This window comes from Mumia xiangluensis, from assembly GCF_010994095.1.
GTDB classification, from domain to species: Bacteria; Actinomycetota; Actinomycetes; order Propionibacteriales; family Nocardioidaceae; genus Mumia; species Mumia xiangluensis.
Genome location: NZ_WJYO01000008.1, coordinates 1 through 57,671 on the forward strand (window position 1 = coordinate 1; position 57,671 = coordinate 57,671).

The 57,671-nt window shown below is 70.7% G+C and carries 49 protein-coding genes (1 of these 49 running past the window's edge); 35 read left to right on the forward strand and 14 right to left on the reverse strand.

The features are described 5' to 3' along the window. The 3 genes from GH747_RS21605 to GH747_RS21615 all read left to right on the forward strand — a co-directional run. A partial coding sequence (locus tag GH747_RS21605) for an SH3 domain-containing protein (protein WP_163695897.1) occupies positions 1–269 on the forward strand: 269 nt, incomplete at its 5' end. A 10-nt stretch (positions 270–279) separates the two neighbouring features. Further along, positions 280–1,908, forward strand: coding sequence for a phosphoglucomutase (alpha-D-glucose-1,6-bisphosphate-dependent) (gene pgm / locus GH747_RS21610; protein WP_149767210.1), 1,629 nt, complete (start codon positions 280–282; stop codon positions 1,906–1,908). Between the two features lie 55 nt (positions 1,909–1,963). After that, a complete protein-coding gene (locus GH747_RS21615) occupies positions 1,964–3,250 on the forward strand; it encodes a C40 family peptidase (protein WP_149767208.1) in 1,287 nt (428 codons plus the stop codon). A gap of 40 nt (positions 3,251–3,290) precedes the next feature. On the opposite strand, the gene GH747_RS21620 is transcribed toward GH747_RS21615, so the two are convergent. Then, positions 3,291–4,178 (reverse strand): isocitrate lyase/PEP mutase family protein, encoded by an 888-nt coding sequence (locus GH747_RS21620; RefSeq protein ID WP_149767206.1) that lies wholly within the window; start codon positions 4,176–4,178, stop codon positions 3,291–3,293. 148 nt (positions 4,179–4,326) lie between these two features. Then, positions 4,327–4,821, reverse strand: coding sequence for an inorganic diphosphatase (locus GH747_RS21625; RefSeq protein ID WP_149768609.1), 495 nt, complete (start codon positions 4,819–4,821; stop codon positions 4,327–4,329). A 173-nt stretch (positions 4,822–4,994) separates the two neighbouring features. On the opposite strand from GH747_RS21625, the gene GH747_RS21630 reads away from it, so the two are divergent. Together GH747_RS21630 and dacB are read left to right on the forward strand one after the other, a co-directional pair. Next, on the forward strand, positions 4,995–6,659 hold the full coding sequence (locus GH747_RS21630) for a bifunctional metallophosphatase/5'-nucleotidase (RefSeq protein ID WP_149767204.1): 1,665 nt from the start codon (positions 4,995–4,997) through the stop codon (positions 6,657–6,659). A 10-nt stretch (positions 6,660–6,669) separates the two neighbouring features. Next, positions 6,670–8,145: a D-alanyl-D-alanine carboxypeptidase/D-alanyl-D-alanine endopeptidase gene (gene dacB / locus GH747_RS21635; RefSeq protein WP_149767203.1), complete on the forward strand. Its 1,476-nt coding sequence runs from the start codon at positions 6,670–6,672 to the stop codon at positions 8,143–8,145. A gap of 13 nt (positions 8,146–8,158) precedes the next feature. On the opposite strand, the gene GH747_RS21640 is transcribed toward dacB, so the two are convergent. Next, positions 8,159–9,772 (reverse strand): SLC13 family permease, encoded by a 1,614-nt coding sequence (locus GH747_RS21640; protein WP_149767201.1) that lies wholly within the window; start codon positions 9,770–9,772, stop codon positions 8,159–8,161. Positions 9,773–9,888: 116 nt separating this feature from the next. On the opposite strand from GH747_RS21640, the gene GH747_RS21645 reads away from it, so the two are divergent. The 11 genes from GH747_RS21645 to GH747_RS21695 all read left to right on the forward strand — a co-directional run bounded on the left by GH747_RS21645 (position 9,889) and on the right by GH747_RS21695 (position 18,820). Continuing rightward, positions 9,889–10,971, forward strand: coding sequence for a zinc-dependent metalloprotease (locus tag GH747_RS21645; RefSeq protein WP_228552714.1), 1,083 nt, complete (start codon positions 9,889–9,891; stop codon positions 10,969–10,971). Positions 10,972–10,980: 9 nt separating this feature from the next. After that, on the forward strand, positions 10,981–11,988 hold the full coding sequence (gene tilS / locus GH747_RS21650; RefSeq protein ID WP_149767199.1) for a tRNA lysidine(34) synthetase TilS: 1,008 nt from the start codon (positions 10,981–10,983) through the stop codon (positions 11,986–11,988). Between the two features lie 23 nt (positions 11,989–12,011). Next, the gene (gene hpt, locus GH747_RS21655) at positions 12,012–12,569 is read left to right on the forward strand and encodes a hypoxanthine phosphoribosyltransferase (protein ID WP_149767198.1); all 558 of its coding nucleotides are present in this window, start codon (positions 12,012–12,014) and stop codon (positions 12,567–12,569) included. Between the two features lie 197 nt (positions 12,570–12,766). Continuing rightward, on the forward strand, positions 12,767–14,806 hold the full coding sequence (gene ftsH / locus GH747_RS21660) for an ATP-dependent zinc metalloprotease FtsH (protein WP_149767196.1): 2,040 nt from the start codon (positions 12,767–12,769) through the stop codon (positions 14,804–14,806). 1 nt (position 14,807) lies between these two features. Continuing rightward, entirely contained in the window at positions 14,808–15,407 is a 600-nt protein-coding gene (gene folE, locus GH747_RS21665; RefSeq protein ID WP_194842870.1) for a GTP cyclohydrolase I FolE, read from the forward strand. Beyond that, positions 15,407–16,261, forward strand: coding sequence for a dihydropteroate synthase (folP, locus tag GH747_RS21670; protein WP_149767194.1), 855 nt, complete (start codon positions 15,407–15,409; stop codon positions 16,259–16,261). The genes folE and folP overlap by 1 nt, the downstream gene beginning before the upstream one ends. Beyond that, positions 16,254–16,658 carry a nuclear transport factor 2 family protein gene (locus GH747_RS21675; RefSeq protein WP_228552713.1) on the forward strand — a complete coding sequence of 135 codons (405 nt, stop codon included), beginning with the start codon at positions 16,254–16,256 and terminating at the stop codon, positions 16,656–16,658. The genes folP and GH747_RS21675 overlap by 8 nt, the downstream gene beginning before the upstream one ends. Next, positions 16,655–17,032, forward strand: a complete 378-nt coding sequence (folB, locus tag GH747_RS21680; protein WP_228552712.1) for a dihydroneopterin aldolase — start codon at positions 16,655–16,657, stop codon at positions 17,030–17,032. Before GH747_RS21675 ends, folB begins: the two co-directional genes overlap by 4 nt. Further along, positions 17,029–17,592, forward strand: coding sequence for a 2-amino-4-hydroxy-6-hydroxymethyldihydropteridine diphosphokinase (gene folK, locus GH747_RS21685; RefSeq protein WP_149767190.1), 564 nt, complete (start codon positions 17,029–17,031; stop codon positions 17,590–17,592). Before folB ends, folK begins: the two co-directional genes overlap by 4 nt. A 5-nt stretch (positions 17,593–17,597) precedes the next feature. After that, on the forward strand, positions 17,598–18,080 hold the full coding sequence (locus tag GH747_RS21690) for a DUF3180 domain-containing protein (protein WP_149767188.1): 483 nt from the start codon (positions 17,598–17,600) through the stop codon (positions 18,078–18,080). Positions 18,081–18,145: 65 nt separating this feature from the next. Further along, on the forward strand, positions 18,146–18,820 hold the full coding sequence (locus GH747_RS21695; protein ID WP_149771752.1) for a hypothetical protein: 675 nt from the start codon (positions 18,146–18,148) through the stop codon (positions 18,818–18,820). A 5-nt stretch (positions 18,821–18,825) separates the two neighbouring features. On the opposite strand, the gene GH747_RS21700 is transcribed toward GH747_RS21695, so the two are convergent. Beyond that, a complete protein-coding gene (locus GH747_RS21700) occupies positions 18,826–19,959 on the reverse strand; it encodes a betaine/proline/choline family ABC transporter ATP-binding protein (protein ID WP_377036113.1) in 1,134 nt (377 codons plus the stop codon). Between the two features lie 3 nt (positions 19,960–19,962). On the opposite strand from GH747_RS21700, the gene GH747_RS21705 reads away from it, so the two are divergent. Genes GH747_RS21705 through GH747_RS21715 form a run of 3 tightly spaced genes read left to right on the forward strand, consistent with a single transcriptional unit; the run spans position 19,963 to position 22,422 of the window. Next, positions 19,963–20,682, forward strand: coding sequence for an ABC transporter permease (locus GH747_RS21705; protein ID WP_228552711.1), 720 nt, complete (start codon positions 19,963–19,965; stop codon positions 20,680–20,682). Next, complete coding sequence (locus GH747_RS21710) at positions 20,679–21,443, forward strand: ABC transporter permease (protein WP_149767184.1); 765 nt, start codon at positions 20,679–20,681, stop codon at positions 21,441–21,443. The genes GH747_RS21705 and GH747_RS21710 overlap by 4 nt, the downstream gene beginning before the upstream one ends. Positions 21,444–21,456: 13 nt before the next feature. Next, the gene (locus tag GH747_RS21715) at positions 21,457–22,422 is read left to right on the forward strand and encodes an ABC transporter substrate-binding protein (RefSeq protein WP_163695219.1); all 966 of its coding nucleotides are present in this window, start codon (positions 21,457–21,459) and stop codon (positions 22,420–22,422) included. A gap of 9 nt (positions 22,423–22,431) precedes the next feature. Here the strand turns inward: GH747_RS21715 and GH747_RS21720 are convergent, their stop codons facing one another. Both GH747_RS21720 and GH747_RS21725 read right to left on the reverse strand, forming a co-directional pair. After that, on the reverse strand, positions 22,432–23,229 hold the full coding sequence (locus GH747_RS21720; RefSeq protein ID WP_149767180.1) for a metallophosphoesterase: 798 nt from the start codon (positions 23,227–23,229) through the stop codon (positions 22,432–22,434). Positions 23,230–23,470: 241 nt separating this feature from the next. Further along, positions 23,471–24,682, reverse strand: a complete 1,212-nt coding sequence (locus GH747_RS21725) for an NADH-quinone oxidoreductase subunit D (RefSeq protein WP_149767178.1) — start codon at positions 24,680–24,682, stop codon at positions 23,471–23,473. A gap of 115 nt (positions 24,683–24,797) precedes the next feature. Between GH747_RS21725 and GH747_RS21730 the strand changes: the two genes are divergently transcribed. Continuing rightward, on the forward strand, positions 24,798–26,309 hold the full coding sequence (locus GH747_RS21730) for an Ig-like domain repeat protein (RefSeq protein ID WP_163695217.1): 1,512 nt from the start codon (positions 24,798–24,800) through the stop codon (positions 26,307–26,309). Positions 26,310–26,417: 108 nt separating this feature from the next. Here GH747_RS21730 and GH747_RS21735 read toward each other — a convergent pair whose 3' ends face one another. Further along, positions 26,418–27,797 (reverse strand): M14 family zinc carboxypeptidase, encoded by a 1,380-nt coding sequence (locus GH747_RS21735; protein WP_163695215.1) that lies wholly within the window; start codon positions 27,795–27,797, stop codon positions 26,418–26,420. A 249-nt stretch (positions 27,798–28,046) separates the two neighbouring features. Here GH747_RS21735 and GH747_RS21740 point away from each other — a divergent pair, with 249 nt between their 5' ends. Next, positions 28,047–29,681, forward strand: coding sequence for a long-chain fatty acid--CoA ligase (locus GH747_RS21740; protein ID WP_149767172.1), 1,635 nt, complete (start codon positions 28,047–28,049; stop codon positions 29,679–29,681). A gap of 12 nt (positions 29,682–29,693) precedes the next feature. Then, complete coding sequence (locus GH747_RS21745; protein ID WP_149767170.1) at positions 29,694–30,548, forward strand: class I SAM-dependent methyltransferase; 855 nt, start codon at positions 29,694–29,696, stop codon at positions 30,546–30,548. Here the strand turns inward: GH747_RS21745 and GH747_RS21750 are convergent. Next, entirely contained in the window at positions 30,532–31,449 is a 918-nt protein-coding gene (locus GH747_RS21750; RefSeq protein ID WP_149767168.1) for an SAM-dependent methyltransferase, read from the reverse strand. The genes GH747_RS21745 and GH747_RS21750 overlap by 17 nt on opposite strands. A 51-nt stretch (positions 31,450–31,500) precedes the next feature. Between GH747_RS21750 and GH747_RS21755 the strand changes: the two genes are divergently transcribed. Further along, the gene (locus GH747_RS21755) at positions 31,501–32,349 is read left to right on the forward strand and encodes a TylF/MycF family methyltransferase (RefSeq protein ID WP_228552793.1); all 849 of its coding nucleotides are present in this window, start codon (positions 31,501–31,503) and stop codon (positions 32,347–32,349) included. 33 nt (positions 32,350–32,382) lie between these two features. Here GH747_RS21755 and GH747_RS21760 read toward each other — a convergent pair whose 3' ends face one another. After that, the gene (locus GH747_RS21760; RefSeq protein ID WP_149767164.1) at positions 32,383–34,170 is read right to left on the reverse strand and encodes a glycosyltransferase; all 1,788 of its coding nucleotides are present in this window, start codon (positions 34,168–34,170) and stop codon (positions 32,383–32,385) included. 81 nt (positions 34,171–34,251) lie between these two features. Here GH747_RS21760 and GH747_RS21765 point away from each other — a divergent pair, with 81 nt between their 5' ends. Beyond that, positions 34,252–36,519 carry a hypothetical protein gene (locus GH747_RS21765; protein ID WP_149767162.1) on the forward strand — a complete coding sequence of 756 codons (2,268 nt, stop codon included), beginning with the start codon at positions 34,252–34,254 and terminating at the stop codon, positions 36,517–36,519. Here the strand turns inward: GH747_RS21765 and GH747_RS21770 are convergent. The 3 genes from GH747_RS21770 to GH747_RS22125 are packed head-to-tail and all read right to left on the reverse strand — an operon-like array spanning position 36,507 to position 40,684. Continuing rightward, on the reverse strand, positions 36,507–37,886 hold the full coding sequence (locus GH747_RS21770) for a sugar nucleotide-binding protein (RefSeq protein ID WP_149767160.1): 1,380 nt from the start codon (positions 37,884–37,886) through the stop codon (positions 36,507–36,509). The genes GH747_RS21765 and GH747_RS21770 overlap by 13 nt on opposite strands. After that, the gene (gene rfbB, locus GH747_RS21775) at positions 37,883–38,881 is read right to left on the reverse strand and encodes a dTDP-glucose 4,6-dehydratase (protein ID WP_149767158.1); all 999 of its coding nucleotides are present in this window, start codon (positions 38,879–38,881) and stop codon (positions 37,883–37,885) included. Before rfbB ends, GH747_RS21770 begins: the two co-directional genes overlap by 4 nt. A 36-nt stretch (positions 38,882–38,917) precedes the next feature. Continuing rightward, a complete protein-coding gene (locus tag GH747_RS22125) occupies positions 38,918–40,684 on the reverse strand; it encodes a glycosyltransferase family 61 protein (RefSeq protein WP_205602706.1) in 1,767 nt (588 codons plus the stop codon). Positions 40,685–40,753: 69 nt separating this feature from the next. On the opposite strand from GH747_RS22125, the gene rfbA reads away from it, so the two are divergent. The 5 genes from rfbA (at position 40,754) to GH747_RS21805 (ending at position 48,267) form a co-directional block, all read left to right on the forward strand. After that, positions 40,754–41,632: a glucose-1-phosphate thymidylyltransferase RfbA gene (gene rfbA / locus GH747_RS21785; RefSeq protein ID WP_149767156.1), complete on the forward strand. Its 879-nt coding sequence runs from the start codon at positions 40,754–40,756 to the stop codon at positions 41,630–41,632. 44 nt (positions 41,633–41,676) lie between these two features. After that, positions 41,677–43,977, forward strand: a complete 2,301-nt coding sequence (locus tag GH747_RS21790) for a CDP-glycerol glycerophosphotransferase family protein (protein WP_149767155.1) — start codon at positions 41,677–41,679, stop codon at positions 43,975–43,977. A gap of 61 nt (positions 43,978–44,038) precedes the next feature. Next, positions 44,039–46,177: an acyltransferase family protein gene (locus tag GH747_RS21795; RefSeq protein WP_149767153.1), complete on the forward strand. Its 2,139-nt coding sequence runs from the start codon at positions 44,039–44,041 to the stop codon at positions 46,175–46,177. A 27-nt stretch (positions 46,178–46,204) separates the two neighbouring features. Then, a complete protein-coding gene (locus tag GH747_RS21800; protein WP_149767151.1) occupies positions 46,205–47,152 on the forward strand; it encodes a hypothetical protein in 948 nt (315 codons plus the stop codon). A 176-nt stretch (positions 47,153–47,328) separates the two neighbouring features. Further along, positions 47,329–48,267, forward strand: coding sequence for a class I SAM-dependent methyltransferase (locus GH747_RS21805; protein ID WP_163695211.1), 939 nt, complete (start codon positions 47,329–47,331; stop codon positions 48,265–48,267). Between the two features lie 619 nt (positions 48,268–48,886). Here GH747_RS21805 and GH747_RS21810 read toward each other — a convergent pair. Both GH747_RS21810 and GH747_RS21815 read right to left on the reverse strand, forming a co-directional pair. Further along, positions 48,887–51,970, reverse strand: a complete 3,084-nt coding sequence (locus GH747_RS21810) for a bifunctional glycosyltransferase/CDP-glycerol:glycerophosphate glycerophosphotransferase (protein ID WP_149767148.1) — start codon at positions 51,968–51,970, stop codon at positions 48,887–48,889. A 92-nt stretch (positions 51,971–52,062) separates the two neighbouring features. Next, positions 52,063–53,163, reverse strand: coding sequence for a mannose-1-phosphate guanylyltransferase (locus GH747_RS21815; protein WP_149767146.1), 1,101 nt, complete (start codon positions 53,161–53,163; stop codon positions 52,063–52,065). A 131-nt stretch (positions 53,164–53,294) separates the two neighbouring features. Here GH747_RS21815 and GH747_RS21820 point away from each other — a divergent pair, with 131 nt between their 5' ends. From GH747_RS21820 to lysS, 6 genes are all read left to right on the forward strand, one after another. Then, positions 53,295–54,332, forward strand: coding sequence for a DUF6270 domain-containing protein (locus GH747_RS21820; RefSeq protein ID WP_149767144.1), 1,038 nt, complete (start codon positions 53,295–53,297; stop codon positions 54,330–54,332). A 116-nt stretch (positions 54,333–54,448) separates the two neighbouring features. After that, on the forward strand, positions 54,449–55,372 hold the full coding sequence (locus GH747_RS21825) for a Rossmann-like and DUF2520 domain-containing protein (RefSeq protein WP_149767142.1): 924 nt from the start codon (positions 54,449–54,451) through the stop codon (positions 55,370–55,372). After that, the gene (panC, locus tag GH747_RS21830; RefSeq protein ID WP_149767141.1) at positions 55,369–56,238 is read left to right on the forward strand and encodes a pantoate--beta-alanine ligase; all 870 of its coding nucleotides are present in this window, start codon (positions 55,369–55,371) and stop codon (positions 56,236–56,238) included. The genes GH747_RS21825 and panC overlap by 4 nt, the downstream gene beginning before the upstream one ends. Continuing rightward, on the forward strand, positions 56,238–56,663 hold the full coding sequence (gene panD, locus GH747_RS21835; RefSeq protein WP_149767139.1) for an aspartate 1-decarboxylase: 426 nt from the start codon (positions 56,238–56,240) through the stop codon (positions 56,661–56,663). The genes panC and panD overlap by 1 nt, the downstream gene beginning before the upstream one ends. Positions 56,664–56,688: 25 nt before the next feature. Then, entirely contained in the window at positions 56,689–57,459 is a 771-nt protein-coding gene (locus GH747_RS21840) for a type III pantothenate kinase (protein WP_149767137.1), read from the forward strand. Between the two features lie 31 nt (positions 57,460–57,490). Then, positions 57,491–57,671, forward strand: the 5' end (the start) of a protein-coding gene (gene lysS / locus GH747_RS21845; RefSeq protein ID WP_149767135.1) for a lysine--tRNA ligase. The gene runs 1,325 nt beyond the window's last position; 181 of the gene's 1,506 nt are visible here — the first part of the coding sequence; its start codon is at positions 57,491–57,493; its stop codon lies beyond the right edge, outside the window.

Consider the following 57,671-nt stretch of genomic DNA (forward strand, 5'->3'; position numbering starts at 1 on the left):
TGCGTGGTCGCGAGCTGTCGACCGCGGTGCTGGTCGACTATGCGCGCCCGAGGAGCCCGAACGTCGTCCTCCTCACCGCGACCGTGGGAGGCGCGGCGTACCAGTGGGAGGCTCGCGTGGCATCGGACCTGCCGCCGCGGATCGGCGACACCCTGCACCTCGCCGGCCACCCGCGCACCGGCGGCTGGATCGTCGCGTGGAACGACGACACGCGCCTCGTACCGGTCGGGCGCGTGCAGGCAACGGACGCCGAGGTCGTACACCCCTAGGCTGGGGCGCATGGTGGATCCACGCGCCGGTACGCCGGCCCAGCCGCAGGACCTCGTCGACCTGGACGCCCTCGCCGCCGCCTACTACGACCGCACTCCCGACCCTGACGACCCGGCGCAGCAGGTGGCGTTCGGCACCAGCGGGCACCGCGGCTCGAGCCTGGACGGCGCGTTCAACGAGGCGCACATCCTGGCGACCACGCAGGCGATCGTCGAGTACCGCACCCAGGCAGGCATCGACGGGCCGATCCTCATGGGCCGCGACACCCATGCGCTCTCGCTCCCCGCGTGGCACTCCGCGCTCGAGGTGCTGATCGGCAACGACGTCGTCACGCTGGTCGACGCCGAGGACGGGTTCACGCCGACACCGGCGGTCTCGCACGCGATCCTGCGGCTCAACGGCCTCGGTGCGCACGGGCAGGTCGACGGCATCGTCGTGACGCCCTCGCACAACCCTCCCCGCGACGGCGGTTTCAAGTACAACCCGCCTCACGGCGGACCGGCCGGGTCCGACATCACCGGCTGGATCCAGGACCGCGCGAACGCGCTGCTGCGCGACGGGCTGCGCGGCGTGAAGCGGGCGACGACGGACGAGACCCGCGACCGGGTCCAGAGCTACGACTTCCTCACGCACTACGTCAACGACCTCGGGTCGATCCTCGACCTGGAGGCGATCGCCGGCGCCGGCATCCGCATCGGCGCGGACCCGCTCGGCGGCGCCTCGGTCGCGTACTGGGGCCGGATCGGCGAGGAGTACGGCCTCGAGCTGACCGTCGTCAACACGACCGTCGACCCGCAGTGGGGCTTCATGACGCTCGACCACGACGGCAAGATCCGCATGGACTGCTCCTCGCCGTACGCGATGGCGTCGCTGGTCGCGCAGCGTGAGCGCTTCGACGTGGCGACCGGCAACGACGCCGACGCCGACCGGCACGGGATCGTCACCCCGGACGCCGGCCTGATGAACCCGAACCACTTCCTCGCGGTCGCCATCGGCTACCTGGCCGAGCATCGCTCCTGGGATGCCGCCGCCGGGGTCGGCAAGACCGTGGTGTCGTCGAGCATGATCGACCGCGTCGTGGCGGACGCGGGACGCGCGCTGTACGAGGTGCCGGTGGGATTCAAGTGGTTCGTCGACCCGTTGCTCTCCGGGTCGGCGGTCTTCGGCGGCGAGGAGAGTGCCGGTGCGTCGTTCCTCCGCAAGGACGGCACGGTGTGGACGACCGACAAGGACGGTCTCGTGCTCGCGCTGCTCGCGGCGGAGATCGCGGCCGTGACGGGCCGGAGCGCGAGCCAGCACTACGCCGGGCTGACCGCGCGTCACGGTGATCCCGCCTACGCACGCGTCGACTCCCCAGCCACCCGGGAGGAGAAGAAGCGTCTCGGTGCGCTCGCGCCCACGGCGATCAAGGCGACCGAGCTGGCGGGCGACCCGATCACCCGCGTCCTCTCGCACGCGCCGGGCAATGACGCCGCGATCGGTGGGATCAAGGTCGAGACGGAGAATGCGTGGTTCGCTGCTCGACCGTCAGGGACAGAAGACGTCTATAAGATATACGCTGAGTCCTTCAAGGGACCGGACCATCTGGCCGAGGTCCAATCTGCAGCACGGGCTGTGGTGACCGAGGCGCTGACGTAGAGTCAAAATCGCCAGGCGCACCTCCTGCCTGGCGCGATGAGCGAGGGGGCACGACGTGAGGCTCGGGCGGCACGGTGAGGCAGGTGCTCTGCGGCGCGCCCTCGTGCCCCTGCTCGCTGCGGGCACGCTGACGTTCACCGGCGTCGGCGCCGCCTACGCCGACCCCGCACCGACGGACGACATCCCGAGCGCCGAGGACGTCGCACAGGCTCAGACGAACGCCGCGGCGAAGGCCGACGACGTCGTCTCCATCCGTGCCCGCATCACGGCCGCCACCGCGCGCGTCGACACCCTCGCCGCACAGGCTGCCGCGGCGTCGGAGAAGTACAACGGCGCCGAGTACGCGCTCGCGCAGGCCGAGAAGGCCGTCGCCGCAGCCAAGGCCGACGCCGAGGGCGCGGCCACCGCCGCCGAGGCCGAGCGCCGCCTGGTCGAGCGGCTGACGCTCGGCGGGGTCGCAGTCCGTGACCCCTACCACCGCCTCCGCAGCTTCTTCTACGAGGACGGCCCGACCTCGATCCTCAACGACATCGCCGCGTACGACGCGGTCGGCGACGCCAGCCGGGCCGCGCTCGCGCGCTACGAGTCCAAGCGGGCCGTCGCTGCGTCCCTCCAGCGCGCCGCCGAGGTGGCCGTCGCGAAGCAGGAGAAGGCGACAGCGTCGGCGAAGGCCGCGAAGCAGGAGGCGGAGACGGCGGTCGCCGCTGCCGCTGCTGCACGCGCCTCCCTCCAGCGCGACCGCGACCAGCTCATCCGCGAGCTGGCCCACGCCGAGGGCATCTCGGTCACGATCGCTCGTAAGCGGCAGCGGGCCCTCGAGAAGCTGGCGCAGGCAGCCCAGGAGTCGGCGAACCGGCCGCCCGAGGACCTGTCCCAGATCGCGCCCACGCCCACGCCCGCCCCGTCCCCGGCACCCGGTCCGGCACCCGCGCCGTCGCCGTCGCCGACGCCGGTCGACCCCAACCCGCCGAAGCGTGTGAAGGGTGTCGAGGCAGCGATCCGGTTCGCGATGGAGCAGGTCGGCGAGCCGTACGTGTGGGCGGGCGCCGGCCCGGACGTGTGGGACTGCTCCGGGCTCACGATGCGCGCGTGGGGAGCCGCCGGCAAGGCGCTGCCGCACTTCAGCGGCGCCCAGTACGCGTCGTCGGTGCCGATCTCGCTTGCCGACGCGAAGCGCGGCGACCTGCTGTTCTGGAGCCGCGGTGGTCCGAGCTCGATCTACCACGTCGCGCTCTACCTCGGCGACGGCTGGATGATCGAGGCGCCGCGACCCGGCAAGAACGTCCAGGTCGTGTCGGTCTACGCGTCGACCACACCCGACCTCGCCGCACGCATCCGCTGAGGCCCTCGGCTCCGACGGCACCGATCCTCGAGAGGGCGGGTCACCCGCCCTGCGCCGGGCCCTCTCCGAAGAGGGCGTTGAGGTCGTCGTGCGAGAGCTGGGCGTCGGCGTACGAGAAGGTGCCGAGATCGTGCAGCTCGGTGGCCGCGCGGCGGAGCTGGGCGTACACCGTGCGGGCGATGCTGCCGCCGACGGTGACCCGGCGAACTCCCAGAGCTGCCAGGTCGGCAAGCGACAGCGCCCCGCCGGTCAGTCCCATGACGACGTTGAGCGGGCCGTCGAGCTCGGCCACCAGCGTCGTGATCGTCGCCTCGTCGGCGGCGCCCGGGACGAACGCGCAGTCGGCGCCGGCCGCCAGGTAGGCGTTGGCACGGTCGATCGCCTCGGCGATCGACCCGCCCGTGATCAGGGCGTCGGTCCGTCCGACGAGGACGAACGGCTCGCCCGACGCATCGACCGCCGCTCGCGCCGCTCGGATCCGGTCGACCGACAGCTCCCGGGCGTACAGGGGAGCGTCGCGCCTGCCGGTGAAGTCCTCGATGTTGCCACCGGCGGCGCCGGCGGCCAGTGCGAGGCCGACGGTCTCGGCCACGACCTCCGGCGCCGCGCCGTAGCCGTCCTCGAGATCGGCACTGACTGGCACGTCCACCGCCTGGGCGATCTCCTGCGTGCGGGCGAGCAGCCGGGTGCGATCGAGCCGACCGCCGTCCGGGTGCTCCGTGTGGAAGCCGTGGTCGGGACGACCGTAGGAGAAGGCGATGCCGGCGCTGGTGGTGGCGATCGCCGGGAACCCGGCCGACTCCAGCATCCGGGCGCTCCCGGCGTCCCAGGCGTTGGGCAGGAGGAAGCAGCCCTGCTGGTGGAGGGTCGCGAAGCGGCGAGCTCGCTCCCTGCGATCCGCGTCGCGGCCTGCGTCCGGTGAGTCCATGCGTGCCTCCAGCGTCGACCTCCCTGCGGCGGACCTGGGCTCGTCGCAGCACGCACGAGTGTGCCACCTCGCGCAGACAGTCCGCGTACGACGAAGGCCGCCGACCCCGGTGGGGATCGGCGGCCTTCGGCTCAGTCGGTGGGCGCGCTCAGTGCTGCTCGCCCAGGTCGATGTGGCGCTTGAACGACGCCTCGACCTCGTCCTCGGCCTCGCGGCGGCCGACCCACTCGGCGCCCTCGACGGACTTGCCGGGCTCGAGGTCCTTGTAGACCTCGAAGAAGTGCTGGATCTCGAGGCGGTCGAACTCAGGCACGTGGCGGATGTCCTGCAGGTGCTCCTGGCGCGGGTCGTCGACCGGGACGCACAGAACCTTGTCGTCGCCGCCGGCCTCGTCGGTCATGCGGAACATGCCGATGGCGCGGCAGCGGATCAGGCAGCCCGGGAACGTCGGCTCGGAGAGCAGGACCAGCGCATCGAGCGGGTCGCCGTCCTGGCCGAGGGTGTCCTCGATGAAGCCGTAGTCGGCCGGGTACTGGGTGGAGGTGAACAGGGTGCGGTCCAGACGGATCCGGCCGGTCTTGTGATCGACCTCGTACTTGTTGCGTACGCCCTTGGGGATCTCGACCGTGACGTCGAATTCCAGCACTGTTCCTCCATTGGTTTCGTGCGTATGTTCGTTGCGGCCAATCGTCTCGATGCTGCATCGTCCGGGTCGGTCCGACCCGACGCGCGAGACCTGTCTAGTCTCCCCTATGTGGACCATGCGACAGGACACGGGGGGACTGGCTGTGACGTAGGTAACAGCCTACCCCTGCCATGACTGCGCGCCTCACGATCCTCGCGACGACCGACCTCCACGGGCAGGTCCGCGACTTCGACTACGGCACCGACTCTCCGTACGAGGACGCGTACGGCAACCGGATCGGGTTGGCCCGGGTCGCGTCGGTCGTGCGGCAGGTCCGGGCCTCAGCGCCGTACGCGCTCCTCGTCGACGCTGGCGACGTGCTCGAGGGGAGCGCGCTCGCGCACCACTTCTCGCGCCGGCTGAGCGAGCCGACCCCGCCGCTGCACCCGATGGCGGCGGCGATGAACCACCTCGGCTACGACGCCGTGACGCTGGGCAACCACGAGCTCGACTACGGGGTACGCGCGCTGGCGGCGTTCCGCGACCAGCTGGACGCACCCCTGCTCGGAGGCAACGTCCGTGACGCGGTGACGGGGGAGCCGGCGTTCGCGGGCTCGGTGGTCCGCGACGTCCCGGTCGCCGAGGGGGTGTCCGTGCGGGTCGGGATCGTCGGTCTCACCACTCCGAGCGTGACCGCCTGGAACCGTGACGTGGCCGCCGAGCTCCGGTTCGACGACCTCGTGGCCGCGGCTGGCCCTCTGGTCGCCGCCGTGCGTGGGGATGGCGCCGAGGTGGTCGTCGCCGTCGTCCACGCCGGCATCGTCGAACCACCGACCCGCGAGAACGCCGCCCTCGACCTCGCCCGCCTCGTCCCGGGCATCGACGTCGTGGTCGCGGGTCACGCGCACATCGAGGTCGACGAGCACGTCGAGCGAGGCCCGGACGGTCGTCCCGTCCTTCTCACCGAGCCGCTCTGCTGGGGCATGCGGGTCGCGCTCGTGGAGCTCGACCTCGTCGCGGACGGCGGCCGGTGGCGGGTCGGCACCTCGCGCTCGCGCCTGATCGACACCGCGACGGCGCCGGAGGACCCGGCCGTCGTGGCGCTGGTCGCGCCGCAGCACGCCCGCGTACGGGCGCTGGGGGCGGAGGTCGTCGGGCACGCGCCCGGGCCCATCGATCCCGAGCCTTCGCGGTACCGGGCGACGGACGCGCTGGCACTCGTCGCGCTCGCCCAGGCCGAGGGGGCTCGCGCGGTCTCAGGGTCGACGGCGCCGCTCGTGAGCCTGGTGTCGCCGGCGAGCCGGTGCGCGCCGCTCGCCGCGGGACCCGTACGCCGACGCGACGTCGCCGCCCTCTGCCCGTTCGACAGCGGAGTCGTCGTCGTCCAGATGGACGGTCGCGCCCTGCGCCGCCACCTCGAGCACGCGGCCACCTTCTTCCGCGCTGCCGCCGGACCAGGGCCGTACGACCCCGATGCGCTCACGAACGCGCCCACCTCGCGCACCCCGCTCGGGACACCCGACTTCGACCACGACATCGCGTACGGCGTCGACGCCCCGCTGACGTACGAGATCGACCTCGCCCGGCCCGTCGGGCGGCGGGTGACCGGGCTGGCGTACGACGGCGCTCCGCTCGCCGACGACCACCGGCTGGACGTGGTGGTCAGCCGCTACCGCGCGTCGGGTGCGGCGTCGTACCCGGACGTCGCCCGCGTGCCGGTCGTCGCCGAGGTGCCGGGGTCCCTCCGGAATCTGGTCGAGAGCCACCTCGCCGCCGGGCGGCCGTACGCCTCGACCCCGCCGCACTGGCGGCTCGTGCACGACGGCGTCCCGATCGTGCTCGTCCCACCCGGATAGGCTCGCCCGCATGCGATCGCGCGCCTCCGAGGCCGGCCGAGCCTGGCCGTACCTGCTGCTGGCGGTCGTGCTCGTCGTCGCCGGGGGCGGCGTCGCCGCGTACAGCCTCGGCTACCTCGACCGCTGGGTGTGCGAGGACGGCACCTGCGCGGCTCGCGAGCCCGAGGCAGCGGCGGTCCCCGAGACTCCCGAGGCGCCCGTGCTCCGACCGGCGTTGACCGCGGCGTCCGGGAGCGCCGGGCTCGATGCCGCGGCGGTCCAGCGCGCCGTCGGCCCGCTGCTGTCCCGCAAGGCTCTCGGACCGCACGTCGGGTTCGCGGCGTCTGATCTGACGACCGGCGAGCAGGTGTGGTCGAGCGGCACCGGCACCTTCGTGCCGGCCTCCACGCTCAAGCTCTTCACGTCGATGGCGGCGATGACGGCGATCGGCTCGGAGCACCGGTTCCGTACGACCGTCGTCCGCGACACGACCGACTCCCCGACACCGACGGCGACGGCCCCGACGACGACCGCTCCCGCGACGCCGGCCGCCGGCGCGCCGACGCGCGTCGTGCTCGTCGGCGGCGGTGACCCCTACCTCACCGCGACGTCGGACGAGGAGGCGCGCGCGGCGTACCCGCAGCAGGTCTCGCTCGCCCAGCTCGCCCGGCAGACCGCGAAGACCCTGCGCGCGGACGGGATCGGCTCGGTCTCGCTCGGCTACGACGCGTCCCTGTTCACCGGCCCGGCGGTGAGTCCACAGTGGGAGCCCGGCTACATCTCGTCGTTCGTCACGACGCCGGTCAGCGCGCTGTGGGTCGACCAGGGCACCGACGGATGGAAGCGCAGCGCGACCCCCGACAAGCAGGCGGCTCAGCTGTTCGCGCGTCAGCTCCGCGCCCGCGGGATCACGGTGGAGGCGATCACCCCGGCCACGAAGCCGGCGTCGTCGGAGGAGCTTGCGGCGGTCAGCAGCGGCACGGTCGCACAGATCGTGCAGTCCGTCATCGAGCACAGCGACAACCAGGCGGCCGAGGTCCTCCTGCGCCATGTCGCCCTCGCCGAAGGCCAGCCGGCCAGCTTCACCGGCGGCGTCGCCGCGGTCGAGAAGATCCTGACCGGGCTGGGAGTGCCGTGGGAGGGCAACCGGATCTACGACGGCAGCGGTCTTGCACGCAGCAACCACGTCACCCTGGCGTCGATGCTCTCGGTCGTCTCGACCGCGGCCGACCTGTTCGACCGCTACCCGGTGGCAGGCTTCACCGGCTCGCTCGCCACCCGGTTCACCGCGCCAGGGACGGCCGCCGGGCTCGGCGCCGTACGCGCGAAGACGGGCACGCTCACCGGCGTCCACGGACTCGCCGGGACCACGATCACGGCCGACGGCACTCCGGTCGGGTTCGTGGTGCTCACCGACCGGGTCCCCGTCCCCAAGACCGGCGACGCCCGCGACCTCCTCGCCCGCATCGCGGCCCGCCTCACCGCCTGCGCGTGCGGCACCGGCTGACCGCGGCAGGCAGCTAGCCGCCCAGCCCGAGCACCGACACCATCACCGGCAGCAGGACGAGGATGAGGATCGCACCGAGGACGTCGAACGAGATGCCCGAGCGGATCATCCGGGTGATCGGGACGACGCCGGACCCGTAGACGATCGCGTTCTGCGGCGTCGAGACCGGCAGCATGAAGCCGAACGACGCCGCGAACGTCGCAGCCAGGGCGGGAACGAAGGGGTTGACGTCGGCGGCCATCGCGATCGGGATGATGATCGGGACGACGACAGCGGCCGACGCCGTGTTGCTGGTCGTCTCGCTCACGGCGATCGCGAGCACGACGGCGAACGCGGTGAGGAGGAGGGCGCTGCTCAGGCCGAGCCAGTTGTAGGCGCCCTTGCCGATGGTCTCCGCGAGCCCGGTCGACGCCAGCAGGGACCCGAAGATGATGCCGGTGCCGAACAGCACGATCGTGCCCCAGTCGATCTTCGCCGCGTCGCTCCAGCGGAGCGTGAACTCGCGCCTTCCCCAGTCGGTCGGGAGCAGGAAGAGCAGCGACGCACCGAGGACGGCGACGACCCCTTCGTCGAGACGACCGGACACGGTCTCGTACGTGCTGGAGTCCGCACCGGCGACCAGGGCGACGATGCCGGGGAGGATCCAGAGCGTGACGGTGACCGTGAAGGCGACCAGCGTGTTCTTCTCCGCGCGCGAGACCGGACCGAGCTCGGCCTTCTCGGCGTCGACCCACTCCTCGACACCCTCAAGACGCTTGATCTCGGGGCGGTTCACGAGCAGGAGGACGACGACGAGCGCGACGAACATCGCCGCGCAGATCGGGAGCGCGAGCAGCACCCAGTCGAGGAACGGGATGGTCTCGCCGGTCGCCTCCTCGATCAGGCCGCGGCCGATGAGGTTCGGCGGGGAGCCGACGGGGGTGAGGAGACCACCGACGCTGGCGCCGTACGCGAGCATGAGCATCAGGGCGACGCCCACCCGCAGGCGCAGCGGGTCGAAGTCCTCTTCGACGATGCCCTGCGACTGCATGAGCTTCGCGATCACGGTGAGGATGCCGATGGCGGTCGGGAGCAGCATCGCGACCGTGGCGGTGTTGGAGACGAACGCCGACAGCAGGCACGTGATCGCACCGAACGCGACGATCACCCGCGTCGTGGACCGTCCGACACCGGGGAGGTTCAGCACGAACATCGCGAACCGCTTGGCGAGACCGTGCTTCAGCATCGCCTGGGCGAGGATGAACGCACCGATGAAGGTGAAGACGGTCGAGGACCCGAACGGTGCGAGTGCGTCGTCGGCGGGGACCACGCCGAGCAGCACGATCGCGGCGATGCCGAGGAACCCGCCGACCGGGATCGGGACCGCCTCGGTGATCCACAGGATGACGACGCCGACGAGGACCGCGGACAGCTTGTGCTGCGGGTCGGGCAGGTCGAACGGGATCAGCAGCATGATGACCGTCGCGAGCGGCGCCAGCACCAGCCCGGACGTACGGCGCGCCTTCTCGAACCGTTCCTCGGCGGGGGACAGCTTCTGCTCGCCGAGACTTCGATAGGTGGCGCTACCGAGGAATGCCTTGTCGACATCGGTGGGCGTCGGACGGGGGTCACGTTCGACCGTGCTCATGACGTCTCTCCCTGAGGTCGGTGTCGTCATGGTTCTGAGCAACCGTGTTGCCCGCATCACACCACGGGTTCCGCGGCGCGTCCGATCGCCGTGCCCTGCCGCGTAGGCTCGGCGACATGACCGAGAGCATGATCGACTGGGACTTCGCGCTCGCCACCGCCGTACGCATGACGCGCCCGGGGCCCGAGGTCGAGGCCGACGAGGCCGCGGAGGTGGTCGCCGAGCTGCGTGAGGGCGCCGCGCGCTCCGAGGGTCCGGTCCGTGAGTTCACCGGACTCTCCGCCACCGCCGCGAGCGCTCCGGTCCTCGTCGTGGACCGGCCGGGCTGGATCGCCGCCAACCTCGCGTCGTTCGAGGTCGTGCTGGCGCCGGTGCTCGCGAAGGCGGCCGCCGCGGCACAGACGCGCGGAGAGACGCCGGGCCGGTTCGCGCGGTCGGTCGGGCCTCGGATCACCGGCGCCGAGCTCGGGACGGCGCTCGGCTTCATGTCGACGAAGGTCCTCGGCCAGTTCGACCCGTTCTTCACGGCACCGGCGGTGGGCGACGGGCTGCCGACCGGCGGGCGGCTGCTGCTGGTCGCCCCCAACGTGGTGCACGTCGAGCGCGAGCTGGACGTGGACCCGCACGACTTCCGGCTCTGGGTCTGCCTCCACGAGGAGACGCACCGGGTCCAGTTCACGGCGGTGCCGTGGATGCGCGACCACATGCAGGGCCTCATCGACCAGCTGGTCGACGCCACCGACATGGATCCCGAGGGCTTGTCGCGGTCGCTGAGCGAGGCGTCGAAGACGGCCGGCAGGTTCATCCGTGGCGAGCAGGTGTCGCTGATGGACGTGCTGCAGAACGACGAGCAGCGCGAGGTGATCGCGAAGGTCACCGGTGTGATGTCGCTGCTCGAGGGCCACGCGGACGTGGTGATGGACGGGGTCGGACCCTCGGTGATCCCGTCGGTCAAGCACATCCGCAAGCGGTTCGAGAAGCGTCGCAAGGGTGGCGGCATGCTCGACCGGCTCCTGCGACAGGTCCTCGGGCTCGAGGCCAAGATGCGCCAGTACCGCGACGGCGCCGCGTTCGTCCGTGCCGTCGAGCGCCAGGTCGGCCGTGAGGGCTTCAGCGCGGTGTGGGCCTCGCCGGTCAACCTCCCGAGCGCTGCGGAGATCGAGAAGCCCGATCTCTGGGTCGCGCGCGTGCACGGGTGAGCGCGGACCGTGGACGGCTCGGCGACCACTGACGGCCCGCTCGATCCGGCGGTCGCACGCGGTCGCCGCGCGGTGGCTGACGCGCTCGACGACCTCCCGGCCGGATCGAGCGTCGCCGTCGCGGTGTCCGGCGGTGCCGACTCGCTCGCGCTGGCGGCACTGACGGCGTACGTCGGGGCGCGCCGCGACCTGCGGGTCCGCGCGCTCGTGGTGGACCACGGGCTCCAGGACACGTCCGCAGAAGTGGCGGCGACCGCCGCCGACGCCGTACGCGACGGGCTCGGCGTCCACGCCGACGTCGTCCGGGTCGCGGTGGGCACGGCCGGGGGGCCGGAGGCCGCGGCACGTGCGGCGCGCCACGACGCGCTCGCGGCGTACGCCGAGGAGCACGGCTGCGCCGCGGTCCTGCTCGGCCACACCCGCGACGACCAGGCCGAGACCGTCCTCCTCGGGCTCGCCCGCGGGTCCGGTGCGCGGTCCTTGTCCGGTATCGCGCCACGGGACGGCCGCCTGCGCCGTCCCCTGCTCGGCCTGACCCGGGCCGAGACCGAGGCGGTGTGTCGGGCGTCCGGGCTCGCGTGGTGGGAGGACCCGCACAACACCGACCCGCGATACGCACGCGTGCGGGTGCGCCGTGACCTGCTCCCGGGTCTCGAGGACGCGCTCGGTCCCGGCGTCGGCGCCGCCCTCGCGCGGAGCGCCGACCTCCTGCGCGACGACGCCGACCTGCTCGACGAGCTCGCGGCGACCGCCTACCGTGAGTCGACCCGCGCCGACGGCAGCCTCGACGTCGACCACCTGCTGGGACTGCCGCGCGCCCTGCGCACCCGCGTCCTGCGGGCAGCCGCCCTGGCCGCCGGCTCACCCGCCACGGACCTGTCCGCTGCGCACGTCACCGAGATCGACCGGCTCGTCACGCGCTGGCGGGGGCAGGGCGGTCCGGCGCTGCCCGGCGGGCTCACCGTCGTACGGGCCGGGCCGTCCCTGGTCTTCGGGAGGGCGAGCACGCGCCGTTAGGGCTGCTGTGTCAGGCTGGATCCGTGGACGCGAAGCAGATCGAGGGAGACCTCGCGCTCGACCAGACCTACATCTCCGAGGCCGAGATCCAGGCGCGGCTCCGTGAGCTCGCCGGGGAGATCAGCGAGGACTACGACGGCAAGGATCTCCTGCTGGTCGGGGTTCTCAAGGGCGCCGTCATGGTGATGGCCGACCTCGCCCGCGCTCTCGAGCGCGACGTCGAGATGGACTGGATGGCCGTCTCCTCCTACGGGTCCGGCACGACCTCGTCGGGCGTCGTCCGGATCCTCAAGGACCTCGACGCCGATCTCACCGACCGCCACGTCCTGATCGTCGAGGACATCATCGACTCGGGCCTCACGCTGTCGTGGCTCACCTCCAACCTGCGCTCGCGCAAGCCCGCCTCGGTCGAGATCTGCACGCTGCTGCGCAAGCCCGAGGCCCTGAAGATGGCCGTGGACGTCCGCTACGTCGGGTTCGACATCCCCAACGCGTTCGTCGTCGGCTACGGGCTCGACTACGACGAGCGCTACCGCAACCTCCGCGACATCGCGACGCTCGCACCGCACGTCTACTCCTGACGTCGCCCCAGGCGGCGCCAAGACGCCTCCGTGACGCCCCCGTGACCCGCAAGATCGGCGATTCTGGGAACATGGGGGCGGGTGCCGGACGTTGAAGCACCAGGGGACGGAACGCCCTCCGCCGCCAGCGGCGTGGCGTGTACCGTCATTTCCCGTACCCATTCCTACGCAGGAGGAGCGAGGCGCGGCCTCGGATCATGGACGTCAAACGCATCTTCAAGGGCCCGTGGCTCTGGATCATCATCAGTGTCATCGCGGTGCTCGCCCTGCTCCAGCTCGTGTCGTCGAACAACGGCTACGAAGAGGTCGAGACCGCCACGATGGTGCGGTACTTCGAGAAGGGCGAGGTCTCCGAGGCCACCTTCGTCGGTGCTGGTGACAACGAGATCCGTGCGACGCTCGACGACGACAAGAAGGTGCGCGCCAGCTGGCTCGGCAACCAGGGCAACCAGCTGCGCGAGCTCGCCGACCAGAGCGTCGCCGACAAGGAGATGAAGACGTACGACGTCGACATCCCCAAGCCGAGCTTCCTCGGCAGCCTGCTGGGGCTCCTGCTCCCGTTCGCGCTGATCTTCCTCCTGTTCATCTTCCTCATGAACTCCATGCAGGGTGGCGGCGGCCGCGTCATGCAGTTCGCGAAGTCCAAGGCCAAGCTCGTCGCCAAGGACACCCCGCAGACCACCTTCGCCGACGTCGCAGGCGCGGACGAGGCCGTCGAGGAGCTCGGCGAGATCAAGGAGTTCCTGGCCGACCCGCAGAAGTTCCAGGCGGTCGGTGCCAAGATCCCCAAGGGCGTCCTCCTGTACGGCCCTCCCGGGACCGGCAAGACGCTCCTCGCGCGTGCCGTGGCCGGCGAGGCAGGCGTCCCGTTCTACTCCATCTCAGGCTCCGACTTCGTCGAGATGTTCGTCGGTGTCGGTGCGAGCCGTGTGCGTGACCTGTTCGAGCAGGCCAAGGAGAACGCCCCCGCGATCATCTTCATCGACGAGATCGACGCCGTCGGTCGTCACCGCGGTGCGGGCCTGGGCGGCGGCCACGACGAGCGCGAGCAGACCCTCAACCAGCTGCTCGTCGAGATGGACGGATTCGACGTCCGCGGCGGTGTGATCCTGATCGCCGCGACGAACCGTCCCGACGTGCTCGACCCGGCGCTCCTGCGTCCCGGACGCTTCGACCGTCAGATCGGCGTCGAGGCGCCCGACCTGAAGGGCCGCATCCAGATCCTCCGCGTGCACTCGGCGGGCAAGCCGCTCGACGCCGACGTCGACCTCGAGTCCGTCGCTCGCCGTACTCCAGGGTTCTCGGGCGCGGACCTCGCGAACGTCCTCAACGAGGCTGCCCTGCTGACGGCACGCTCCTCGAACCAGAAGATCGACAACCGCGCCCTCGACGAGGCGATCGACCGCGTCGTCGCCGGTCCGCAGAAGCGTACGCGCCTGATGAGCGAGCACGAGCGCAAGATCACCGCGTACCACGAGGGCGGCCACGCGCTCGTCGCCGCGGCGCTGCCCGGCAGCGACCCCGTGCACAAGATCACGATCATGCCGCGCGGTCGCGCCCTCGGCTACACGATGGTGCTGCCCGACGAGGACAGGTACAGCCAGACGCGCGCCGAGATGCTCGACAAGCTGGCCTACATGATGGGTGGCCGGGCGGCGGAGGAGCTCGTCTTCCACAACCCGACGACCGGGGCGGCCAACGACATCGAGAAGGCGACGAACCTCGCGCGCGCGATGGTCACGCAGTACGGCATGACCGAGCGCATCGGCGCTGTCCGCCTCGGCGAGAACGGCTCCGAGCCGTTCCTCGGCCGCGACATCGGCCACTCGCGCAACTACTCCGAGGAGCTCGCTGCGATCGTCGACGAGGAGGTGACGAAGTTCATCTCCTACGCCCACCAGGAGGCCTTCGACATCCTCGCCGAGAACCGCGACGTCCTCGACCAGCTCGTTCTCGCCCTGCTCGAGCGGGAGACCCTCGACAAGAGCGAGGTCGCCGCGATCTTCGAGGCGCTGCGACGGCGCAGCCCACGTCCCGCGTGGACCGGCTCCGACAGCCGCAAGCCCTCGGCGCTGCCGCCGGTCGCCTCGCCCAAGGAGGTCAACGGCCACGAGATCACCCACGACCCCGAAGAGGGCACCATCGTGCTCGCGCCCGGCGCCGACGGTGACCTCCACGGACCCGGTGGCGGCTCGATGGGTGGGGCGCCGGAGCCGCCGACACCAGGAGTCGGGTGACGTGACGGCCCACATCCTGCCGGGTCAGGACCTGCCCGTCTTCGACATCGCGCGCGCTGAGGCCGCCGTCCGCGAGCTGCTGATCGCGATCGGGGAGGACCCCGAGCGCGACGGCCTCCAGGACACGCCGGCGCGGGTCGCCCGGGCGTACGAGGAGATCTTCGCGGGCATGCGCCGCGACCCCGCCGACGCGCTGTCGCGCACGTTCGAGGTCGACCACGACGAGCTCATCCTCGTCAAGGACATCGAGCTGTGGTCGATGTGCGAGCACCACCTGGTCCCGTTCACCGGGGTCGCCCACGTCGGCTACATCCCCGCCGAGGACGGGCGGGTCGTCGGCCTGTCCAAGCTCGCGCGGCTGGTCGACACCTACGCCCGGCGGCCGCAGGTGCAGGAGCGGCTCACCACGCAGATCGCGGACGCGCTCACCGACACGCTCAAGCCGCTCGGCGTGATCGTCCAGATCGAGGCCGAGCACCTGTGCATGACGATGCGCGGCGTCCGCAAGCCGGGCGCGAAGACCATCACGAGCGCGGTGCGCGGCCAGCTGCGCGACCCCGCGACCCGTGCCGAGGCGATGTCGCTGATCAAGGCGCACTGATGTTCGAACGCCGCGTCGTCCGTGCCCTGCCGGACGTCGGGCGGTGCCAGGTGATGGGCGTCGTCAACGTGACGCCCGACTCCTTCTCCGACGGAGGGCGCTGGCTCAACGCGGAGGACGCCGTACGCCGCGGGCTGAGCCTGGTCGCGTCGGGTGCCGACATCATCGACGTCGGTGGCGAGTCCACCCGGCCGGGAGCGCAGCGGGTCGACGCGGAGACCGAGCTCGCCCGCGTCGAGCCCGTGGTGCGAGCCCTCAGCGAGCGCGGCGTCGTCGTGTCCGTCGACACGATGCGCGCGGAGGTCGCCGAGCGTGCCGTCGCAGCCGGGGCGCGGATCATCAACGACGTCTCGGGTGGCCTGGCAGACCCCGACATCCTGGGCGTCGCCGCCCGTGCGGGTGTCCCGTACGTCGTGATGCACTGGCGCGGGCACTCGGACGCGATGCAGGGCGAGGACGCGACGACGTACGCGGACCTCGTGCCCGACGTCGTCCGTGAGCTGTCCGCGTCGGTCGACGCGGCGCTGGCCGCCGGGGTGAAGCCCGACCAGGTCGTGGTCGATCCCGGGATCGGGTTCTCGAAGCGCGGCCCCCAGAACTGGTCGATCCTCGCGCACCTCGCGGCGTTCGCCGAGCTCGGCTACCCGCTGCTGGTCGCCGCGAGCCGCAAACGGTTCCTCGGCGAGCTCCTCGCCGCGGACGACGGCACGCTCCGCGACCCGCTCCAGCGCGAGGCCGCGACCGTCGCAATCACCGCTCTCGCGGCGACGGCCGGCGCGTGGGCCGTACGCGTTCACGAGGTCCCCGACAACGTCGACAGCGTCCGTGTCGCGGAGCGGTGGCGCCGTGGTTGAGAAGACGTCGCCGGTCCTGCGGACCCATGAGGCGTTCTACGACGCGATCGAGCGCGGCGACCTCGACCTCATGACGTCGCTGTGGCTCCCCGGCGACGACACCGTGTGCGTGCACCCGGGGTCGGAGCCGATCCGCGGCACGTCGTCGATCATGCGGTCGTTCGCCATGCTGATGGCGAGCGTCGGCTACATCCAGTTCATCCTCACCGACGTCACCGTCACGCACCGCGGCGGGATCGCGATCGTGTCGTGCACCGAGAACGTCCTCTCCGAGGCCGACGGCGAGGAGCCGACCGTCTTCGCGGGGGGACGCGGCGCGGCCACCGACGTCCTCGTCGAGACGCCGACCGGCTGGAAGCTGTGGTCCCACCACTCGGGACCCGTGATGGAAGGATGAGCGTGCCGCCAGGACTGGACCGGATCACCGTCACCGGGATCGAGGCGTACGGCTACCACGGACTGCTGCCGCACGAGCGTGAGCAGGGTCAGCGGTTCGTCGTCGACGTCGTCCTCGCCCTCGACCTCGCGCGGGCGGCGGAGACTGGGGACTTAGAAGCGTCGGTTCATTACGGTACGTTGTCGGAGAGGGTTGCGGACGCCATCACGTCGGACCCCGTCGACCTGATCGAGACGCTCGCCCTCCGGATCGTCCGGATCTGCCTCAGCTACGAGCCGGTGCAGTGGGCGAGCGTTACCGTTCATAAGCCCGATGCACCGATTCCGGTGACGTTCTCGGACGTCGCCGTGACGATAGAGCGGAGCCGTACGTGACCGAGACGCCCAACCCGCACATGCCTGACGCCGACACGATGACCGGCGGAATGCGCCCGATCCGGCAGGCCGTGATCGCGATCGGCTCGAACCTCGGGGAGCGGCTCAACAACGTCCAGGGCGCGGTCGCCGCACTCGCGGACACTCCGGAGGTCACGGTCGTGACCGTGTCGTCGGTGTACGAGACGGTGCCGGTGGGTGCACCCCCCGGCTCCCGAGACTTCCTCAACGCCGCGGTGCTGATCGACACGACGCTGACCGTGCACACGCTGCTCGACCGCTGCCTCGCCATCGAGGACGCGTTCGGTCGCGAGCGCGGCGAGCGCAACGCGCCGCGCACGCTCGACGTCGACCTGATCGTCGTGGGTGACCGGATCGCGTCGGACGACCGTCTGACGCTCCCGCACCCGCGGGCGCACGAGCGGGCGTTCGTCCTGATCCCGTGGCTCGAGCTCGACCTCGAGGGCGAGATCCCCGGCAAGGGATTCGTGGTCGACCTGGCTCAGAGCGTCGACACGGCCGGCGTGACGCGGCGCGAGGACCTCGAGATCCTCGTCTGACGTCGATGGGTCGCCCTGCCCTGCGCCGGTCGTCGGCAGTCCAGCTCGCCATCCTCGGCGTGGTCGGCCTGGCCGTCGGCCGATCGGTGCGCCCGTTCATGGAGTGGCGCGACGCCGTCGCGCCCACGGTGTCATGGGTCGCCGCCGGCACGATGCTGTTCCTCGCCGGCATCTTGGCCTTCCTCGCCTGGGGGACCTACCAGTCGCTGCACCGCGAGAGACGCACGATGCACTCGAGCCGGGCGATGCGCCTCCTCGCGCTCGCGAAGGCGTCGGCGATCGTCACCGCGCTGATCGCGGGCTACTACACAGGCTTTGCGCTGTCGTTCGCCGGCGACCTGGAGCTCGAGCTGCCCCGTGACCGGGTCGTTCGATCGGCGGTCGCAGCGCTGGCCGCGCTGCTCGCGCTGGCGGCTGCGCTGGCCCTCGAACGCGCCTGCGAGGTGCCGCGTGACGACAAGGACGACGACGCTCCAGCCAAGGCGTGAGGGCCGCCACGAACAGGTGGTGTCCGTCACCAGGATGCGCGACTCCGTAGCGTAGGGTTCTGCCCATGCCGAACGTTCGCCGCCGCCAGCGCTCCACGCGCGTCCTCGCCGCCAGCCTCTTGCTGGCGGCTTCTGCTGTGTTCGTCGCCGTTGCCGTGGTGGCGGCTTCGCGGGGTGTTCTGATCGCTGCGGCGATCACGGCGGTGGTGGCCGGGGCGGCTGCGGCGCGGATCATCGCGGACGAGGTCATGACGACCCGCCGCGAGTGGTACAAGGACCGCGCGGAGCAGGCCCAGGCCTACCGCGACATGACCGTCGACCGCACCCGCGAGAACCTGCAGTTCGTCGAGGCGGTCAACGAGACGCTCTCGATCACCACGAAGCGCATCGGTGAGCTGAACGGCACCCTGCGCCTGGCCGAGGCGCGGGCGGAGGAGTCCGACGCGCTGCGCAAGGCGCTCGCACGCGAGGTCGAGGCGCTGCGCACCGCTGACGAGACGTCCGAGGCCCCGGCAGCACTGGGGCTGGGACTCTGGGAGGGCGCCGACGTGCCGACGATCGTCGACCTCCTCAGCTGGGAGGCGGCAGCGGCCGTCCGTGCACAGGCCGCCGAGGAGTCCGCCGACGACAAGGCTGTCTCGAAGGACGACGCGCCTGCCACGAAGGACGACGCGCCTGCCACGAAGGACGCCGACGCGGGCGACGTGGACGACGAGCTGCCCGAGGCCAAGGAGGCCTGAGGCAGTCAGGCCGGCTCGGTGATGCGCACTGATCGACGCAGCGCCGCGTGGAGCGACTCGGGGGTCAGCACACCGAGGAGCCTCCGGTCGTCGTCGAGCACCGCGACCCACCCCGCGTCGTAGCGCAGCATCACGGCCCACGCCTCCTTGAGCGTGGCCGAGCGGTGCACGGTCGCCTCCATCGGGCGCACTCGCATCGCGTCCGAGCCCGCCGGCTGCTCGGCAGGTGCCCAGCCGGCCAGGCGGTCGTCGTCGTCGACCACGATCGCCCACGGCACGTCCGAGCCCGCTGCGACCTGACGGACGTCGCCGGCCGACGCCCCACGGCGTACGACGGGTGCCTCCTCGAGGTCGCCGACCTCGATCGGGGTGACGGCGAGGCGGCGCAGGCCGCGGTCGGCGCCGACGAACTCCGCGACGAACTCGTCGGCCGGGGAGCCGAGGACGGCGGCGGGAGAGTCGTACTGGCGGAGGTCGCCCCCCGAGGCGAGGACGGCCACCCGGTCTCCGAGCCGGACGGCCTCGTCGATGTCGTGCGTGACGAAGACGACGGTCTTGGCGAGGTCGTGCTGCAAGCGCAGAAACTCGTCCTGGAGGCGCTCGCGGACGATCGGGTCGACTGCGCCGAACGGCTCGTCCATGAGCAGCACCGGCGGGTCGGCCGCCAGGGCGCGGGCGACCCCGACGCGCTGGCGCTGGCCGCCGGAGAGCTGGTGGGGGTAGCGGTCGGCGTACGTCGCCGGATCGAGGCCGACCATCTCGAGGAGCTCGTCGGCGCGTGCCCGGGCGCGCTTGCGGGACCACCCCAGCAGCGTGGGCACCGTGGTGACGTTCTCGCGGATCGACTGGTGCGGGAACAGGCCGACCTGTTGGATGACGTACCCGATGCCGCGCCGCAGCTCCACGGGATCGGCGCGGGTGACGTCCTCGCCGTCGATCAGGATCCGCCCTGACGTCGGCTCGATCAGGCGGTTGATCATCTTGAGCGTGGTCGACTTGCCGCAACCGGAGGGGCCGACCAGGGCGACCAGGGAGCCGCGCGGCACGGAGAGCGACAGGTCGCGTACGGCGACGGAGCCGTCGGCGTACTGCTTGCCGACGCCGTCCAGCACGATCATCGCGGCCTCGGTACGGTGCATGTCGTGAGCCTAGCCGCCGGGGTCCTGCCGCACGCAGTGGTCGCCGCGGACCCGCCGTGCTACTCGCGCGCGGTCAACGCGTGGGTGTGCCCGGAGTACGTGACCCGCTACGCGCCCGAGCTGTGGGACGCGACGGTGCAGCACATCCTGCTGACGGTCGCCTCCGTGGTGCTCGGGTTCGTGCTGGCGGTCGCGCTGGCGCTCGTGGCACGCCGCCGGGCGAGGCTGAGGTCGGTGCTGCTGGGCAGCACGACCCTCGTCTACACGATCCCGTCGCTGGCCATGTTCTCCCTGCTCGCCCAGGCGACCGGGCTGAGTGCGACGACGGTCGTGATCGGGCTCGCCCTGTACTCGCTGTCGATCCTGGTCCGCAACGTGCTGGCCGGCCTCGACGGCGTGCCGGACGAGGTCGTCGAGGCCGCCACCGGCCTCGGGTACGGGCGCGTACGCCTCCTGCTGCGCATCGAGGCGCCCCTCGCGCTGCCGGTGGTGATGGCCGGGCTGCGGGTCGCCACGGTCTCGACGGTCGCCCTGGTGACGCTGGGGACGATCGTCGCGTACGGCGGCCTGGGCAACATGCTCGCCAACGGGCTCGACGACAGCTTCAAGGCGCAGGTGCTGACCACCAGCGTGCTGTGCGTCGTCCTCGCGGTCGTGCTCGACCTGCTGATCGTGGCGTTCACGCGGCTCGTGACGCCGTGGACGCGGGGGGCGGCGGTGTGAACGAGTTCGGCGAAGCGATCTCCTTCCTGCTCGACCCCGCGAGCTGGGAGGGCACCAACGGGCTGTGGGACCAGCTCACCCAGCAGGTCCTCCTGACCCTCACCGCGCTGGTCGTCGTGCTGGTGGTCGGCCTTCCGCTCGGCCTCTGGCTCGGGCACCGTGGGCGCGGCGGCACCTTCGCGATCAACGTCTCCAACATCGGGCGCGCGATCCCCGTCTTCGCGGTCCTCGGGCTTCTGTCGCTCGGGCCGCTCGGCACGGACACCCTGGGGCCGTACGGTCGCGCCGGCCTGGCGACGCTGGTCGCACTCATCCTGTTCGGACTGCCTCCGGTCATCACCAACGCGTACGTCGGCGTGCGCGAGGTGGACCCCGAGATCGTGGAGGCGGCTCGTGGCACGGGCATGAGCGAGTGGCAGGTGTTCCGGAGCGTGGAGCTGCCCCTGGCGTCGCGGCTGGTCGCCAACGGTGTGCGTCTCGCGGTCGTCCAGCTGTGGGCGACGGCGACGATCGCAGCCCTGGTCGCCGGCCCGGGACTGGGAAACACGATCACGTACGGGTTCAGCAACGGCGACTACCAGTACGTCATCGGCGGCGCGATCCTCGTCGCCGTCGGGGCTCTCGTCCTGGAGGGCCTGGCGGCCCTCGCCGAACGACGCGTGGACCCGATGCGCCGTGTCCGAGGTAGCCGCCATGATGGTCTGGTCCAGACACCGCAGTTCGACGCACCATCGACAGACACCGCGGCCACAAGGTCGTGACGGAAGGGATCCGATGAACTCCACGACACTGCGCCGCGCCCGCCGCGGCGCTGCCTCGCTCGCCGCAGTGGTCGCGCTGATCGCGCTGCCGGCGTGCGGCGGTGACGACGGTGACTCCGACAACGGCTCAGGCGGTGAGTCCAAGGGCTCGCTCACGCTGTCCGGCCAGAACTTCACCGAGATGCAGATCCTCGCCGAGCTCTACACCCAGGTGCTCGAGAACGAGGGCTACGACGTCACCCAGAAGCTCGTCGACACCCGCGACATCTACATGGCGCAGCTGACCGACAACAACGTGCAGGTCGTCCCCGAATACCTCTCGGGCATCGGTGACTTCCTCAACAAGCAGGCCAACGGTGACACGGCGGAGCCGGTGACGAGCAACAACGTCGAGGAGACCGTGGCGGCGGTCGGCGCGCTGGCGGAGACGGCGGGTGTGACCCTGCTCGAGCCGGCTGAGGCGACCGACCAGAACGCGTACGCCGTCACCAAGGACTTCGCCGACGAGCACTCGTTGTCGACGCTGTCCGACCTCGGCGCGAGCGGCCTCCCGGTCAAGCTCGCGGCCGCACCCGACTGCAAGGACCGGCAGGACTGCGGCAAGGGGCTCCAGGAGGTCTACGGCATCGACCTGACCGAGATCCTCCCGCTCGGCTTCGGCAGCCGCGAGGGCAAGGACGCGGCCACCAGCGGTGAGGTGCAGCTCGTCCAGGTCGCGACGACCGACGGCGCACTCGAGGACGACGGCCTGGTGCTGCTCGAGGACGACAAGGGCCTGCAGCCCGCTCAGAACCTCATCCCGGCGGTCAACACCGAGTGGCTCGCCGACAACGAGGACGCCGCATCGGCGCTCAACGCGCTGTCCGCGAAGCTCACGACCGACAAGCTCGCCGACATGAACGTCGCCGTGGACGTCGACCGCGAGAAGCCGACGGACGTCGCCCAGCAGTTCCTCGAGGACGAGGGGCTGCTCGGCTAGCACCGACGGTCAGCGGCCCTCTGCCTCCTCGTCCAGACGGACGAGGAGGCAGGGCCCGCCGACGAAGATCCCGCCGTCGATGTCCAGCGCCAGGCCGTCCGCGTAGACCAGCGGCTCGTCGTCGGGTGACACCCCTCCGCCGCGGATGAGCGCGCAGATCGTGTGCCCGTGCACGATCCGGCTGCCCCCGAGCTCGTCCAGCACGCGCCGGGCGACCCCGGGTCCGTCGGCTCCCGCGAACGCCATCCGCGTGGTCAGGCGGCGCCACATCTCCCACCAGGTGTCGAGGTCGGGCATGCGGAGCTCCGCCCGGACGGCGGCGTTGATCTCGTCGACCGTGCCGCCCCACTCGAGGTACTCCACGGTGTCGGAGTGCAGGAGCAGGTGGTCGGCGTCCTCCCCGATCGCGGGCCGGGTCGTCAGCCAGTCGAGGATCTCCTCGTCGAGGCCTTCCAGATCGGTGACGACACCGCCGTTCCCGGCCCAGTTCGGCTCGAACGCGTAGCGCGGGTCGCTCGGCACCGGCATCGCCCCGTACCGGTGCATCCCGAGCAGCAGGATCTCGTGGTTCCCCAGGAGCGCTGTCGCTGCTCCGCCGGCCTCGGCCGCCTCCTGCTCGAGGCGTCGCGCCAGCCTGATGACGCCGATCCCGTCAGGGCCGCGATCGACGTAGTCCCCGAGGAGCCACAGCCGTGCGTCGCCACCGGACCAGTGCTCGCTCTCGTCGATGAGCCCGGCGTCCGTCAGGGCCGCGACGAGGACGTCGCGGTGCCCATGGATGTCGCTGACCGCCCACACGTCGCCCACGCTTGGGACCTTAGGGCGCGTGGCGCGAGTCGGCCCGTCGAAGCACCTCGCCCGTCGGTGCCTCAGCGTCCACGCGTACTGCCCGTCGGTGGCTCAGCGTCCACGACATACTGCCCGTCGGTGGCTCAGCGTCCACGCGTACGGCGCGGGTGGACGCTGAGGCACCGATGCGCGGCAGCGGCGGGCACCGATGCGCGGCAGCGATGCGCGGCAGCGACGGGCAGCGACGGGAGCGAGCGGGCTACTTGTCGATGTCGCCGACGACGAAGAACATCGAGCCCAGGATCGAGATCAGATCCGCCACGACCGCGCCGCGCACCACCTCGGGCAGGACCGCGATGTTGTTGAACGACGCCGACCGCAGCTTGAGCCGCCACGGCGTCTTCTCGCCCCGCGAGACGAGGTAGTAGCCGTTGATCCCGAGCGGGTTCTCGGTCCAGGTGTACGTGGAGCCCTCCGGCACCTTGACGATCTTCGGGAGCTTGACGTTCACGGGGCCCTGCGGCAGCTCGCGCATCCGCGCGACGCACGCGTCGACCAGGTCGAGCGACACCCGGACCTGCTCCAGCAGGCACGCGAACCGCGCGTAGCTGTCTCCCTCGGTCCGGGTGACCACGCGCAGCGCGCCGTCGGCGATCAGCTCCGGGTAGGCGAGGTACGGCTGGTCGCGGCGCAGGTCGAGGTCGAGTCCCGACGCGCGGGCGATCGGGCCGGAGACGCCGTACGCCTGGGCGAGCTCGGTCGACAGCACCCCCACCCCGCGGGTCCGGGCGACGAAGATCTCGTTGGTGAGCAGCAGGTCCTCGATCTGCCCGAGACGACTGCGTACGGCGGTGGTGGCCGAGCCGACCCGGCCCAGCCATCCTGCGGGCAGGTCCTCCTTCAGGCCGCCGACGCGGTTGAACATGTAGTGCATCCGCCCGCCGGAGATCTCCTCCATCACCTCCTGGATCGTCTCCCGCTCGCGGAACGCGTAGAAGATCGGCGTGATCGCGCCGATCTCCAGCGGGTACGAGCCCAAGAACATGAGGTGGTTGAGGATCCGGTTCAGCTCGGCGAGGAGGGTACGGGCCCAGGTCGCCCGCTCGGGAACCTCGAGGCCGAGCATCCGCTCCACCGCGAGCACGACCCCGACCTCGGACGAGAACGCCGACAGCCAGTCGTGGCGGTTGGCGAGGACGATGATCTGGCGGTAGTCCCGAACCTCGAAGAGCTTCTCGACACCGCGGTGCATGTAGCCGACGATCGGCTCGCAGTCGACGATCCGCTCGCCGTCGAGGGTGAGGCGGAGCCGCAGGACGCCGTGCGTCGCCGGATGCTGCGGCCCGACGTTGAGGACCATGTCCGTCGTGTCGATGTCGACTCCGCCGCCGCGCTCGTGGCCGAACCCGGCCGAGCCGGCGCCCACACCGACGGTCAGCGTGCGGGGCGGGTGCGCGTCGTCGCTCGACATGCCGCTCAGCCTAGCGGCGCAGACGTCGCGGGCGAGCGCAGAAGGGTCTGACCCAAGACGTGCCACAATAGAGCCGCGTTCGGGGGGACGCACCCTACATCTATCGGGAGAGATCGTGCTGACCCTTGCAACAATTGCCCCGCGCCGTGCGCTGGCCGGGCTGATGGCCGTCCTGCTCGCCGTCGGGATCCTCGCCGCAGCGCCCGCCGCCAGTGCCGCGACCACGCTGACGTACGTCGGCGACGAGCTGAGCCTTGCGGAGTGGAAGAGCGTCTACCTGGCCGTCGAGGTCGGCGACGGCGACGCGACGGGCGCGGCGACCGCCACCGTCGCCGGCAAGACGTACGCCTTGAAGCGCTCGACGTCGACGGTCCAGCAGAACCGTTACGAGCTGTGGGCCACCGACGTCCCGGTGGGCGTCCACACCGTTCGCGCGACGTTCACTCCGGCGACGGGCTCCCCGGTCACCACAGAGGGCGTGCTCGAGGTCGACGGGCCTCTGCTGTACCCGACGGCGACACCGCCGAGGGGGAGCGGTGTGGCTGACCGCGAGATCGGCCTGCAGTGGCAGGTGAGCCCGACCCTGCGGTCGCTGGTGCTCGCCGAGGGCGGGACGATCACGTTCGGCAGCGGCGCCAAGCAGGACACCGAGGACCCGACCGCCGTGCGGTTCCCGATCGTCGACACGACGAAGGCGGCTGCGTTGCACCGTGTGGTCTTCGGAGGGACGGTGCGGTTCACGAGCCCGAAGCGCGACGTGACCGTCAGTGACGTGCGTCAGGTCGAGACGAGCCGGACCGCGAAGGGCAGCACGTTCGTCCTCCAGGCCGACGTCACCTACCGTCACCCGGGCGTGCCGACCCGCACCGTACAGGGCCTGACCGTCGCGAATCTCGTGGACGGGATCGGCGGTGCCGGCGACCCCTGGTACGCCGACGCCAGCACCTTCAAGGCAGCGGCGACCGCGGCCGGCGCGACCGCGCTCGCCACCACGACGGGTTCCTCGCTCGGCACGACGCACTGGAGGTCGTACTGGACCGACACCCCGCCTCGCATCACGGGCCGCATGGTCGTCAACCCCGGTGCGATCTCGTACGGCCGGACCAGTCGTGTCAGCGTGACGGTCGCGCGTCCGGAGACGTACGCGACCGGCACGGTCACGTTCCGGGCCGGCAGCCGCAGTCTGGGCACCGTCCGCCTCTCGCGCGGCGCTGCGGCCGTGGCCGTCCCGGCTGGCCTGGCCGTCGGGAGCCACGCGGTGACCGCCTCGTACAAGGCCGACTACTCGCCGACGACCGCGACGGCACGCACGAGCCTGCGGATCACCAAGGCCGGCACCGTGACCAAGGCTGCGCTGGCGAAGAAGAAGGTCACCCGCAAGCAGCGCGCGAAGGTCACCGTCACGGTCGCGGGACGCGGGACGACGATCCGTCCCACCGGCACGGTGAAGATCTACGACGGCAAGAAGCGGATCAGTACGGCGACGCTGACCGTCAGCAAGCGCGGGAAGGTGACTGTGAAGCTTCCGAAGCTGAAGAAGCGCGGCAAGCACACCCTGCGCATCGCGTACGGCGGTTCGTCGGCGTTCTCCGGCTCCTCTGTCCGCGTGGTGCTCCGCGTCCGCTGACCCCGCGCCCGCAACGCCCACGCGCACGAGCACGAGCACACGAAGACTCGCAGCCGCGACCAGACAACGGTCGCGACTGCGAGTCTTCGTTGCGTACGGCGTCGTCGCTCAGCAGGTCTCGAGCGGCGTCCCCTCGGCGATGCGGAACTCATGGCGCTCGTCGAAGATCAGCGGCACGAGACCCCGGTTCGGCTGAGCGAGGCTCACGACGCGCCCGGAGGCGTTGCGGGTGGCCTTCAGGTCGTGCAGGCGCAGCGCCTGCTTGACCTCCTGGAAGGTCGCCTCCGTGATCTGGTAGCCGCACATCGGCTCAGGCTCCACCTCGCTGGAGCTGGTCGGCAGCATGTCGTCCTGCCCCGCGAAGTAGACGACGCCGCCCTGGGAGGCGCCGAGCTCCGTCTGGCGCTCGGCCGCGGCCGCAGTCTCGCGCGCCAGCGTCTCCCGGTTCTCGGCGACCATCTGCGTCGAGCCCAGTGCGCTCGCGTAGTTGGTGTCGACCCGGCGGTTGTTGAGGACACGGACATCGGCCGCCTCCTCGTCGTTCAACGGACGGGTCGCCGTCTCGCTGAGCATGCCGACGACGTTGACGAGACCGGCGTAGTTGCGCAGGATCCGGACCTGCTCGTCACCGGCGACCTGCAGGAACGGCTCCCCGTCCTTCACGTAGTGGCCGTAGATGCCGGCCGTGTAGCCCTCGCTGCGGGCCTGCGCCGCCGCGTAGTCCTCGCTCATCTCCTGGCTGAGGCCGTGGATCTGGTCGTCGACGTTGCGGTTGCGCGGCCACAGGTGCAGGAGATCGGTCCGGTAGTACTCGCTCGGACCGTACTCGTGGAGGTCGTTGAGGATGTCGGGGTTCCAGTCGCGGATCACCTTGGTGACGGCGCGGCCCTCGGGCGTCGCGAGCTCGAGGTAGTCGCGGTTGACGTCGACGCCGTCGGCGTTGCCGCGGGTGTTGGCGACCCAGCCGTCGGGGTTGGCGTTGATGAGGATCACCGTCGTACGCGCGAGGAAGCGCGTCACCGTCGCGTCGGTGCTCGTCGCGAGGTCGCGCGCCAGCTCCATGCAGGCCTCGCGGCCGGACGGCTCGTTGCCGTGCACGGAGCAGACGAACATCGCGACCGAGCCGTCGGCGGCCTCAGTCTGTGCCTTCGGTGCCGGCGAGCCGATCGAGACGAGCTGCAGCGGCCGACCCTGCGTTGTACGGCCGACGTTGCTGACCGCGACGCGCTCGCTGGACTGGTCGAGCTGTCGATAGAACTGGACGGACTGCGGGTGGGTGGTCCAGGTCGCGCCGCCGGACTTCTCGAACGGGGTCTGGAGGGCGGGGGGTGCGTCGTCCGCTGCGGCGGCGAGAGCCTTCTCGAGGGCGTCGTCGCGTTGGTCTGCGCCGGCGGTCGTGCCGCTCCCGACGAGGACTGAGGCAGCGAGCGCGGCCCCTGCGGCGGTCGCCAGGACCTTGGACCGGGATGTGAGTCGTGTCGTGCGCAAGGTGTTCCTTTCGCCGAGTGGCCGACCGTTGCGCCAAGCTTGGCGGCCACGGCGACGACCACATGAGATTTTCCTCACGTTCCCCGCACGATGAGATTCATGCAACCGGAGATTTATGAAAACTCCAGACACATCATGAGTTGCAGTGGTATAAGGCCGCCCCGCGTCCACGGCGAGACGTGACTGGTCCCGCTCGCGCACCTCCGGCACACTTGTGTGACTCAAGGCACACCTTGTCGGAGGTTCTCGATGCGCAGCACCATGCAGGACGTCCCGCTCAGCCTCGGCCGGCTCATGCAGTACGGCACGACCGCGTATGCCGACGCATCCGTCGTCACAGCCACGGCCGACGGCACGCGCACCCGCTCGTACGGCGAGGTCGGCCGTCGCGTCGCCCGACTGGCGAACGCGCTGCGCGACCTCGGCATCACCGGCGACGAGCGGGTCGGCACGTTCATGTGGAACAACGCCGAGCACCTCGAGGCGTACCTCGCGATCCCCTCGATGGGGGCGGTCCTGCACACGATCAACATCCGTCTGTTCCCGGAGCAGGTCGTCTACGTCGTGAACCACGCCGAGGACCGCGTGGTGATCGTGGACGCGTCGCTGGCGGAGCCGTTCGCGGCGATGCTGCCGGAGATGACCACCGTCACCCACGTGCTCGTCGCTCGGCCGGACACGGAGCAGGCCGACCTGTCGTCGCTCGAGGCGACGGGCAGGACGATCCTGCGCTACGAGGACGTGCTCGAGGCCGCGTCCGAGGACTTCGCGTGGCCGGAGGTGGACGAGCGTGACGCGGCCGCGATGTGCTACACCAGCGGCACCACCGGCAACCCGAAGGGCGTCGTCTACAGCCACCGCTCCGCGTACCTCCACTCGATGTCGATGGCGATGGGCGACAACGCCGGGATGGGACCCGACGACCGCGTGCTGCCCGTGGTGCCGATGTTCCACGCGAACGCCTGGGGTCTCCCGTACGCCGCGGTGCTGGTGGGCGCGTCCCTCGTCATGCCCGACCGCTGGTTGCAGGCCGAGCCGCTCGTCCGCCTGATCCAGGAGACCCGTCCCACGCTTGCGGGCGGCGTCCCGACGATCTTCAACGACGTGCTCGGCTGGATCGACGAGCACCCGTCCGACCTCAGGTCCCTGCGTGCGGTGCTCTGCGGCGGATCCGCGGTGCCGGAGTCGCTGCAGCGGGCGCTCTGGGACCGCCACGGCGTACGCATCCAGCAGGCGTGGGGGATGACCGAGACGTCGCCCGTCGCCACCTCCGGCAAGCCGCCGGTCGGGTTGAGCGACGAGGAGGCGTGGCCGTACCGGGCCGGTCAGGGGCGGCTGCTCGGCGGTGTCGAGGGACGCCTGGTCGGCGGCGACGGCGAGATCCTCCCGCACGACGGCGAGGCGGTCGGCGAGGTCGAGGTGCGTGGCCCGTGGATCACCGGCGCGTACTACCTCGACGACGACCCGGAGAAGTTCCGCGACGGGTGGCTTCGGACCGGTGACGTCGGCACGATCGACCGGCAGGGGTTCATCACGCTGACCGACCGAGCCAAGGACGTCATCAAGTCGGGTGGCGAGTGGATCTCGTCGGTCGAGCTCGAGAACGCCCTGATGGGGCACCCTGACGTCGTCGAGGCGGCGGTCGTCGGCATCCCCGACGAGAAGTGGCAGGAGCGCCCGCTCGCGACCGTCGTCGTCCGGTCCGGCGCCACGGTGACTCCCGAGGAGCTGCGGGACCACCTCGCGGGTTCGTTCGCGAAGTGGCAGCTGCCCGACGCGTGGACGTTCATCGACGCCGTCCCGCGCACCTCGGTGGGCAAGTTCGACAAGAAGGTGCTCCGCCGCCGGTACGCCGACGGCGGCCTGGATGTCCAGCACGGATGACGAACAGCACGGATGACGAACAGGGGTGAGGGCATGGGGAGGTCCAACGACCTCGAGCGGTACTTCCGGCACAACGGCGGTCGCCAGATCCACAAGTGGCTGCACTACTTCGACGTGTACGACCGCCACTTCAGCCGCTTCCGCGGGCGCCCCGTCACCGTCGTGGAGTTCGGCGTGCAGTTCGGCGGGTCCATGCAGATGTGGCAGGACTACTTCGGGCCCGAGGCGAGGTTCGTCGGTGTCGACATCGACCCGCGCTGCCGGTCCTGGGAGGACGCGCAGACCACGATCATGATCGGCGACCAGGCCGATCGCGAGTTCCTCAGGACGGTCGGCGACGCCGCGGGCACCATCGACATCCTCATCGAGGACGGCGGCCACCGACCGGCGCAGCAGATCGCCACGTTCGAGGAGCTCTACCCGCGGATGTCCACGGACGGCGTCTTTCTCATCGAGGACCTCCACACGAGCTACTGGCCGTCCTACGACGGCGGCCTCCGGAGGGAGGGGACGTTCATCGAGTACGCGAAGAACCTCACCGACGGCCTCAACGCCTACCACAGCCGGCAGCCCGACTTCGTCGTCGACGAGTTCGCGCGGACGACGCGGTCGATGCACTTCTACGACAGCATCGTCGTCTTCGAGCGTGGCGCGGTGTCGCCACCCACCCACGAGAAGACGGGTCTGGCGAGCTGGGACCCGGCGGTGCAGGCTGCGCGGGCCAGACGGGTGCAGCCCGACGACGCCCTGCACCGCCGCGTGAGGGCGGCCGTCCCGAAGCCGGTGCGTGACGCGTTCTGGAAGGCGCGTCGCAGGGTGCGGCGCGAGGTGCGTCAGCTGCGGAGGCGGGTCAGCGGATCTCGCTGACGACCCACCAGAAGTCGCCGAGCCCGCCCGCAGCGGTCAGCTCGGCAGCCTCGGAGGCCGCCGCGAGCGCGGCGAGGTAGGCGCGGGGGGCGGAGGACGCGAGCGCGAGCGGCGGACGCGCGCCGTCGATCCCCAGGTCGCGCAACGCGTCCCGCTGGCGAACCAGCGACCCTCCGACGGCGTCGGCGAGGGCGTCCACCGCGACGTGCGCGGTCACGTCGCAGGTCCCGTCGAGGACGGCGGAGACCTCCGACCCGTCGCGGTACGCGCGGATGCTGCCGTACGGCGGTCGGTCGGTCCGCAGGTGGCCGTAGTCGACCGCGATCGCCGTACCGTGCTCGAGCCGTGCCACCGCGTCCCGCCACAGTGCCTCGCGCGTGGTGCCGACCTCGGCCCGCTCACCGGCGCGGGTCGACGGCCACCACCGCTCCAGCCACGCCAGGGCCTCGGGGGTGCGCACCGGGTCGCCCAGCCGCTCGTCCCCGCTCACGGGGTCCACGAGCACCCTGCGCAGTACACCGTCGTCGTCGCGCTCGACCACGTCACAGGGGACGTTGTCGAGCAGCTCGTTCGCGAACAGCAGGCCGGACACCTGGTCGGGGAGCTCGCTGCTCCAGACGATACGTGCCGGCAGGTCGGCGGGCCGAGGCCGCAGATCGACACCGTGCAGCGCGAGCTCGCCGGGTGCGAGGGCGTCGAGCGCGGCGAGGAGCTCGCCCCGCCCCGAGCCCAGGTCCACGACCGACCGCAGGCCGTGGCGTCGTGCGTACGCCAAGATCGCGGCCGCGAACGCGCCGGAGGCGTGCACCGACGTACGGAAGTGCGCGGCCGGGGACTCGCGACGGTAGAACCCGTCGACCCCGTAGAGCGCCGCCTCCCAGGCCTCGCGCCAGTCGATCACGCCGAGACGCTAGCAGGAGGACGCCCGATGGTGTTCGATGGCGGGGTGCGTATGCGACAGCTCCGACCGACCCGGTGGTTCGGCCACGCGGATCAGCAGTCGGCCCCAGGTGACCTCGACGACCTCCGTGCCAAGCTCAAGAAGACCCAGCGTGCCCTGCGGCGTTCGCGCCGCGACCTGGCGGAGGCGGAGGCACAGCTCACTGCGGCCCGCAGCGGACTGGTGCTGCCGGACGACGTCGAGAAGGTCCTCGCCGGGGTCCGCGAGGAGAACCTCAGCTACCTGAACCCGACGTACCTCCGGACGCTCGCCCTCGCCGTCCTCGACGCCGAGCGGCGCGGGCTGCCCGGCGCCGTCGTCGAAGCCGGTACGGCCCGCGGAGGGTCGGCGATCGTGATGGCCGCGGCCAAGAGCGCTGCCCGCCCGATGTACGTCTACGACGTCTTCGGGATGATCCCGCCCCCGACCGACTCCGACGGCACCGACGTGCACCGCCGCTACGAGAAGATCACGGCCGGTGGCGCGAAGGGGATCGGCGGATCCACCTACTACGGCTACCGCGACGACCTCTATACCGAGGTCCAGGAGTCGTTCGCGCGCCACGGCAGCCCCGTCGAGTCGTCCTCGGTCGAGCTCGTCAAGGGCCTCTTCGCGGACACGATCACGCTCGACGAGCCCGTCGTCCTCGCCCACCTCGACGGCGACTGGTACGAGTCGACGATGACCTGCCTCGAGCGGTTGGCACCCCTGATCGTGCCTGGCGGGCGCATCATCCTCGACGACTACTACGCCTGGTCCGGCTGCCGCACGGCCGTCGACGAGTACTTCGAGGGCCGCGCCGGCTGGCGTCGCGAGGAGCGCGCCAAGCTCCACCTCGTGCGCGAGACCCCCGGCGCATAGGCGGGTCCGGTCAGCTCGCGGGTCGCGCCGGCGTCAGCGCTTCAGCTCGGCCAGCCTGCCGGACGCGAGGTGGAACTCGCGGCTGGTGTTCTGCCAGACCACTACGAGCCGTGCACTGCCCGCCGCGTCGGCGACCGGTGCGAGCGCCGACGCGGGCACGTGGCCGCTCAGCCGGAGGGCCCCGGATCGCCGGGCAACCTTCAGCGGCGTGCTCACGACCTCGGCGGTCTCGTCGACGATGAGGTCCAGCGACGCACTCACGCTCTGGGGTCCTGGGCGCGGCCCTTTGCCGAGCAGGGAGACCGTGGCCTGGAACGGGAGGCCCGACGACCACGGGAGGCGCGACCTCCCGAGCGACGCGCGGACCAGCTTGCTGCCCACCAGCTTGGTCCGTGAGCCTGCCTGCTCGTGCACGCGCGCGAGGACGTCGACCCACCGGGGGAAGATCTGCTCGGGAGAGTGCTCGTCCGCGCGGTGGCGTGCCGCCACGCCCATCTTCTCGACGAGTGCGGGGTCGTTCGCCATCTCCACCATCCGTGCTGCGAGGCGGTGGAAGTCGCCCTCGTCGACGAGGAACCCGGTGACGCCGTCGGTGATCTGCTCGCGCATGCCGTACTTCACGTCGTAGCCCAGGACCGGGCACCCGCTGCTCATCGCCTCGAGCGTGCCCAGCGGGAAGCCCTCGTGGCTGCTCGTGACCATGAGCGCCGTCGCCGAGCGCAGCTTCTCGCGCGCCCGGGGGTCGTACCCGTAGAAGGTGACGTGGTCGGAGACGTCGAGCTGACGCGCCAGGCCCTCGAGGTGCTCGCGCTGGCGGCCGTCGCCGTACACGCTCAGCCTGGCCTCGGGGACCGAGCGTCGCGCGACCGCGAAGGCCCGCAGCGCGTGGCCGACCCGCTTCTGGCGCTCGAGCCGTGCGAGGACGACGAACTCCGCCCGGTCGCGCTCGGCGAGGCCGGGGCTCTCCACAGGAATGACGGGGTTGGGGACCGTGAACAGGTTGTTGGTGGGCCCGAAGCGCCACGCCACGTCCTGGCGGTGCCGGTCGGTGAGGAGGACCAGTCCGTCGAGTCGGTCGATGTGGTCGAAGACGCGGCGGAAGGTCTCCAGCACGGGCCGGTCCCACCGGTAGTCGGGGGTCGTGTGCGGGTTGTGGACCACCTCGAGGACACGGAACCGGCTCGACCGCAGCCGCATGAGGAGGGAGCCGGTGTACCTGCTGTCGGTGACGACGAAGACCTCGCCGGTCGGGACCAGGTCCGTGAGCCAGGTCCGGACCATGCTGCGCCGGTGGCGCCACGTCCGGACCACTCTCTCGCGATGGTCGACGAGCGTGAACGGGGTCGTTCCGTCCTCGAGGGGTGCGCGCATGAAGACGGAGCCGTCGGGACGGAGGTGGTCGGTGACCACGATCGATCCGGCGGCGTCGACGTGGTGCCGTCGGGCCGGCGCGCCGTCCGGTCCGGGCTCGTCACGAGTCGTCGTCCCGGGGACCCGGGGGAGGCGCTTCGAGCCGGTGCCCAGGTCCGCGGGGGCCCGGTCTCGGTAGAACTCGAAGAGATTCACGAAGTCAGCCGGGTCGTGCAGCTTCCCCTGCTCGAACAGCGTACGGCGGACCTCGGCGTAGTCGGGGTAGTCGTCGTAGGTCGCGACCAGCGAGCGCCTGCCGCCGAGCTCCGACAGCATCCTCGCCCGCATCAGCATGGCGCCGGTGCGCCCGCCCTTGTTGAGCCGGACCCGGGCGGCGAGAGCGATGTAGGTGCCATCGGGGAGTGCGGACACGGGCTCTCGGCCGTCCCGTGCCATCCTGTTGCTCGTCACGCCGCTAGCGTAGGGGTGCCAGCCGTCAGTCACCGGCACTTGCGCGCACCAGATTCCAAACGCCAGATGTCGGGAGTGTGAATGACCACGACGACCCCCCGTCGGATCCGCCGCAGTGCACGGCGATGGGCGGCCCGGCTGCGCCGGGTGCCCGTGATCTCGACGCTCATCCCGCAGGCGCGTCCGGCGAGTCGTCGCCCGACCGCCCCGCCGACGACAGTCCACGCGGTCGACGCGTACGAGGCGGGCAACCTCGGACTCGCCTGGGCTCGGTTCGCGGACGTCCCCGCTGCCGACTGGCGTCGCTGGGCGCTCGAGGAGTACCTGCGGTCTGGGCTCGCCCACGACCGCGACCGCGTGGTCGCGGACCTGCGCGACCTGGCCACCGACCCCGCGATCAGGCTGTCGCCTGCGTCGTGGGACGTCGCTGTCGGGCTGGCCTTCGCCGAGGGCGAGAGCGACCTCGCTCGCACGCTGTTCGCCCGCTTCGACGATGCGGTCTCCACGCGGGCCCGCGCCGGTCGTCGCGTGCGCGAGTCGCGGGACTGGATGCGTGACTGGGTCCAGCGCGACCCCGTCTCGGCCTCGGCGCCGGCGGTCCCGCCGGGCACCGTCTCCTTCGCCGTCCTCGCGTACGGCCACCCCGGCCGCCGTCGTGCGTCGGCCAACATCGGCGACCACGTCCAGAGCCTGGCGATGCTCGGCCACGTGGTTCGCCGCAGCAAGCTCCGCTTCGCGGGCGACGAGCGTCTCGCCGCTGCGCTCACCGAGCTCCAGGGCCGGGTCCCCGAGCGGATGCGCCACGACACCACGGACGCCGACGTCTCCGTCATCACCGTCGACCGCGACGCCTCCGCCTACGCCGCCGTGCCGCCGCAGACCTGGACGATCGCCTTCGGCTGGTACATGCACGCCCTGTTCGGCACCAGCCGGTACGGCCTCCCGTTCCACGCGAACCTCCTGCCGGTGTTCGTGTCGTTCCACTGCAGCAAGCGCGATCTGCTGAACCCCGAGGTCGTCGACTACCTGCGACGCCACGGGCCGATCGGCTGCCGTGACTGGACGACGGTGGATCTCCTGCTGTCGATGGACGTCCCGGCGTTCTTCTCGGGCTGCGTGACGACCACGGTCAGCACCGTCTTCCCCGACCTCGCCGAACGCCCGGCGGCAGACGCCCCCCGCGCGTACGTCGACGTTCCCGCGGACCAGGTGCCGGAGGGCGGGGTCACGTACCGTCACGGCGACGACCGCATCCGGACCACCCCGTTCGTCGACAACCTGCGTCGCGCGGCGGCGCTGCTGGAGACCTACCGGACCCAGCACAGCGGGCTGGTCACCAGCCGCCTCCACGCCTACCTGCCGGCTCGGTCGCTGGGCATCGACGCGGAGTTCGTCCCGCCGAAGCCGTCGGACCCGCGCTTCGCCGGGCTCACGCCGATGGACGACCAGCGGCTCTCCGACATCCGGACCGGCATCACGGGGCTCCTGGAGCCCGTCCTGGACGCGATCCTGGGGGGTGCCGCGCCGGACGACGTCTACGCGCTGTGGCGGACCGTGACGGCCGACCGCGTGGCACAGGCGCGTGCCCGCCACGACGCCCCCGCAGCCACCGCCGCACGGACGCGCCCGCTGCCCGCCGTGATCGACCGCCGTACGCTGTCGCCGCTGGCCGCGACCGACGCGCCGGCCAGGACCGCGCTGGATCGCGAGGAAGTGGTCGTGCTGGTCGGCCGGGGCGGTGGCACCGGGACGGCCGACCAGGTCGGGCCCCTGATCGCTTCGCTGGCCGAGCACAGCCGGCACTCCGCCCGGGTGACGCTCGTCGGCCCCGGAGCCGGAAACGTGGACGTGGCGGCAGAGCCCGACCTCGAGGTGCGACGGATCGAGACGGACGGCAGTGTCGTCGACGTCTTCCTGACGCTGCCGGACCTGCTCCCCGACGTCGATCGCGCCGTCATGCTCACCACGGCGGCGGTCGTGGACCGTGACCTTGCGCCGCTCGCAGCGCTCGACCTCGAGGGGCACCTGTTCGCGGCCCCGACCACGCTGGACCGCCGTCGTTCGAGCGGGTTCGGTGTGATCGAGACCGCCGCGGTGCGCCTCGGCGCGAAGGTCGACCGCTCGACCGAGCTGCGCCGCATCGCCTACCAGGCTCACACCTTCGACTTCGACGCGTTCGACGTCGACGTCCTCGTGGCCGACCTGGCAGCGATGCGGGGCTCCGCCGCGGTCGCCGCGGCCCCCGCGCTCGTCGAGGCGTACGGCCTGCGGCTGCGCGAGGTGCTCCACGTCCTGGCCGGACCGGACCGTGCGGTCGTGCCGGCGGAGTACGCGGCTCAGGCCAGGTAGGCGTCCAGCGACTCGCTCACCGGCGTCGGCACGAAGCCGGTCGCCTCGATCTTCGTCAGGTCGAGCACCGAGTGCCGGGGCCGGGGGGCGAGGACCTTGCCCTCGCCGTACGCCTCGGTGGAGGTCGGCGTGACGTCGTCGGCGCTGCGACCGCAGCGGACGAAGACCTCGCGCGCGACGTCGTACCAGGACGTCGGGTCGCCGGCCCCGCTGAGGTTGTAGGTGCCGTACGCGGGCCGCGTGTCGAGCAGGTGGACGATGCCCCGCGCCAGGTCGGCGGTGAAGGTCAGGCGCCCGACCTGGTCGTCGACGACCGCCGGGCTGATGCCGTCGCCGGCGAGGCGGGCCATCGTGCGGACGAAGTTGGCCCCGTCCCCGATCACCCAGCTGGTGCGTACGACGTAGTGGCGCGCGATCGTCGCGACCACGGCGTCGCCGGCCGCCTTGCTCTGCCCGTACACGCCGAGCGGCGAGAACGGCTCGGACTCGTCGTGCACGTCGCGGGTGCCGTCGAAGACGTAGTCGCTGGAGACGTGCACCACCGTGAGCCGGTGCTTCGCGGCGACCGCAGCCAGGTGGACCAGGGCTGTCGCGTTGGCCGACCACGCGTCGCGTCGGCCGTCCGGGGTCTCGGCGGCGTCGACGGCCGTGTACGCGGCGGCGTTGACGACGGTGTCGTAGCGCGACCAGTCGACGGCCGCGTACGCGGCGGCGTCGGTCATGTCGAAGGTGTCGAGGTCGACCGCGTCGGCCTTCGGGAGGACCTCGCGCAGGGCCCGCCCCAGCTGGCCGTAGCCCCCGAGGATCAGCGTGCGTCGTGGCTCCATCGGCGTCACGTCGGCGAGCAGCGGGTTGTTGCGGTCCTTCTCGGACACCTCGGCGTCGGCGATCGGGATCGGCCATGCGATCGCCAGCGCCGGGTCGTCCAGCGCCACGGCGGTGTAGGTGACGTCGGGCCGCCAGTGCTCGTTGACGAGGTAGGCGTAGGTCGTCCGGTCCTCGAGGGCCTGGTACGAGTTGCCCACGCCGCGCGGCACGAAGACCGCGACACCGGGGTGCAGGTCGACGGTCGCCGTGGTGCCGAAGCCGGGTCCGGGCCGCAGGTCCACCCAGGCGCCGAACGCCCGTCCGGTCATCAGCGACACCAGCTTGTCCCACGGCTCGGCGTGGATGCCGCGCGTCGCGCCGGCGCTCGCGTTGAACGAGACGTTGTTCTGGACGGGTCCGAAGTCGGGCAGCCCGAGCTCCAGCATCTTCTCGCGCTGCCAGTTCTCCTTGAACCAGCCGCGGCTGTCCCCGTGCAGGGGGAGGTCGACGACGAGCAGCCCGTCGATCGGCGTCGTCCGCAGGGAGAGGCCCGAGGTCACTGGCCCGCCTCGGCGTAGCGCGCCTCGACCGCGTCCTTGCTGGGACGCCACCACGCCTCGTTGGCGCGGTACCAGTCGATCGTCGCGGCCAGGCCGGAGCGGAAGTCGGTGAACTGCGGAGCCCAGCCGAGCTCCGTGCGGAGCTTCGTGGAGTCGATCGCGTAGCGCATGTCGTGACCCGGTCGGTCGGTCACGAGGTCGTACGCGTCGGTCGGCTGACCCATCAGGTCGAGGATCGTCTCGACGACGTCGCGGTTGGTCTCCTCGCCGTCGGCGCCGATCAGGTAGGTCTCACCGATCCGGCCCCGCTCGAGGATCGCCCACACCGCGCTCGAGTGGTCGGCGGTGTGGATCCAGTCGCGGACGTTGAGGCCCTCGCCGTACAGACGCGGACGGCGGCCGTCGAGAACGTTCGTGATCTGGCGCGGGATGAACTTCTCGATGTGCTGGTACGGGCCGTAGTTGTTGGAGCAGTTGCTGATCGTCGCAGCCACGCCGAACGACCGGACCCACGCGCGGACGAGGAGGTCGGAGCCGGCCTTCGTCGAGGAGTACGGGCTGGACGGGTTGTACGGGGTGGTCTCGGTGAAGCGCGCCGGGTCGTCGAGCTCGAGGTCGCCGTAGACCTCGTCGGTCGAGACGTGGTGGAAGCGCGTCCCGTGACGGCGCACCGCCTCCAGCAGCGTGAACGTGCCGACGAGGTTGGTGCGGACGAACGGGCTCGGGTCGTTGAGGGAGTTGTCGTTGTGCGACTCTGCGGCGAAGTGGACGACCGCGTCTGCCTCGGCGACCAGCGGGTCGACCACGTCGGCGTCGGCGATGTCGCCGACGACGAGGTCGACGCGGTCACCGGGAAGGCCGTCGATGGCCTCCCGGCTCGCCGCGTACGTCAGGTTGTCGAGCACGGTCACCGACGCGTCGGTGCTGTCGACGACGTGGTGGACGAAGTTCGAGCCGATGAAGCCGGCGCCGCCGGTGACGAGGATGCTGCGCACGCGAGGAGTCTAGCGAGTTCGGTGGGCGCCCACGCCTCATCGCAGCAGACGGCGCAGCGCCCATGACCGCCGACGCAGGTTGAATGTGAAGTCGTCGGCGAAGGCCGCCCGGTACTTCGTCAGGTCCGGTGCTGACCGCTGCGTGCGACCCCAGAAGTAGTGAACGTCCTGCCCTTGCGCCGCGGCGATCAGGGCTTCGTTCTGGGCGAGGTATCCGTCCCCAGCGATGAGGATCACCCGGGCCTGCGGCGCGTACGCCATGGTGAACATCCCACTGCCGGCGTATCCGGCGATGATCCGCGCTTGTGAGAAGAGGGCGACCTGCTCGTCGAAACGGTACTGCTCGGGCCGCAGGACCGTGAAACCGTGGCTCGCGAAGAAGGCCTCGATCTGTGCCTGCTCCCGGGGGACCCGCCGACGTCCGCGCGCGATGAAGATGCGCTCCGAGCGGATCGGAGGCACGACGTCGTCGAAGCCCGCGTGGATGCGGGCCCACGTCTCAGTGACCTCCGGCGCGACGAAGCGCGGATTCTCGAACTCGGGGTCGGCGGCGTACAGGGTGTCTACCTCGAGCGCCTGGTCGCTCGGCTGCACCACGAGTGTGGTGCTGTCGATGCCGTAGGCGTCGAGGATCATACGGAGGAAGCCAGGCGCATCGTGCTGCCCAGGACGCAGACTGACGATGGGACGGAGGTCGGGGTGCTCCTGCCGAGCACGGTCCCATCCCCACAAGCGGGAGACCACCTCGGTGCACACGTGCCCGAAATGGCCAGGGAACTCCGTGTCGAGGTAGTAGAGAGGTCCGTTCCAGCGATCCTGGGTGGTGGGTTCCCACTCGGGCCGTGTCGCGGCGGTGTGCACTCCGGAGCGGATCATCGACCGGTGGTGAAGGCGCCGCGAGTGCTGATGGCGAAACGTGTCGGGCAGCCAGTAGTCACCGAATCGGAGCCGTTGACGAGGGTAGGCGACGACATCGTGATAGCGCCGGAGCTCCAGCTCCGGCACGGCGATGTCGCCGGCAACGACATCTGGACCCCGGCCGTGCGTCCTTATCCGGCCGCGAGAGGTGAACTCCCGTGCCGGGCGCCTGACGAGGGTCTCGAGCGGGTTGTCGTCACCGAAGCGCGCGGCAAGCACGGGCGCGGCCTCGGCGGACCTCAGGGCCGCTGTGAGTGCCAGTCGCTTGGTGACCAACGCAAGGTCGTCGTAGAACCTCACGTCGTCCAGCGAGAGGGCAAGGGCGTCGGTCCACGTCGTCCAGCCATTTTGCGGCAACGGGAGGTGTGACTTCGCGAGGGCTTTCTCGAGCACCACGCGGGCTGAGGTCTCCGGGGATGCGCCGCGCCTGTCGCGGCCCTCGCGGTCGACCTGCTCGATGGCGAGAAGACCCCCAGCCGCCACGAAACCCTGATGACGGCGGATGCTCCCGATGCGGCGACTGGACCGCGTGGCGTGCCCCAGGACCAGCAGCCCGGGTCGCGGAGTCGTGAGGAGGACCGCGTCCCGATCCTTGGCGGAACGACAGGGATGAACGATGACGTTCGCGGGTGTCGAGGCGTCGGCTGTCGACGACCATGCGGCTGCGTCACCGTGGGCGAGCAGGTGGACGGTCGCCGCAGGGAACCGCTCCGCGAAAGTGCTCGCGGTGTCTATCCCGCCCCGGCCGAGCACGAGGGCGATCGTCTCGGGGAACTCGCGAAGCTTCGCGAGCGCTTCCTCGTACGCGGCGAGGTAGCCGAGGCTGTCGGAGGACTGGCGCGCCCCACGGCGTCGACCGATCTCGTCCAGCGTCTCCTCTTCCATGGCGCACATTGTGCCGCGCGAACGGGTCGTTCGGGACAGGCCGAGCGGCGGGGCCCGTACGATCTGCGCATGAGGGGCATCATCCTGGCTGGCGGCACCGGCTCTCGCCTGCACCCGATCACGCTCGGCACGAGCAAGCAGCTCGTGCCCGTGTACGACAAACCGATGATCTACTACCCGCTGTCGACCCTGATCCTCGCAGGGATCCGCGACATCCTCGTGATCACGACCCCCGAGGACGCTTCCCAGTTCAACCGTCTGCTCGGCGACGGCTCGCGGTTCGGCGTCGCCATCACTTACGTCGTGCAGCCGCGGCCGGAGGGCCTTGCGCAGGCTTTCCTCCTCGGCGCCGACCATGTCGGCAGCGACAACGTCTCGCTCGTGCTCGGCGACAACATCTTCTACGGGGCGGGGCTCGGGACCCAGCTCGCCCGGTTCCACGACCTCGACGGGGCTGCGGTCTTCGGCTACCAGGTGACCGATCCCACCGCGTACGGAGTGGTGGAGTTCGATGAAGACGGTCGCGCGCTGTCGCTGGAGGAGAAGCCAGTGAGGCCGAAGAGCAGCTATGCGGTCCCGGGCCTCTACTTCTACGACAACGACGTCGTGGAGATCGCTCGCGGGCTTCGCCCGTCTGCCCGAGGTGAGCTGGAGATCACCGACCTGAACCGGGTCTACCTGGACGAGGGTCGCCTTCAGGTCGAGATCCTGCCGCGCGGGACGGCGTGGCTCGACACGGGGACGTTCGACTCGCTCAACGACGCGTCGAACTACGTACGGACGATCGAGAGCCGTCAGGGCCTCAAGGTCGGATGCCCCGAGGAAGTGGCGTGGCGCATGGGCTTCCTCAGCGACGACGAGCTGCGCGAGCGGGCCGAGCCACTGGTGAAGAGCGGCTACGGGGACTATCTGCTGAGCCTGTTGGAGTCCAAGGACCTCAGCCGTTGAGCCGTCTCCGCCGTGTGATTCGGCGCCTACGCCCGCGCCCGCCCATGCGTTTCGCTCCTCCGCGCGCCGAGACCGAGGCCGTGGTCGTGCTCGCGAGTGCCCGGTGCCAGGACCGGGGCTCGCTGGTCCTGCGTGGATGGGCCTACGTCGACGGTGCGGAGGCGCTCGCGGTGGTTTCGGTCGTCGCCGTCGGGGGCGTCGGTCAGGTGGTCGCCGACGGGGCTGCCTCACGCGTGCACGATGACTCGGCCGACCTGTACCCCGGAGACAAGCGGGTCTCGCATGCTGACGCCGCGTTCGAGGCGGAGGTCGACCTGACGACGTGGCGCGGAGCCGGCCGGGTCGTCATCGAGGTCGTCTCGTGCGACGGGGGCCAGCTCGTCCGTCGCCCGTTCACGATTCGTCCGCCTGGCTCTGCTGCGAGGCACCTGCGTGCCTCGGGGGCGCAGGACGGATTCAACGTCAAGCTCGGCTGGTCCGATGTCGAAGGACTGGAGCTGACCAAGGTTGGGGTGAAAGCGACGCTGTCACAGGTGGAGGCGGTCGGCGAGACACTGCACGTCGAGGTCAGGACGGGTCCTGGCGCCGATCTGGCCCTGATCGGCGACGGCACGGGTGCTCGACCCCGGCGGGTCACCACGGTGGTCGGCAGGGTCGGGAGTGCCTCCCTGACAGCCGCTGACGCGTCGTCAGCTCGTCAGACCTTGGTGACGGTCGGCGCCGATGGATCGATCGCCCGCGTCGTCGTCCCGGCAGGGTGGTCGTCCGGCGACGCGGTCGCCGACGGAGGCCTGCGCCTCGTTCCGCGACCGTCTGGAGCGGTGGAGCTGAGGCGAGGACCGGTTCTCGCCGTGTCCGCGCTCGAGGCCACCGCGTCGAGCATCATGGTCACGGGCCGAGCCGAGGGGCTCCCGGACGGTGCGGTCCTCGAGGTACGGGGTTCCCGCGCACGGGTCGAGGTCGAACTCGACCTGGTGCGAGGGGAGACGACCGTCGTGATCCCCACGACTGTCAGCATCTGGCAGGGCAGGAGGGTCCCGCTGCCCTCTGGCCGCTACCAGGTCTGGGTGGTGTCGGAGGACGGGGAAGCACCGGTGGAGCTCGACGACGGACTCGTCGACTCGCTCGGGACGTGGGAGGACTCCGAAGCCGTTCGCGTGCGTGTCCTGCGCGGTCAAGGTGGCCGGATGATGCTCGAGGCCGCGCCCCCGCTCGCCGTTGACGAGCGGGGGGCTCGCGCGCAGGCTTTGCTGGAGCACGCGTACGCGACCTCGCCCCCGGCGCCGCGGCGGATGGCGTACTTCGAGTGCTACTACGGGACGAGCGCCACGGACAGCGCGCGGGCGATCCACGAGGAGCTGCGCCGGCGGGGTTCCGACCTGGAGCTGGTGTGGGGCGTTGCCGATCGCTCGGTGACCGTTCCCGAGGGGGGTCGCGCGGTCCTCCGGGACTCGCGCGAGTGGTGGGAGGTCCTGTCCCGCGCGCGATTCCTGACCTTCAACGCCGGTCTCCCGTATGGACTGCGCCGCCGGCCTGGTCAGACGGTGGTCCAGACCTGGCACGGAACCCCGTTCAAGCGCCTCGGCAGCGACCGTCCCACCTTCGGACCGGACGAAGAGGCCGGTCCGGCCACCGTGTGGAGCGTTGCCCGGTGGGACGCCCTTCTCGCAGGAAACCCGCACAGCGCCGACGTGTTCGGGCGGGTCTGGGGCTACGACGGTCCTGTCCTCCAGCTCGGCTACCCCCGCAACGACGCTCTCGCCCGCGCGGGAGCCGCGGACGTCGAGCGAGCGCGGCACGCGCTGGGCATCGAGGACGACCGGCTCGTCGTCCTGTACGTGCCGACGTGGCGTGACGGGAACCGCGTGATGGACCAGTTCCTGGATACCGATGCGGTGGTTCGTGGCGTGGGGCGCGATGTGACCGTGCTGGTGCGTGGCCACATGAACATCTCCGGCTGGGCGACCCGCATCGGCGGACGCGACGTGCTCGACGTTACGGGCTACCCGGAGATCAACGACCTGTTCCTTGCCGCGGATGTCGCCGTGACCGACTACTCGTCGATCATGTTCGACTTCTCGGTGACCGGGAAGCCTCTCGTCTTCCTGGTTCCGGACCTCGCCGACTACCGGGACCGTCGTCGGGGCACGTACCTCGACTTGGAGGAGTCCGGCCCGGGCCCGGTCGTCCGGACCACGGAGCAGGTGGTCGAGGTCTTGCGCGACCTGGACGCGACCCGTGAGGGGTTCGCGGACCGGTACGACGCGTGGGTGGCGACGTACAACCCCTTGGACGACGGCCGGGCCGCGGCCCGCGTGGTCGATGCCTTGTACGACGACCGTTGAGGCGCCACCTATCATCGACGAGAACGCCCCGGACCCTGACGAGACCTTGAGGTAGAGCAACGTGAGCAGCAGGTCCCTGGCCGAGCGCTCGCCGCGAGTGCGCGACGAGCGCGCAGCGTTGGGAACCCGCGCCGACATCCAGGCGCTCCGCGCCGTCGCCGTCTCGCTCGTCCTGATCTACCACCTGTGGCCCAACCGGCTGACCGGAGGCTTCACAGGTGTCGACGTCTTCTTCGTCATCTCCGGGTTCCTCATCACCTCGCACCTGATCGGCAGGCCACCACGCAGCGGACGCGACCTCGCGGGCTTCTGGTCGCGGCGGATCCGCCGTCTTCTCCCGGCGTCGCTTCTCGTGCTCGCGGTCACGCTCGTGGCCTCGCGCCTGGTGGCGCCGGAGACGCAGTGGGCTGCGACAGCCAAGCAGGCCGGTGCGGCGGCCCTCTACGTGGTGAACTGGCTCCTCGCCTCCGATGCCGTGGACTACCTGGCTGCGGAGAACTCACCCACCCCGGTGCAGCATTTCTGGTCTCTGTCGGTCGAGGAGCAGTTCTACATCGGCTGGCCGCTGCTGATCCTGGTGCTCGTCGCGCTCGCGTCCCGAGTACGCAGGTCGCCAACTCTGGTCGTGGCCGTCGGCCTGGGCGCAGTGGTCGCCGCATCTTTCGCCTACTCGGTGCACGAGACCGTGACCGAGCCGGCCAGGGCGTACTTCGTGACCCCGACGCGCGTGTGGGAGCTCGGGGTCGGCGGTCTCTTGGCCGTGCTGATCGGGAAGAACGGATTCGGCCGCGGCCGATCGGTCGAAGCCGTAGCCTGGCCCCCTGCGGCACGGGCGGTCCTCGCCTGGACGGGCCTCGCTGCGATTGTCTGGACGGCCTTCACATACACGGGAGCGACACCGTTCCCCGGGTGGCATGCGGCGGTCCCGGTGCTGGGCGCGGCCGCTGTGATCGCTGCCAATGCCCCCGAGGCCCCCGGCTCACCGGCCGGGCTGATGGCGATGAGGCCGGTCCAGTGGCTCGGTGACGTGTCCTACTCGGTGTACCTCTGGCACTGGCCGCTCATCGTCCTCGTCCCGTACGCGACCGGGTCGCCGCTCGGGCTGCTCGACAAGCTGACGATCCTCGTGGCCTCGCTGGTCCTCGCTGCGTGGACGAAACGCTACGTCGAGGATCGTTTCCGGAGCCCGGAGTGGGGACGACCTCTCCGCAAGTCCTACGTCCTCGGCATCGCCGGCATGGCGGTCGTCGTTGCGATGGCCGCTGCCCAGCTGGTCGAGGTCGACCGCGGCGAGGACGCTGCCCGTCGTGCGCTGGCAGCAGCGATCGCCGACGACGACCCGTGCTTCGGAGCATCGGCGCTCGCTCCCGGAGTCAGCTGCCCGCGGACCACGGAGGGTCCAGTCGTGCCTGCGCCCGCGCAGGCACTGAAGGACAAGTCCGATGCGTACGAGGAGGTCTCGGGCGGCAAGGACTGCTGGGCCAGCGCCCCGCGGTTCCCCGTCACCGTGTGCGAGTTCGGTGACCCCGACGCCGAGACCTCGGTCGCCTTGACCGGCAACTCGCACGCTGGACAGTGGTTGCCGGCGCTCCAAGAGATCGCTCGAGCACGCGGCTGGCGCATCACGACCTACCTCGCATCCCAGTGCGCGGCGGCCGAGACGGAGCAGCAGTTCGACACTGCGGACAAGTCGGGGCGCTGCTCGGGATGGGTCAAGCGGGTCACACGTCGTATCGTCACGGGCGGTTACGACCTGGTCGTCTACACGAATCGCATCTCGGTCCCGTCGGTCGGGAACGACATCGCCGGGAGCCAGGACGACTATCGCCGAGGCTACGAGAAGGTCCTGTCGAGCGTCCGAGCGTCCGGTGTGCCGATCACCGTCATCCGGGACACGCCGGCACCTGGCACGATCATCCCGGACTGCCTCGCCGAGAACGCCTCCGACCTGACCAGGTGTTCGGCGCCCCGTGACAGGTGGGAGCCCGCCGAGCCCGTGGTGGACGCTGTCCACGACCTCGACGACCGTGGCATCGTGCTTGCTGATCTCAACGACCGGATCTGCAGGTCGGAACGCTGTGACGGCGCAGTCGGGGGTGTGGTCGTGTACTTCGACGGGTCCCACCTCACGGCTACGTACGCCCGGACGCTCGCACCCGTTCTCGAGCGCCCGCTCATGAAGGCGCTGGCGCGGGGCTGACCGTGCCCGTGTCGCTAGGGTGGCTCCGTGGATATGCGGACTGTGGACGGACTTCCAGCACGACGAGACCCGACGAGGTGGAACCGGCCTGTCCACGACTACCCCTCCATCGACGCGCTGATCGCTGACCCGCATCCGCCTGGCGGCGTCCTGGCGGTGCGCGCCGCAGACACCGTGATCGACGTCCTCTACGACCCCCGCGGAGCGGGAACGACGATCGTCAGCTTCCACGCCGCGATCATGAGGACCGGCGTCTCTCTGCCCTACTTCACGGGCGGCAGCCTCCACGGCGACACCCCGGTCAACCGGATCCTGATTGCGGACCCCGCGCTGTACAGGCACGAGTCGTTGACGCTCGCCTGGTACGCCGGCACCGACACGCTCGATCTCCAGCACGAGCTTCCCCGGCTGATCGACCACCTCCACCGCGCCGCCGGGGGTACCCGTCGGCTGTACTTCGGGGGTTCGGGTGGAGGGTTCGCCGCGCTCTTCTACGGGGCGCCGGAGGAGGACGTGCTCTCGGTCGCGGTCAATCCTCAGACGATCATCGCGAACTACACCCGGGCTCACGTCGAGCGGTATGCGCGGATGTGCCTGGGCGCGGGCGACGACGCAGCGGTCGACGATGCCCTCGCATCCGTCGGGTCCGACCTCCGACCGGTGTACGCCGAGGCGCGCAACCGGGTGCTCTACATCCAGAACACGGGTGACACCCACCGGACCGTGCACATGGAACCGTTCCTGGAGTCCGGGTTGGAGCGACGGCGGGTGTGGACCGTCGAACGGCCGTGGGGATCGGGCCACGTCGCCGTCCCCGCCGACGAGCTGCGCCGCATCGTGTCGACGATCGTGGCTGCACCGGGCGACTGGGGGACTGTGATGCGGGCTCTTCAGCAGAGGCCCGCGCGCTGGTGGCGCCGGGCGGCCGACCCGGCTGACCTCGGCATCGCGTCGGGCATCCACTGGCAGGTATGACACGGCTGCGGGGTTGGGCCGCACGCTCCGGGCGAGCGGACCTCGTCCGTGCGCCCTCGACACGCTAGGGTGCTCGGATGTCAGGTAGGAGAAGTGCACGGACCATGAGTCGTCGGGCCGCGGCGGCCCTGGCGGATCGACTACCGGCGCCGCGTGACGAGGCGGCTCGCGCGCTGATGAGATCGACGAAGGACCTCGTCCTCGGACGCACGCCCTCCCCGCCGCGACGCGACGCTCCTCCGGCCATTCCGCAGCGAGAACGCGATCAGCAGAACGACTCCGGTGCGCCTCTGTTCGTCCCACCCGGGCACTACTACTCGCCGATCGTCGATGTGCGCCGGCTCCGCGGCCGGGGGAGTGACATCGAGGGACGTGCGAGCATCGCCGGCATCCATTTGGACCTCGATGCACAGGCTGCCGCGTGGGCCACGTGGGTCCCGTACGTACGCCGGTGGCGGGCGGGCGAGGGCAGCGAGACTCGTCGGTACCACTCGAACTCGATGTTCGGCACTCAGAGCGCCCGGCTGCTCGCGGGCGCCATCGGTGCCGCGCAGCCCCGGCGCTACATCGAGGTCGGCTCCGGATTCAGCTCAGCCGTCCTGTTGGACATCAACGACGAGTGGCGGTCGGACGACCCGATCGAGCTGACGTTCATCGACCCTCATCCAGAGCGGCTCGAGTCACTCCTCCGCGACGCCGACCGCGCCACCAGCACGATCATCCCGGAGGAGATCCAGGCTGTGGACCTCGCCGTCTTCGACCAGCTGGAGGCGGGTGATGTGCTGTTCATCGACTCGACCCATCTGGCGAAGACGGGGAGCGACGTCCTCACCGAGATCTTCGACATCCTCCCCCGGGTACCGGTCGGCGTGAAGATCCACCTGCACGACATCCCATATCCGTTCGACTACCCCATGAGCTGGCTCGCGGAGCAGAACCGTTCCTGGAACGAGGCGTACTTCCTGCGAGCATTCCTGATGTTCAACTCGTGCTTCACCGTCCACATCTGGACGGACTTCATGTGGCGTTTCGGCGCGGAGCTGGAAGACGTCGAGTCGCTCGACCTGATCGGGCCTGGGACGTCCTCCATCTGGCTGACCCGGGTGGCCGGGTGAGGACGAGGACAGCTGATAGGTAGCGACTTCCTGTCAAGCGGCAGGGTGAGGCGCCCGTCCCCGGAGGTGGGGGTGGGCGCCTCTGCTTCGTCGACGAGTCGGTGGTGAGCGTGTCGTTGGCGACGCGCGGTCAGACTGAGATGCGCGGGTTGGTGACCGCCGGACGGGGTGTTCGGCATGAGCAGGTCCGGGTGCCTAGAGTCGGGCGTCGCCCGGCAGGACCGGGCTGCTCATAGTTGTTTCGCGGGTGGTTCCGCGCGCTGCTTCCACCACGTGGTGGTCCATGAAGCGATCTGTGAGGGGTCTGCTCCTCGAGGACGGCCAACGACCAGCACCCGCCGGCCGGCTCGCGGGCGATCGCGACGTTGGACCACGACGTGCCGCTTGCGTGCTGCCGGACGGCGTTCCATCGGGCGTGGAGTCGCCGGTTGCCTGCATCACCACGAGCGCGAGCGGCTGGCGACGCGAGCTCCCAGCGGTCACGGATGGCCTGCCGGTGAACCGGTGCCAGTCGCCGATCTCACCCGCAAGCCCGAGCCCAGGCAGGTTGCTGACACCAGGCAAGCAACCGAGGCGACGTACCAATTGGGGTGAACTCGCTGTCGGCGGCCATCACCGTCTAAAGGCGACTCAGCAGGAGCTCCGCCGCCCGCACCGCCGCGTGACCGTCAGCGTGCGCGTTGAAGGTGCGGTTGACGTCCTCGAACGCATCGGTGTAGGTCTCGACGAGCCCTGCAGGATCCGTCAGCGCGTGTGCTGCCTCTAGCGTCGATGTGACGACGGGCCCCGTCTCGGACCTCGCCCACGGCACGAGCGGGGGGTGGAGAGCGGAGTACTCCTCGAGATCTGGTTGAAACAGGACGACAGGCTTGCGTGTGAGTGCCCACGTGAGTCGTAGCGGTGTGTAGTCGAGCACAGCAGCGTCGGCCACGAGCACCAGCTCGGCCTCGTTCGGGTAGTCGGTGACGTCCACCACGCCTCGGACTCCGAGGATGCGCTCGCCGCCCTGAGCGACCGCCGGCCCTCCCCGGACGAGGACCACCGACGACGGGCCGAGGGATGACTGGAGCTTCTGCACGTCGAGCAGGTGGGTGAGGCGGGCGGTGCGTGCGCTGGTCGCGCGGTCCGGGCGATCGGCGGGCGCGTACAGCACGACGAACGCATCAGGGGCAAGGCCGAGCCGCTCACGCACACGCTCTGCGACCGCGCCGTCGGCCGATACGAGGAGATCTGCCTCCGGGTCGCCCAGCACGGCGATCTCGCCGCCGAAGCCGAGGTCGGAGCGGATGGCGGTCTCTGCGTACGGCGCCGCGGCGACGAGGATGTCCCAGCGTGCAAGCCGTTGCTCCTCCTCGCGCACATGTCCCGGCGAGAAGCCGTTGGCCGCCCAGCGGGCGCGCCCGGGCGAGCTGATGGGATGCAGCGCCGCAAGGTTCATCCAGTGTCGCCCGGAGGGCGGGAGGAGGTTGTCGAGGGGTCCGTCAGCGACGACGAGACATGACCGCCGGACCTCGTCGGCCCACTCAGCGCTTCCGATGATCACGCGTCGGGTGCCGTCGGGGATGGCGACGGAGCGGTCGGACGTGGACCACACGACCTTGAGGCCTGGATCGAGGTCGGCGGCCGCGCGGGCGATCGCCGCGGGCGAACCGGCGGCGGCGAGACCGCCGCGACTGTGGAGCAGCAGCTGGCGGGCAGCGGGGGCCGCCGAGCGCTCGTAGCCGTGGAGAACCTGTCGGCGGGCCCAGCGGCTCCGCTCGAGCGGCCCGAGCCCGGACATGACGGTCAGCCGGGCCTCGCCGGTTCGAGTGACGGTCCAGCGGACAGTGGTATCAGGCGTCACCTGTTCGAGCGGGAGGCGGGCGCGGAACCCGGTGGTGGCACTCACGGGTGTCCCGTCGCCCAACCGGAGCGAGTACGAGCCGGACGGGAGGGGCTGCTCGGGGCCGCCCAGCACGGAGGCTCGCAGCGGAAGGAGGAGACGGCGGCCGAGCCCGACATTCCCCGCAACCGTGGCTGCGACGGCGAGGCGCTCACCAACGAGTCGGACCGCGGCCTCGTCAGCGGCGGCACCGGTGAGCGTGATCGCGAGAGAGCCGTTACCGGTGGCTGCGTCATCGATCGACACGCCCGAGGGGCCCTCCTCAGCGGGTGGCTTCGGCGGCTCCAGATCCAGCACGAAGCCCTCGCGTGCGTCCCACGACGGCGTCAACCGGTGTCCCTGGACATCAGTTGACGTGAGGCTCTGGGGCGCGGCGGAGCCGCCCGCGACCGGGCTCGAGAACACCCCGGCTCGAGTCACCGCGCCGACGGAGACCTCAGTCTCGAGGACCCACCGGCCGGTGCGCCCGCCTCGCGTACGGAGCAGCTGTTCCACGTCGATCACGACCTCGAACCCCGCCGGCGCATGGTCGGCCTCGGGCTCGGCGATGGCGGCGTTCGCCCGCGGCTCGTCGACGTGGACAGGTGAGAGGACGATCGTCTCCCCGCCTGTCGATCGCAGCGACAGTGTCATCCGGTGCTCGTCCCCACCGTGGCCGACGGCACGCACGGTGGCCCAGCCGCGAAGGCGCAGACGAGCCGGATCGTCCCACGACGCCCGAAGCAGCCGCGCGTCGAGCGCCGTCTCGCTGTCGGAAAGCTCGAAGAGCTCGTGAGGTGTGTCCGGATCGAGGTCGTCCGCGATGGGCAGGTCGGCCACAACCCGTCCGTCGTGGACGAGCGCCCTCGGTGGCCGGCCGTAGTCGCGGACGTGCTGCTGGATCGCTTCGACGTCGTCCCACCGCTCCATTGCGACGTGCCATGCTCTCAGCTTGTGGAAAACCCGGACCGACCGCCAGGCGTGGGGGGTGGCCATGGCGACGTGTCGTCGGTAGGCCTGCGCGAGGACGGCGCGGTACTCGTCGTCGGCGATCAGTGCGTGCTTGACGTACGGCGGGAAGTCGAGGTCGAGCACCCGACCGAGCCATGTCGAGAAGACGGTCTCCGACGCCTCACGCTCGAGGAGGTCCTGTGCCTGTGCCTTCACGGCCACCCGGTCACGGAGGTTCGCGAGCTGATGCTTCTGCTGACCGGTCGAGGTCTGGTTCTCGCGGATGCGCCAGTAGTAGGTGACTCGTTTGAGCACGTCGAAGCGCGTTGCCCGGACATAGGCCCGGACCATGGGGACGTGGTCCTCGTAGGCGCCGCGACCCTCGAAACCTCCGACCTCCTCGACCCAGAACCGTCGTCGGAAGACCCGGTTGCAGGCGATCACGTCCTGTAGCGCGTCCGGGAAGTCGTCAATGGTGATGCCGAGGCGGTCGCGCTCATGGACGGAGGCGGCCCATGGCGCCGCCGAGCGGGCGTCGTTGCGCACCCGGTTCACCTCGCCCACGGCGAAGTCCGAACCGGTGCGCTGCAGGGTCTGGACGGCATGCTGATAGGCCGTCGCGGGGAGGGTGTCGTCGGCGTCCAGGAACGTGAGGAAGGTGCCCCTGGCAAGCGTGACGCCGAGGTTGCGCGCCGGTCCTTGCCCGGCGTTCTCCTGGCGTACGACCCTCAGGCGATGGTCGTTGCTGGCGTGGCGGGCGAGAATCTCGCTCGAGCCGTCGGTCGAGCCGTCGTCGACGGCGATGACCTCGATCTCGCGCAGGCTCTGGGAGAGAACGCTCTCGAGGCACTCGTCGAGGTAGGGGGCCACGTTGTAGACGGGAACGACCACGCTCAGCGCCGGTCGACGGTTGCGGCCTCGCGCTGCCCGGGCGAGTCGGCGGACAGCGTCGGCGGCACGCGCGCGACGGGCGCGACGGGCGCTCAGAGGAGGTCCTCGCGTCCGACGTCCCGCCAGTGGTCGACGAGTTGCTTCACCTGCTGGGCCCGAGCCCGCGTGGTGACCAGGAGGGCGTCGGGCGTGTCGACCACGACGATGTCCTCGACGCCCAGCACGGACACGGCACGTCCAGACGTCACCACGATCCCGCTGCTGTCGACCGCAGCGACGTCCCGGGGGTCACCGACGATGCCGAGGTCTCGCTCCGTTCCGAGTACGGCTTGGGAGACTGCTGCGAAGTCGCCGATGTCGCTCCAACCGAAGTCGGCCCGGATCACGGCCACACCTCCAGCGGCGGCAACCGGCTCGGCGAGGGCGTGGTCGATGGCGATCCTCGTCAACGTCGGCCAGGTGCCTTCAAGCACCTCGTCACGGTCGGGCCCGTCCCACGCCGCGGCGATCTCCTCGATTCCGGCGTGCAACCGCGGTTGCTCACGGCGCAGGTGGTCGAGCATGACGTCTGCGCGCGAGACGAACATCCCGGCGTTCCAGCGGAACGTTCCTGCGCGGAGGTACTCGAGTGCTTGCGCTGCCTCGGGCTTCTCGACGAAGCGAAGCACGGCGGCAGCATCCGAGGCGGCAGGCAGCGCGTCGCCTGTCTCGATGTAGCCGTAGGCCGTCGACGGCGAGAGCGGGCGAAGGCCGATCGTGGCGACGAAGCCCTCCCGAGCGACGTCGGCGGCCTGTCGCACCGCATCCAGGAACCTTGGCTCGTCGAGGATCAGGTGGTCGGCTGCGAACGAGGCGACCAGTGCGTCCGGGTCGCGTCGGTGGATCAGTGCAGTCATCAGGCCGATCGCCGGCATCGAGTCGCGAGGCGACGGCTCGGCGACGATCTGCTCGTCGGCGAGGTCGGGAAGCTGGGCGACGACGGCCTCGCGATGGCGCGCACCCGTGATCACGTTGACCCCTGCCTTCCCCACCAGCGGTACGAGGCGGTCGTACGTCTGCTGCAGGAGGCTGCGACCGCTGCCGGTGAGGTCGATGAGGAACTTCGGGTGTCCTGCGCGTGACACGGGCCACAGTCGGGTGCCGGCCCCGCCGGCAGGAATGATGGCGTGCAGCGATGGCACAACGTCTTCCACCGGGCGGTTCCTCCTCTGCGTCCTCCACACGTGCGGGTCCAGACTAGTCGTCTGCGGATGTACGATCGCCGGAGGCGTTCGCTCGCCCTCCCGGGAGCGCCGCACGACCGACGAAGAGGTTGCTCGCAAGCATGGACCGTACGCCTGACGCCGAGCCAAGGAGCGTGGCGGTCTTCGGCAGCTGCATCACCCGGGACTGCTTCAACTCGCGGTTCAACCCGGGCTACAAGGAGACCTATCGGTGCGATCTCTTGCAGAACCAGATGTCGCTCCTCAGCCTCATGTCGGAGCCCGTCCTCGAGGCATGGGAGCCCACGCGGGTCATGTCCGAGTACGACCTCTGGAACGTTCGCACGGAGCTCAGCAAGTCGTTCCTGGTCGACGTCGTCCGGCTGCAGCCCGCCTACCTCGTCGTGGACTTCTTTGGTGATGCCCACTTCGGTTGCGTACGACTCCCCGATGGTCGCTTCCTGACCGACAACCGGTGGAAGGTCCGTCACACCGATCTCTACCGACGGCTCCGCGACGAGGGGCGTCTCGAGCAGGTTCGGGGCCGCGAGGATCCCGATGCCTACTTCGCCCTGTGGTCAGAGGCGCTCGACCGCTTCGCCGGCTTCCTCGCCGAGCACCTCCCTCGGTCGAAGGTCATCGTCCACCACGGCCATCACACCGGTTGGCTGGATCTTCCCGACCGGCCGCACCTGGTTCCGTTGCGTGGCGAGCACCGTCGAGCGCGACGGCTCCACAAGATCGACGTGGATTCCGCGAACGCGTTGTGGAGCCGCATGGACGCGCGAGCCGTGAAAGTCCTCCGTGCGGCCTCGATCGATCTCACGGGCGACGTGTTCCCGACCTACGACGAGCATCCGTGGGGACCGTTCTACGTGCACTATCCCGACGACTACTACCGGCGCTTCCTCGCCGAGATGCACAAGATCGTCGTTGCGGACGAAGGGACGGCCTCACCGCAGATGGTGGCGGAGATCGAGAGTGGCGCGCGTTCGACTCTCGAGCGGGATCTGTCTGCCCGGACGGAGCAGCTCGACGAGATCACGCGGCGGTACGGCGAGCTCGAGGAGGCGACAGCCCGGTTGCGTGAGCGCGTCGCGCGCCTCGAGCGCACTCCGTTGCGTCGTGCCGTCTCTCGGCTCCGCCGTAGCCGGGCTTGACGCATCGAGATGTGAGGCGCGCCACAGGCGGGTTACGGCGAGGTTTCGCGCACGTAGACTAGAAGCGTCCGTTTGTCTGGTACCCCGCCCGTGGGACTGGAACGAAAGGCACTTCGATGAAGTCCCTCCACGCCGTAGGCGTGGTCGGTGCAGGTCGCGTCGGAGCGGTGCTCGCCGCCCGGCTGCGCGAGGCCGGCCACGAGATCGTCGCCGCCAGCGGCCGATCCGCCGCATCGCAGACCCGCATCGACACCCTCCTCCCCGGTGTCCCGCTCCTCAGCCCTGCCGAGGTAGCGGCCCGCTCGGACGTCCTCGTCCTCGCCGTCCCTGACGACGCGCTCGCAGGCCTCGTCGCCGGGCTCGCCCTGGACGGTCACCTCCGCCCGGGCCAGGTCGTCGTGCACACGAGCGGACGGCACGGCCTCAGCGTGCTCGCGGCCGCAGCGCACGTCGGTGCGCGCCCTGTCGCGTTGCACCCCGCGATGACCTTCACGGGCACCGATGTCGACCTCGCCCGGCTCAGCGGCTGCGTCTTCGGCCTCACCGCCGCCGCAGACGACCGCGCGATCGCCGAAGGTCTTGTCGCCGACCTCGGCGGACGGCCGATGTGGATTCGCGACGAGGACCGTACGACGTACCACGCGGCACTCGCGCACGGCTCCAACCACCTCGTCACGATCGTGTCGCAGGCCATGCAGGTCCTGCGCCGTACCGGCGCCGAGGATCCTGCGGCGGTCCTACGCCCCCTCCTCACGGCCGCGCTGGACAACGCGCTCCTCTACGAGGACGCGGCACTCACCGGACCGGTCGTACGCGGTGACGTCGAGACCGTGCGCGCCCACCTCGCCGCTCTCGAGGAGCAGCCCGCGCCCACGATGGACGCGTACGTCGCGATGGCGCGCGCGACCACGGCGCACGCCGTCGCAGACGGGCGGCTCGACGAGTCTCGCGCACGCGCGATCCGCAGGGTGCTGCGTGAGTCCGAGTGGGATCTCCTCGCCACGCTGGTCGCCGACGAGGACTCGCGGACCGGCGCATGAGTATCGGCCCGGTGGTCGTCTCCACGCGTGGCACGCTCGACGCCGCGCTCGCTCCTGCACGCGCGCAGGGTCTGACGGTCGCCCTGGTGCCGACGATGGGCGCTCTGCACGACGGTCACCTCGCCCTGGTCGCTCGAGCCCGTGACCTCGCCGACGTGGTCGTGGTCTCGATCTTCGTCAACCCCACGCAGTTCGGCGCGGGGGAGGACCTCGACCGTTACCCACGTACCTTCGACGCCGATCTCGAGAAGCTCTCCCGAGCCGGAGCCGACGTCGTTTACCACCCCGAGGTCACCGAGATGTACCCAGAGGGGCCCGGTGCCGTCGGCGTGAACGTCGACCCTGGGCCGCTCGGGTCCGAGCTCGAAGGTGCCGTCCGGCCGACGCACTTCCGCGGCGTCCTCACGGTGGTCGCCAAGCTCTTCGGCCTGGCGCGGCCGGACTTCGCCGTGTTCGGCGAGAAGGACTACCAGCAGCTCGTCCTCATCCGGCAGATGGTGCGCACGCTCTGTCTCCCGGTCGTCGTGGTGGGATGCGCCACCGTCCGAGAGGACGACGGCCTCGCCCTCTCGTCGCGCAACCGCTATCTGGACAACGCCCAGCGCGAGCTCGCCGTCTCGCTGTCGCGAGCGCTGCGGGCGGGTGCCGACGCCGGTCCCTCCGGCGCGGTCGCGGTCCTCGACGCCGCGCAGAAGGCGTTCGGGGAGGCGGATGGCGTGGACGTCGACTACCTCACCCTCCGCGCGGCCGACCTCACCGACCCGCTCCCCGGTCAGGAGGCGCGGCTGCTGGTGGCGGCTCGTCTCGGGTCGACCCGCCTGATCGACAACGTCGCCGTCTCCCTCGGCGCGGACAAGGACACCTGATGCTGCGGACCATGATGAAGTCCAAGATCCACCGGGCGACAGTGACCCAGGCCGACCTGCACTACGTGGGCTCGGTGACGGTCGACACAGACCTGCTGGACGCCGCGGACATCCTGCCCGGTGAGCTCGTCCACATCGTCGACATCGACAACGGTGCGCGGCTCGAGACTTACACGATCGAGGGCGAGCGCGGCTCGGGCGTGATCGGCATCAACGGTGCAGCCGCCCGCCTCGTGCACCCCGGCGACCTCGTCATCCTCATCGCATACGCACAGGTGACAGATGCCGAGGCGCGAGAGCTCCAGCCGCGCGTAGTGTTCGTCGACACCGAGAACCGAATCCTCGGCACCGGCTCCGACCCGGCCGCGCCGGTCCCCGGCAGCGCCACGGTGCGCGGTGATCTCACGGCCACCCCGACCGCCTGAGCACCCGCTGCGCCATGATGGGGCAGTGAGCCTGCTCTGCCTCGACGTCCGAAACAGCCAGACGGTCGTCGGCGTCTTCGACGGTGACGAGCTGACCGCGAGCTGGCGCGTGGCATCGCTTGACTCGCGGACCGCGGACGAGTGGCACCTGCTCGTCCAGGGACTGCTCTCGCAGAGCGCCGCTGGGCCGGTCGAAGCAGTGGCGCTGTCGTGCACGGTGCCCGCGATCCTGCACGAGATGCGCCTGCTGCTGGAGCGCCACTACGGCCATTGCGCGGTCTCCATCGTCGAGCCGGGCACGCGAACCGGGGTGTCGATCTTGATGGACAACCCCCGCGAGGTCGGCGCGGACCGTATCGTGAACGCCGCCGCAGCCGGCGTCCTGTACGCAGGGCGACCTTGCATCGTCGTCGACCTCGGCACGGCCACGACCTTCGACGTGGTCGATGCTCAGGGACGGTACGTCGGCGGCGCGATCTCGGCGGGCATCGGCATCTCGCTGGACGCGCTCGCTCGGCGCGGCGCTCAGCTGCGATCGGTCGAGCTCGTCCGCCCTCGGGGCGTGGTCGCCAAGAATACGGTCGAGGCCATCCAGTCAGGCATGGTCTTCGGGTTTGCCGGACTGGTCGACGGGATCGTGACTCGCATGATCGAGGCGCTCGGCACCGACGACGTCGCGGTGGTCGCGACGGGGAGCAACGCCGACGTCGTGCTCGGCGAGTGCACGACCGTCACCGCGCACGTCCCGGACCTCACACTCATCGGCCTGCGCATCGTGGCCGAACGCAACGCCTGACCCGCCAGGGCCCCCGACTACCCTGGTCGGCATGACCGACGCCGTCCCGCCCCAGCACACTGACGACCTCCCGGAGCAGATGCGCGTCCGGCTCGAGAAGCGTCAGCGCATGATCGACGCAGGCGTCGCCCCGTACCCGCTGACGGTTCCGTTCACCCACACCATCACCGAGATCGTCGGGACCCACGACGCTGACGTCCTCGGCCCGGACG

Coding starts and splice junctions, on each gene's coding strand:
- pgm (WP_149767210.1), top strand. CDS start 280: ATGGTGGATCCACGCGCCGGTACGCCGGCCCAGCCGCAGGACCTCGTC.
- GH747_RS21620 (WP_149767206.1), bottom strand. CDS start 4,178: ATGGACTCACCGGACGCAGGCCGCGACGCGGATCGCAGGGAGCGAGCT.
- GH747_RS21630 (WP_149767204.1), top strand. CDS start 4,995: ATGACTGCGCGCCTCACGATCCTCGCGACGACCGACCTCCACGGGCAG.
- dacB (WP_149767203.1), top strand. CDS start 6,670: ATGCGATCGCGCGCCTCCGAGGCCGGCCGAGCCTGGCCGTACCTGCTG.
- GH747_RS21640 (WP_149767201.1), bottom strand. CDS start 9,772: ATGAGCACGGTCGAACGTGACCCCCGTCCGACGCCCACCGATGTCGAC.
- GH747_RS21645 (WP_228552714.1), top strand. CDS start 9,889: ATGACCGAGAGCATGATCGACTGGGACTTCGCGCTCGCCACCGCCGTA.
- ftsH (WP_149767196.1), top strand. CDS start 12,767: ATGGACGTCAAACGCATCTTCAAGGGCCCGTGGCTCTGGATCATCATC.
- folP (WP_149767194.1), top strand. CDS start 15,407: ATGTTCGAACGCCGCGTCGTCCGTGCCCTGCCGGACGTCGGGCGGTGC.
- folB (WP_228552712.1), top strand. CDS start 16,655: ATGAGCGTGCCGCCAGGACTGGACCGGATCACCGTCACCGGGATCGAG.
- GH747_RS21690 (WP_149767188.1), top strand. CDS start 17,598: ATGGGTCGCCCTGCCCTGCGCCGGTCGTCGGCAGTCCAGCTCGCCATC.
- GH747_RS21695 (WP_149771752.1), top strand. CDS start 18,146: ATGCCGAACGTTCGCCGCCGCCAGCGCTCCACGCGCGTCCTCGCCGCC.
- GH747_RS21700 (WP_377036113.1), bottom strand. CDS start 19,959: ATGCACCGTACCGAGGCCGCGATGATCGTGCTGGACGGCGTCGGCAAG.
- GH747_RS21715 (WP_163695219.1), top strand. CDS start 21,457: ATGAACTCCACGACACTGCGCCGCGCCCGCCGCGGCGCTGCCTCGCTC.
- GH747_RS21725 (WP_149767178.1), bottom strand. CDS start 24,682: ATGTCGAGCGACGACGCGCACCCGCCCCGCACGCTGACCGTCGGTGTG.
- GH747_RS21740 (WP_149767172.1), top strand. CDS start 28,047: ATGCGCAGCACCATGCAGGACGTCCCGCTCAGCCTCGGCCGGCTCATG.
- GH747_RS21745 (WP_149767170.1), top strand. CDS start 29,694: ATGACGAACAGGGGTGAGGGCATGGGGAGGTCCAACGACCTCGAGCGG.
- GH747_RS21755 (WP_228552793.1), top strand. CDS start 31,501: ATGCGACAGCTCCGACCGACCCGGTGGTTCGGCCACGCGGATCAGCAG.
- GH747_RS21765 (WP_149767162.1), top strand. CDS start 34,252: ATGACCACGACGACCCCCCGTCGGATCCGCCGCAGTGCACGGCGATGG.
- GH747_RS22125 (WP_205602706.1), bottom strand. CDS start 40,684: ATGGAAGAGGAGACGCTGGACGAGATCGGTCGACGCCGTGGGGCGCGC.
- rfbA (WP_149767156.1), top strand. CDS start 40,754: ATGAGGGGCATCATCCTGGCTGGCGGCACCGGCTCTCGCCTGCACCCG.
- GH747_RS21790 (WP_149767155.1), top strand. CDS start 41,677: ATGCGTTTCGCTCCTCCGCGCGCCGAGACCGAGGCCGTGGTCGTGCTC.
- GH747_RS21805 (WP_163695211.1), top strand. CDS start 47,329: ATGAGATCGACGAAGGACCTCGTCCTCGGACGCACGCCCTCCCCGCCG.
- GH747_RS21820 (WP_149767144.1), top strand. CDS start 53,295: ATGGACCGTACGCCTGACGCCGAGCCAAGGAGCGTGGCGGTCTTCGGC.
- GH747_RS21825 (WP_149767142.1), top strand. CDS start 54,449: ATGAAGTCCCTCCACGCCGTAGGCGTGGTCGGTGCAGGTCGCGTCGGA.
- panC (WP_149767141.1), top strand. CDS start 55,369: ATGAGTATCGGCCCGGTGGTCGTCTCCACGCGTGGCACGCTCGACGCC.
- panD (WP_149767139.1), top strand. CDS start 56,238: ATGCTGCGGACCATGATGAAGTCCAAGATCCACCGGGCGACAGTGACC.